Origin of the sequence: Undibacterium sp. Ji50W (assembly GCF_049340445.1) — a bacterium.
GTDB lineage: Bacteria > Pseudomonadota > Gammaproteobacteria > Burkholderiales > Burkholderiaceae_D > Undibacterium.
Genome location: NZ_JBMPOX010000001.1, coordinates 1038086 through 1095756, shown reverse-complemented (window position 1 = coordinate 1095756; position 57671 = coordinate 1038086). Strand labels below are relative to the sequence as shown.

48 protein-coding genes and 1 pseudogene (2 of these 49 running past the window's edge) are annotated in these 57671 nt (G+C 51.8%); 33 read left to right on the top strand and 16 right to left on the bottom strand.

The window, feature by feature from the left end:
- From prmB to dapC, 6 genes are all read right to left on the bottom strand, one after another.
- Positions 1-286 carry the start of a 50S ribosomal protein L3 N(5)-glutamine methyltransferase gene (gene prmB, locus ACO0K9_RS04655; protein WP_422982222.1) on the bottom strand. The gene continues 617 nt to the left of window position 1, outside the view, so 286 of the gene's 903 nt are visible here — the first part of the coding sequence; it begins with the start codon at positions 284-286; its stop codon lies off the left edge, out of view.
- Positions 287-320: 34 nt separating this feature from the next.
- Positions 321-1448 carry a succinyl-diaminopimelate desuccinylase gene (dapE, locus tag ACO0K9_RS04650; protein WP_422982220.1) on the bottom strand — a complete coding sequence of 376 codons (1128 nt, stop codon included), beginning with the start codon at positions 1446-1448 and terminating at the stop codon, positions 321-323.
- Between the two features lie 2 nt (positions 1449-1450).
- Positions 1451-1822, bottom strand: coding sequence for an ArsC family reductase (locus tag ACO0K9_RS04645; protein ID WP_422982218.1), 372 nt, complete (start codon positions 1820-1822; stop codon positions 1451-1453).
- A gap of 54 nt (positions 1823-1876) precedes the next feature.
- Positions 1877-3019, bottom strand: a complete 1143-nt coding sequence (locus tag ACO0K9_RS04640) for a PilT/PilU family type 4a pilus ATPase (protein ID WP_422982216.1) — start codon at positions 3017-3019, stop codon at positions 1877-1879.
- 43 nt (positions 3020-3062) lie between these two features.
- Positions 3063-3890, bottom strand: a complete 828-nt coding sequence (gene dapD, locus ACO0K9_RS04635; RefSeq protein ID WP_422982214.1) for a 2,3,4,5-tetrahydropyridine-2,6-dicarboxylate N-succinyltransferase — start codon at positions 3888-3890, stop codon at positions 3063-3065.
- A 70-nt stretch (positions 3891-3960) separates the two neighbouring features.
- Positions 3961-5199: a succinyldiaminopimelate transaminase gene (gene dapC / locus ACO0K9_RS04630; RefSeq protein ID WP_422982212.1), complete on the bottom strand. Its 1239-nt coding sequence runs from the start codon at positions 5197-5199 to the stop codon at positions 3961-3963.
- A 436-nt stretch (positions 5200-5635) separates the two neighbouring features.
- Here dapC and smc point away from each other — a divergent pair, with 436 nt between their 5' ends.
- From smc to def, 5 genes are all read left to right on the top strand, one after another.
- The gene (smc, locus tag ACO0K9_RS04625; protein ID WP_422982210.1) at positions 5636-9160 is read left to right on the top strand and encodes a chromosome segregation protein SMC; all 3525 of its coding nucleotides are present in this window, start codon (positions 5636-5638) and stop codon (positions 9158-9160) included.
- Positions 9157-10233, top strand: coding sequence for a cell division protein ZipA C-terminal FtsZ-binding domain-containing protein (locus ACO0K9_RS04620; protein ID WP_422982208.1), 1077 nt, complete (start codon positions 9157-9159; stop codon positions 10231-10233). The genes smc and ACO0K9_RS04620 overlap by 4 nt, the downstream gene beginning before the upstream one ends.
- Before the next feature lie 10 nt (positions 10234-10243).
- Positions 10244-12298, top strand: coding sequence for an NAD-dependent DNA ligase LigA (ligA, locus tag ACO0K9_RS04615; protein WP_422982206.1), 2055 nt, complete (start codon positions 10244-10246; stop codon positions 12296-12298).
- 1 nt (position 12299) lies between these two features.
- Complete coding sequence (gene galU / locus ACO0K9_RS04610) at positions 12300-13175, top strand: UTP--glucose-1-phosphate uridylyltransferase GalU (protein WP_422982204.1); 876 nt, start codon at positions 12300-12302, stop codon at positions 13173-13175.
- A gap of 99 nt (positions 13176-13274) precedes the next feature.
- Positions 13275-13808 (top strand): peptide deformylase, encoded by a 534-nt coding sequence (gene def / locus ACO0K9_RS04605; protein WP_422982202.1) that lies wholly within the window; start codon positions 13275-13277, stop codon positions 13806-13808.
- Positions 13809-13865: 57 nt separating this feature from the next.
- Here def and ACO0K9_RS04600 read toward each other — a convergent pair whose 3' ends face one another.
- The 3 genes from ACO0K9_RS04600 to map all read right to left on the bottom strand — a co-directional run bounded on the left by ACO0K9_RS04600 (position 13866) and on the right by map (position 18105).
- Positions 13866-14615 (bottom strand): pseudouridine synthase, encoded by a 750-nt coding sequence (locus ACO0K9_RS04600; protein WP_422982200.1) that lies wholly within the window; start codon positions 14613-14615, stop codon positions 13866-13868.
- Positions 14616-14720: 105 nt separating this feature from the next.
- Complete coding sequence (locus tag ACO0K9_RS04595; RefSeq protein WP_422982198.1) at positions 14721-17273, bottom strand: [protein-PII] uridylyltransferase; 2553 nt, start codon at positions 17271-17273, stop codon at positions 14721-14723.
- A gap of 13 nt (positions 17274-17286) precedes the next feature.
- Entirely contained in the window at positions 17287-18105 is an 819-nt protein-coding gene (map, locus tag ACO0K9_RS04590) for a type I methionyl aminopeptidase (protein ID WP_422982196.1), read from the bottom strand.
- A 321-nt stretch (positions 18106-18426) separates the two neighbouring features.
- Here map and rpsB point away from each other — a divergent pair, with 321 nt between their 5' ends.
- The 16 genes from rpsB (at position 18427) to ACO0K9_RS04510 (ending at position 34050) form a co-directional block, all read left to right on the top strand.
- Positions 18427-19173 carry a 30S ribosomal protein S2 gene (gene rpsB / locus ACO0K9_RS04585; protein WP_422982194.1) on the top strand — a complete coding sequence of 249 codons (747 nt, stop codon included), beginning with the start codon at positions 18427-18429 and terminating at the stop codon, positions 19171-19173.
- 138 nt (positions 19174-19311) lie between these two features.
- Positions 19312-20193 carry a translation elongation factor Ts gene (tsf, locus tag ACO0K9_RS04580; RefSeq protein ID WP_422982192.1) on the top strand — a complete coding sequence of 294 codons (882 nt, stop codon included), beginning with the start codon at positions 19312-19314 and terminating at the stop codon, positions 20191-20193.
- A 249-nt stretch (positions 20194-20442) separates the two neighbouring features.
- Complete coding sequence (gene pyrH / locus ACO0K9_RS04575; protein ID WP_162041352.1) at positions 20443-21159, top strand: UMP kinase; 717 nt, start codon at positions 20443-20445, stop codon at positions 21157-21159.
- An 81-nt stretch (positions 21160-21240) separates the two neighbouring features.
- Positions 21241-21801 carry a ribosome recycling factor gene (gene frr / locus ACO0K9_RS04570; RefSeq protein WP_422982190.1) on the top strand — a complete coding sequence of 187 codons (561 nt, stop codon included), beginning with the start codon at positions 21241-21243 and terminating at the stop codon, positions 21799-21801.
- 35 nt (positions 21802-21836) lie between these two features.
- Entirely contained in the window at positions 21837-22616 is a 780-nt protein-coding gene (locus ACO0K9_RS04565; protein WP_422982188.1) for an isoprenyl transferase, read from the top strand.
- The gene (locus ACO0K9_RS04560) at positions 22616-23434 is read left to right on the top strand and encodes a phosphatidate cytidylyltransferase (RefSeq protein ID WP_422982186.1); all 819 of its coding nucleotides are present in this window, start codon (positions 22616-22618) and stop codon (positions 23432-23434) included. The genes ACO0K9_RS04565 and ACO0K9_RS04560 overlap by 1 nt, the downstream gene beginning before the upstream one ends.
- A 5-nt stretch (positions 23435-23439) precedes the next feature.
- Positions 23440-24621, top strand: coding sequence for a 1-deoxy-D-xylulose-5-phosphate reductoisomerase (ispC, locus tag ACO0K9_RS04555; RefSeq protein WP_422982184.1), 1182 nt, complete (start codon positions 23440-23442; stop codon positions 24619-24621).
- Complete coding sequence (gene rseP / locus ACO0K9_RS04550) at positions 24621-26015, top strand: RIP metalloprotease RseP (protein ID WP_422982182.1); 1395 nt, start codon at positions 24621-24623, stop codon at positions 26013-26015. Before ispC ends, rseP begins: the two co-directional genes overlap by 1 nt.
- 68 nt (positions 26016-26083) lie before the next feature.
- Positions 26084-28435, top strand: a complete 2352-nt coding sequence (bamA, locus tag ACO0K9_RS04545) for an outer membrane protein assembly factor BamA (protein WP_422982180.1) — start codon at positions 26084-26086, stop codon at positions 28433-28435.
- 85 nt (positions 28436-28520) lie between these two features.
- On the top strand, positions 28521-29000 hold the full coding sequence (locus tag ACO0K9_RS04540) for an OmpH family outer membrane protein (protein ID WP_422982534.1): 480 nt from the start codon (positions 28521-28523) through the stop codon (positions 28998-29000).
- A gap of 5 nt (positions 29001-29005) precedes the next feature.
- Positions 29006-30067: a UDP-3-O-(3-hydroxymyristoyl)glucosamine N-acyltransferase gene (gene lpxD / locus ACO0K9_RS04535; RefSeq protein ID WP_422982178.1), complete on the top strand. Its 1062-nt coding sequence runs from the start codon at positions 29006-29008 to the stop codon at positions 30065-30067.
- Positions 30060-30512 (top strand): 3-hydroxyacyl-ACP dehydratase FabZ, encoded by a 453-nt coding sequence (gene fabZ / locus ACO0K9_RS04530; RefSeq protein ID WP_422982176.1) that lies wholly within the window; start codon positions 30060-30062, stop codon positions 30510-30512. Before lpxD ends, fabZ begins: the two co-directional genes overlap by 8 nt.
- An 8-nt stretch (positions 30513-30520) precedes the next feature.
- A complete protein-coding gene (lpxA, locus tag ACO0K9_RS04525; RefSeq protein ID WP_422982174.1) occupies positions 30521-31309 on the top strand; it encodes an acyl-ACP--UDP-N-acetylglucosamine O-acyltransferase in 789 nt (262 codons plus the stop codon).
- Positions 31310-31377: 68 nt separating this feature from the next.
- A complete protein-coding gene (gene lpxB, locus ACO0K9_RS04520; RefSeq protein WP_422982532.1) occupies positions 31378-32505 on the top strand; it encodes a lipid-A-disaccharide synthase in 1128 nt (375 codons plus the stop codon).
- 63 nt (positions 32506-32568) lie between these two features.
- Positions 32569-33348 carry a TatD family hydrolase gene (locus ACO0K9_RS04515; protein WP_422982172.1) on the top strand — a complete coding sequence of 260 codons (780 nt, stop codon included), beginning with the start codon at positions 32569-32571 and terminating at the stop codon, positions 33346-33348.
- A gap of 6 nt (positions 33349-33354) precedes the next feature.
- Positions 33355-34050, top strand: coding sequence for an ankyrin repeat domain-containing protein (locus tag ACO0K9_RS04510; protein ID WP_422982170.1), 696 nt, complete (start codon positions 33355-33357; stop codon positions 34048-34050).
- 108 nt (positions 34051-34158) lie between these two features.
- Here ACO0K9_RS04510 and ACO0K9_RS04505 read toward each other — a convergent pair whose 3' ends face one another.
- Complete coding sequence (locus ACO0K9_RS04505) at positions 34159-34431, bottom strand: hypothetical protein (protein ID WP_422982168.1); 273 nt, start codon at positions 34429-34431, stop codon at positions 34159-34161.
- Between ACO0K9_RS04505 and ACO0K9_RS04500 the strand changes: the two genes are divergently transcribed.
- Positions 34430-36163 (top strand): ABC transporter permease, encoded by a 1734-nt coding sequence (locus ACO0K9_RS04500; RefSeq protein WP_422982166.1) that lies wholly within the window; start codon positions 34430-34432, stop codon positions 36161-36163. The genes ACO0K9_RS04505 and ACO0K9_RS04500 overlap by 2 nt on opposite strands.
- A gap of 22 nt (positions 36164-36185) precedes the next feature.
- A complete protein-coding gene (locus ACO0K9_RS04495; protein ID WP_422982164.1) occupies positions 36186-37487 on the top strand; it encodes an AAA-associated domain-containing protein in 1302 nt (433 codons plus the stop codon).
- Positions 37488-37520: 33 nt separating this feature from the next.
- On the opposite strand, the gene ACO0K9_RS04490 is transcribed toward ACO0K9_RS04495, so the two are convergent.
- From ACO0K9_RS04490 to chrA, 4 genes are all read right to left on the bottom strand, one after another.
- Positions 37521-40727, bottom strand: a complete 3207-nt coding sequence (locus tag ACO0K9_RS04490; protein WP_422982162.1) for an error-prone DNA polymerase — start codon at positions 40725-40727, stop codon at positions 37521-37523.
- Positions 40728-40732: 5 nt separating this feature from the next.
- The gene (locus ACO0K9_RS04485) at positions 40733-42274 is read right to left on the bottom strand and encodes a Y-family DNA polymerase (protein ID WP_422982160.1); all 1542 of its coding nucleotides are present in this window, start codon (positions 42272-42274) and stop codon (positions 40733-40735) included.
- Positions 42216-42950 (bottom strand): translesion DNA synthesis-associated protein ImuA, encoded by a 735-nt coding sequence (gene imuA / locus ACO0K9_RS04480; RefSeq protein WP_422982158.1) that lies wholly within the window; start codon positions 42948-42950, stop codon positions 42216-42218. Before imuA ends, ACO0K9_RS04485 begins: the two co-directional genes overlap by 59 nt.
- Before the next feature lie 133 nt (positions 42951-43083).
- Complete coding sequence (chrA, locus tag ACO0K9_RS04475) at positions 43084-44466, bottom strand: chromate efflux transporter (RefSeq protein ID WP_422982156.1); 1383 nt, start codon at positions 44464-44466, stop codon at positions 43084-43086.
- Between the two features lie 169 nt (positions 44467-44635).
- Here chrA and ACO0K9_RS04470 point away from each other — a divergent pair, with 169 nt between their 5' ends.
- From ACO0K9_RS04470 to ACO0K9_RS04460, 3 genes and pseudogenes are all read left to right on the top strand, one after another.
- Positions 44636-44863, top strand: coding sequence for a hypothetical protein (locus ACO0K9_RS04470; protein WP_422982154.1), 228 nt, complete (start codon positions 44636-44638; stop codon positions 44861-44863).
- Between the two features lie 350 nt (positions 44864-45213).
- A pseudogene (locus ACO0K9_RS04465) lies at positions 45214-45273 on the top strand (hypothetical protein); the annotation flags it as partial.
- 28 nt (positions 45274-45301) lie between these two features.
- Positions 45302-45442 (top strand): hypothetical protein, encoded by a 141-nt coding sequence (locus tag ACO0K9_RS04460; RefSeq protein WP_422982540.1) that lies wholly within the window; start codon positions 45302-45304, stop codon positions 45440-45442.
- A gap of 3 nt (positions 45443-45445) precedes the next feature.
- On the opposite strand, the gene ACO0K9_RS04455 is transcribed toward ACO0K9_RS04460, so the two are convergent.
- Positions 45446-49507 carry a Pls/PosA family non-ribosomal peptide synthetase gene (locus ACO0K9_RS04455; protein WP_422982152.1) on the bottom strand — a complete coding sequence of 1354 codons (4062 nt, stop codon included), beginning with the start codon at positions 49505-49507 and terminating at the stop codon, positions 45446-45448.
- A 406-nt stretch (positions 49508-49913) separates the two neighbouring features.
- Here ACO0K9_RS04455 and ACO0K9_RS04450 point away from each other — a divergent pair, with 406 nt between their 5' ends.
- Positions 49914-50318 (top strand): hypothetical protein, encoded by a 405-nt coding sequence (locus ACO0K9_RS04450; RefSeq protein WP_422982150.1) that lies wholly within the window; start codon positions 49914-49916, stop codon positions 50316-50318.
- An 88-nt stretch (positions 50319-50406) separates the two neighbouring features.
- On the opposite strand, the gene ACO0K9_RS04445 is transcribed toward ACO0K9_RS04450, so the two are convergent.
- The gene (locus tag ACO0K9_RS04445) at positions 50407-51981 is read right to left on the bottom strand and encodes a sensor domain-containing diguanylate cyclase (RefSeq protein ID WP_422982148.1); all 1575 of its coding nucleotides are present in this window, start codon (positions 51979-51981) and stop codon (positions 50407-50409) included.
- 519 nt (positions 51982-52500) lie between these two features.
- Between ACO0K9_RS04445 and gspG the strand changes: the two genes are divergently transcribed.
- The 6 genes in view from gspG to ACO0K9_RS04415 are tightly spaced (at most 36 nt apart) and all read left to right on the top strand, a layout consistent with a single transcriptional unit that may run on beyond the window.
- Entirely contained in the window at positions 52501-52908 is a 408-nt protein-coding gene (gspG, locus tag ACO0K9_RS04440) for a type II secretion system major pseudopilin GspG (protein ID WP_422982530.1), read from the top strand.
- A gap of 36 nt (positions 52909-52944) precedes the next feature.
- A complete protein-coding gene (locus ACO0K9_RS04435; protein WP_422982146.1) occupies positions 52945-54147 on the top strand; it encodes a type II secretion system F family protein in 1203 nt (400 codons plus the stop codon).
- Positions 54144-55835, top strand: a complete 1692-nt coding sequence (locus tag ACO0K9_RS04430) for a GspE/PulE family protein (protein ID WP_422982144.1) — start codon at positions 54144-54146, stop codon at positions 55833-55835. Before ACO0K9_RS04435 ends, ACO0K9_RS04430 begins: the two co-directional genes overlap by 4 nt.
- Positions 55828-56649, top strand: a complete 822-nt coding sequence (locus ACO0K9_RS04425) for a hypothetical protein (RefSeq protein ID WP_422982142.1) — start codon at positions 55828-55830, stop codon at positions 56647-56649. The genes ACO0K9_RS04430 and ACO0K9_RS04425 overlap by 8 nt, the downstream gene beginning before the upstream one ends.
- Complete coding sequence (locus ACO0K9_RS04420; protein ID WP_422982140.1) at positions 56646-57200, top strand: hypothetical protein; 555 nt, start codon at positions 56646-56648, stop codon at positions 57198-57200. Before ACO0K9_RS04425 ends, ACO0K9_RS04420 begins: the two co-directional genes overlap by 4 nt.
- A protein-coding gene (locus ACO0K9_RS04415; RefSeq protein WP_422982138.1) for a hypothetical protein crosses the window boundary here: on the top strand, positions 57197-57671 show its 5' portion. The gene runs 128 nt beyond the window's last position; 475 of the gene's 603 nt are visible here — the first part of the coding sequence; the start codon lies at positions 57197-57199; its stop codon lies beyond the right edge, outside the window. The genes ACO0K9_RS04420 and ACO0K9_RS04415 overlap by 4 nt, the downstream gene beginning before the upstream one ends.

The window sequence follows — 57671 nt, the reverse complement described above, 5'->3', positions numbered from 1 at the left end:
TACCCAGCCAGGCTTCATTGGTAATGTAGGAAGCGGGTACGCGGTCTACCGCACGTCTGTCGATCACACGCAATACCGCATCTATTTCTGATGGCAATAAATGCGCATCAAGGAAGGGCTCTATCTTGTCTAGCGGCAAATGCAGGGTATGCAGCAATAAATAAGCTGCTTCATCCAGCGCATTGGCACTGCCATGGCCAAAGAACAGTTTTTCTTTGTTGAAACGGGTGACGGCATAACGCAACAGATCGCGCAGGGTCAGAAAGGTGGTGGCAGGTGTAGTCATATTGTTTCCGTATCGGCCAGTGGCTGGCAGAGGCTCAGGTCAGCAAGTTTTCCAGGGTGCGTCGATAAATGTTTTTGAGCGGGTCTATGTATTGCAGCTCTATGTGTTCGTCGATTTTATGGATGCTGGCATTCGGCGGCCCAAATTCCACCACTTGCGGGCAGATCTTGGCGATGAAGCGACCATCCGACGTGCCGCCGGTGGTAGAAAGTTCAGTTGTGATGCCAGTTTCGGCACGTATGGCATCACCCAGTGCATCACTGAGGCTGCCTTTGGGGGTCAGGAAAGGGTGGCCGCCGACCGTCCATTTCAAATCATATTCCAGGCCATGTTTGTCGAGTATGGCGTGCACGTGTTGCTGCAAACCCTCGGCTGTGCTGGCGGTGGAGAAACGGAAATTGAAATCGATGACGGCTTCGCCAGGTATCACGTTGGAAGCGCCAGTGCCCGCATGGATATTCGACATTTGCCAGGATGTGGGCAGGTAATATTCATTACCCTGATCCCAGATTTCGGCCACCAGTTCTGCCATCGCAGGTGCGGCCAGATGGATGGGGTTTTTTGCCAGTTGCGGATAGGCGATATGACCTTGCACGCCTTTGACGATCAGCTTGCCCGACATGGTGCCGCGACGGCCATTCTTGATGGTGTCGCCTAGTTGGTCGACAGAAGTCGGTTCGCCAACAATGCAATAATCCAGTTGTTCGCCACGTGCTTTCAGTTTCTCGCACACCACCACGGTGCCATCGGTGGCCGGACCCTCTTCGTCGCTGGTGATCAGGAAACCGATAGAGCCTTTATGATCAGGGTGGGCCGCGATGAATTCTTCTGTTGCCACGACGAAGGCGGCGATTGAGGTTTTCATGTCGGCGGCACCGCGGCCATACAGTTTGCCATCCCTGTGGGTCGGTGTAAAAGGTGCCGATTGCCATTGGGTGACCGGGCCGGTGGGTACGACATCGGTGTGGCCGGCAAACACCAGTAAGGGCTGGCTCTGGCCGCGCCTGGCCCACAGATTGGTGACTTCACCGGACTGTATGGTTTCACACTGGAAGCCCAGTGGTTCCAGCAGGGCGATCAGGGTGTTCTGGCAGCCTTTGTCTTCAGGTGTGACTGAATCCAGTGCAATCAACTGTTCGGTCAGGGCAAGTGTTTTGCTCATGTTTATTTCTTGAAAATGGACTGGTATTGCGGCACAGAAAACCCGACATTGACTTGCTGCTGGTCGCCATTGGCGATCAGCATGACCGGACGCTTGATGACGGAAGGTTTATCCAGCATCAGGGCAATAGCCTGTTCGGTATCGTCAGCAGAGGCTTTTTCTGCATCACTGAGGGCGCGCCAGGTGGTACCCTTGCGGTTGATCAGCACATCCAGGCCTTGATGTGCCAGCCATGATTCTATGGCGGCACGGCTCAGCCCCTGTTTCTTGAAATCATGAAACTCAAATGCCAGGTCTTGTTCCTGCAGCCAGGTGCGGGCTTTTTTAACTGTGTCGCAGTTCGGAATGCCGAACAGGGTGATGCGCTGTGTCATACGTCTTTAATCGCTACTCGATGGTTAAAAGTTCAAGGGTTGCAGGTTCAATGGCTACACGTTGAGGGTAAATTCCGTGAACGAGGCTTCGTCCTTGCTTTCAGGTTCTGGCTCAGGTGGTGGTGCTGCACTGGCGGGTGCTTCGTTATTCAGCAGCCACAACAGGTTGTTTGCCGAGTCGGAGTTGGCCAGGCCTTCTTCCTGGGTGATCAGACCTTCCTTGATCAGATACATGAGGGCGCGCTCGAATGTCTGCGAGCCTGGCGACAGACTTTTCTCGATGGCTTCCTTGATCTGGAAGATATCTCCTTTTTCTATCAGTTCAGCCACATAGCGGGTATTCAGCATGATTTCGACCGCAGGGCAGCGGCCACCGTCTTTGGCCCGTATCAGGCGTTGCGAAATAATGGCGCGTATGGACGATGACAGATCCAGTAGCAAGGCATTCCGGGTTTCCATGGGGAAGAAACTGATAATACGGTTCAGCGCCTGATAACTGTTATTGGCATGCAGCGTCGCCAGCACCAGATGGCCGGATTGCGCATAGGCAATCGCCGACATCATGGTGTCCAGGTCACGAATTTCGCCAATCAGGATGCAATCGGGTGCCTGGCGCAGGGAATTTTTCAGTGCAGTTTTCAGGCTTTCGGAATCGCTACCGATTTCACGCTGGTTGACGATGGATTTCTTGCTGCGGAACAGATATTCAATCGGGTCTTCCAGCGTCAGGATATGGCCAGTCCTGATTTCATTCCTGTGATCAAGCATGGAGGCGATGGTGGTGGATTTGCCTGATCCGGTTGCACCGACAACCAGGATCAATCCACGTTTTTCCATGATCAGTTCAGACAGCACCGGCGGCAAATGCAGCGTGTTCAATACAGGGATATCACCGGGAACAAAGCGGAATACGGCTGAAATCGAGCCGCGCTGGCGGAAGGCCGACAAACGGAAACGGCCTATGCCAGGGGCACCGATACCGATATTCAGTTCGTTTTTTTCTTCCAGTTCCTCCATATAGTCAGACGCAATCACTTCACTCAACAGTGACAGGATATTTGCCTGATCCATTTTTTGCTGGTTGATAGGAAGCAGATTGCCATTGATTTTGAGATGAATAGGCGAGTTCATCGCAAAAAACATGTCGGATGCATGTTTCTCTTTCATCAGTTGAAATAATCTCTCCATCGCTGCCATGATGTTTCCTTATTCTGAACTATAAATTGATCAAAAGACGCAATCAGACGCCGCGCAGCAATTCGTTGATGCTGGTTTTGGAGCGTGTTTGTGCATCAACACGTTTCACGATCACCGCGCAATACAGGCTGTATTTGCCATCAGCAGATGGCAGGTTGCCAGATACCACGACGGAGCCAGCAGGCACACGGCCATAGCTGACTTCACCCGTGGCGCGGTCATAAATCCTGGTGGACTGGCCGATATATACACCCATGGAAATCACGGAATTTTCTTCCACGATGACGCCTTCGACGACTTCAGAACGAGCGCCGATGAAACAATTGTCTTCAATGATGGTTGGGTTGGCCTGCATGGGTTCCAGTACGCCACCGATGCCAACGCCGCCGGACAAATGCACATTTTTACCGATTTGCGCGCAAGAACCGACGGTGGCCCAGGTATCAACCATGGCACCTTCATCGACATACGCGCCGATATTCACATAAGAAGGCATCAACACCACATTCTTGGCGATAAAGCTGCCGCGACGTGCAACTGCTGGTGGCACTACACGGAAACCGCCTTTGACGAAGTCTTCAGCCGTGTAATTGGCAAATTTGGTCGGCACCTTGTCGAAGAACTGCATATGGTCGCCAGAAGGCATGCAGATATTGTCTTCCAGACGGAAAGACAGCAGCACCGCTTTTTTAATCCATTGATTGACCTGCCAGCTACCATCAATTTTTTGCGCTACGCGCAGGCTGCCAGTATCCAGTTCGCCCAATACATGGGCAACTGCTTCCCGAATTTCTGCAGGAGCGGATTTAGGAGAGAAATTGCTGCGGTCTTCCCAGGCTTGATCGATGATTTGCTGTAATTGTTGAGTCATGTTGATATCTTCAGATGATTAAATAAACAAAATGTTGCGCGTGCGTTGCAGTGTAAGGTCCAGGTTTTGGTTAAGCATGTTTTTTGCAAAAACTGACAATTCTTTGTGCGGCTTCCAGACATTCTTCAGGCTCGGCCACCAGCGCCATGCGTAGACGATTCTGTCCCGGATTGATGCCATGTGCTTCACGTGCCAGATAACTGCCCGGCAAAACTGTAACATTATATTCCTCGTAGAGGCGACGGGCGAATTCCGTGTCTGACATACCCAGCTTGTCTGGCACCCTGGCCCACAGGTAAAAGGCGGCGTCGGGCAGGCTGACTTCCAGCACTTCCTGCAGGACCGGGGTGATCTGGGCAAATTTGCGGATGTACTTGTCGCGATTTTCCTGCACATGGGTTTCGTCGTTCCAGGCGACGACTGAGGCAGCCTGTATACTGGGGCTCATGGCACTGCCGTGGTAAGTCCGGTACAGCAGGAACTGCTTGATCAGTGCTGCATCACCAGCGACGAAGCCAGAGCGCATGCCAGGCACATTCGAGCGTTTTGACAAGCTGGAAAGGGTGATCAGGCGGCGGTAGTCATCCCTGCCCAGCGCGCGTGCTGCCTGCAGGCTGCCCAGCGGCGCTTCAGCCTTGAAGTAAATTTCCGAATAGCATTCATCGGCAGCAATGACAAAATCATATTTGTCTGACAGGGCAAACAGTTCGGCCCAGTCATCCTGGCTCAAAACGGCACCGGTCGGGTTGCCGGGTGAGCAGATGTACAGCAGTTGCACCCGTTTCCAGATGCTGTCAGGTATGCTTTTATAGTCAGGCGCAAAATTGCGCGCCGGATCAGCATTGGCGAAATACGGTTCGGCACCGGCCAGGTAGGCGGCACCCTCGTAAATCTGATAAAACGGGTTGGGGCATACCACCAAAGGCAAACCGTCCTGGCCGCCCTGGCCATCTTGGCAAGCAGCAGGGTTGATGACGGTTTGTGCCAGGGCAAACAAGGCTTCGCGTGAACCGTTGACGGGCAAGATCTGCGTTACGGGATCTGGTGCCGGTATGCCGTAGCGGCGGGCTATCCAGCCGGAAATGGCATTGCGCAATGCATCAGAGCCGGCAGTGGATGGGTAACTGGCCAGGCCGCCCAGATTGGCGATCAATGCGTCCGTGATCAGCTTGGGTGTCGGATGCTTGGGTTCGCCTATGCCTAGACTAATGGCGGCGTAAGCAGGGCTGGGTGTGACACCGGCAAACAGTCGTTTCAGTTTTTCGAACGGATACGGTTGCAACTTGCTGAGGTAGGGATTGAAGGTCATTTATTGATTATTGGCAACTTGATGGCGATGGTCAGGCTTTTTCTGCTACTTATTTGGCCCGCTGATATGGCCCGCTAATTGGCTCATTTATCTGGTCCGTTTATCGGATTCCGGTATTTTATTTGGTTTTGCTTGGGTCACATGCAGTCCGTATTATAGCCTCCAGCGCATTCTTCAGAGTAGGGCTTTCACACCTGGTTTTGCCGAAAGCCTGCATAAGCTGTGATTGGGGTTGCTGCATGCACGGAATTGGCACGGAATTGTACGGAATCACAGGGGGATAAATCAGCGCCAATTGTGTAATAAGTTTGAAAACTAAAAATTTTGCCTTTACGATGGTATGATGCAGCGACACTGGGGTGGCTTGTGTATACAGCCTTGGGAAACATAGAATACGCGGTAGATTTGACTGCAAAAGATAATAAAATTAAACAAAGTGCGATTAACTTCTATTAAATTGTCGGGATTTAAATCTTTTGTCGATCCCACTCATTTTCAGGTTCCTGGCCAGTTGGTGGGTGTAGTCGGCCCGAATGGTTGCGGCAAGTCGAATATTATCGATGCCGTACGCTGGGTTTTGGGCGAATCAAAAGCGTCAGAATTGCGTGGCGAATCCATGCAGGACGTTATTTTCAATGGTTCCACCCATCGCAAACCCGCCGGTCGTTCATCGGTAGAGCTGATTTTTGACAACAGCATGGGCAAAGCTGCTGGTCAATGGAGCCAATATGGTGAAATTGCCGTCAAGCGTACGCTGACGCGCGACGGTACTTCTACCTACTACATCAACGGACAACCGGTGCGCCGCCGTGATATCCAGGATATTTTCCTCGGTACTGGTTTGGGCCCGCGTGCCTATGCGATTATCGGCCAGGGCATGATTTCGCGCATCATTGAAGCGCGCCCTGAAGAATTACGGATTTTCCTGGAAGAAGCAGCTGGCGTATCGCGCTACAAAGAACGCCGCCGCGAGACTGAAAACCGTATCCACGACACCCATGAAAACCTGGTGCGTGTCGATGATATCTTGCGTGAATTGAATAACAATCTGGACCGATTGGGTGCGCAGGCGGTGGTTGCGAATAAATTCCGCGAATTGCAGACCGATCAGGAAGAAAAACAAAAACTGCTGTGGTTGCTGCGTAAAAAAGAAGCAGAAAACGAGCAGAAAAAACATTTCGCCGAGATAGAAAAAACCCAGCTGGACCTGGAAGAGCACACCGCCAAATTGCGCCACGTAGAGCTGGAACTGGATCAGATGCGCCAGACGCATTATGCAGTCGGTGACCGTATGCACCAGGCGCAAGGTCATCTGTACCAGACCAATGCCGAGATCGGCAGTCTGGAAGCGCAAATCAAGTTTGTCATCGAGTCGCGCAGTCGTTTGCAGTCGCAATTGCAGTCCCTGACCGCACAACGCGACCAATGGCAGAACCAGAGCCGGCAATTCCAGGATGATTTGTCTGAAGCCGACATCCAGGTAGAAGAGTTGGCCATGCGTGCCGAGCAGGCACTGGAAGTCAGCCAGCAGCAACAGGATAAATTACCCGCCATGGAGCAGGTATGGCGTGAATCGCAATTGAAAACGACCGAGTCGCGCGCCAGGATCATGCAGATGCAGCAGCAGATAGAGCTGGAATCTGCCCATCAGCGCAATGCCTCGAATATTTTGAATACCCTGGCATCCAGACGCGAACGCCTGATGCAGGAAAAGCAGGGACTGGTGTTGCCAGACACTACCCATCTGGACAATCTGTCCATGCAACTGGAAGAAAAAAAGCAAGTGCTGGAAGAACTCAGCATGCAACTGGAAGAGGCGCAAGAGCGCTTGCCAGTACTGGAAGACGAACGCAAGCAGGCACAACAGCAAGTGAACCAGGATGCCGCCGAATATGCGCAACTGGAAGCGCGCCTGCTGGCGCTTAAGCAATTGCAGGAAAAAGTCCAGACCCAGGGCAAGGTACAGCCATGGCTGGAAAAACACGAATTGAGCAGCTTGCCCAAGATCTGGCAAAAACTGCATATCGAAGCTGGCTGGGAAACTGCACTGGAATCCATACTGCGTGAACGTACTGCCGCGCTGGAAATGTCGAATCTGGACTGGGCCAAAGCCTTTTTTGGTGATGCGCCACCTGCCAAGCTGGCCGTTTGCGCGCCCACCGTCATGGCTGATACGGTCGCACCTGTTGCCGGCTTCAAACCCTTCATCGACTTATTGCAACTCAATGACGCCGGGGTGCGTGGCCTGATGCAGGATTGGTTACATCAGGTCTACATTGCCGATGATATTGCCTCTGCCTTTATGGACAGGGTGAAATTACCGGCTGGTGCCTGCTTTATTACGAAACAGGGACATGTGATTGCCCGTTCCAGTGTGCGTTTTTATGCCTCTGATTCCGAGCAGGATGGCGTGCTGGCACGCCAGCAAGAGATAGAAAATATCACCAAGCAGTGTCGCGCCAAGCACATGCTGGCTGACGAATCCAAGACCCGCGCCGTCCGTGCCGAATCTGCGTATACCCAGGCGACCCAGCAATTGCAGGATTTGCGCCAGCGTGTAGGCAGCCTGACCCAGACTACCCATAGCCTGCAAATTGAATTCATGAAATTGTCTGAAGTGCAGGAGCGCTTTAACCAGCGCAGCACGCAGATTGGTAGTGACCTGGCAGAGATCGCTGCGCAAGAGGCTGAACAGCAGCAGATTCGCGCCGAGTCCGAGCAAAAATTTGAACAGCTGGACATGGACCTGGCCGAGTTGCAGGAAACCCATGAAGAAGGCCAGACCGCTTACCTGGAAAAAGAACAGCAACTGAATGATGCCAGGCAGCGTTTGCGTGACCTTGAACTGGCCGCGCAGGAAGCTGCTTTTGCAGAGAAATCCCATCGCAGCAAGATGGAAGAATTGCGCCGCAGTATTGCGACCGCACTCGAACAATCTGCGCAATTGTTTGCCAGCATGCAGCAAGGGCAACTGGAACTGGAATCCATGGATGACCAGACCGCCCAGGCTGGCTTGCAAGACTTGCTGGATCGTCGTAGCGAACAAGAAAGAGCACTGGCGAATGCGCGCCATGAGCTGGATCAACTGACCCAGCAATTGCGTCATCATGAAGAAGCCAAGATGCAGGTAGAGCGCAGCCTGCAGCCACAGCGTGACCGCATCGTTGAACTGCAGTTGAAAGAACAGGCTGCGCGTTTGAGCCAGGAACAATTCTCAGAACAGTTGCGCAATTTTGAAGTCGATGAAGAAGCCTTGTCGCAAAAATTGCATGATGATCTCAAACCTTCGTATTTGCAGGGTGAGGTCACCCGCCTGACCAATGCCATTGCTGCACTGGGGGCGGTGAACATGGCGGCGCTCGACGAATTGTCGCAGGCGACCGAGCGCAAGACTTTCCTGGATGCCCAGCATGCCGACCTGACCGAGGCGATCACCACCCTGCAGGATGCCATCCATAAGATTGATATGGAAACACGCGACCTGTTGCAGGATACCTTTGACAAGGTAAATCACCATTTTGCCGAACTTTTCCCTATCCTGTTTGGTGGCGGTCAGGCCAAGCTGATCATGACCGGCGATGAAATCCTGGATTCTGGCGTGCAAGTCATGGCGCAGCCACCAGGCAAGAAAAATGCAACCATCCATCTGTTATCTGGCGGTGAAAAAGCGCTGACGGCAACGGCTCTGGTGTTTTCCATGTTCCAGCTCAATCCTGCACCTTTCTGCTTGCTGGATGAGGTGGATGCGCCGCTGGATGATTCAAATACCGAGCGTTTCTGCAATATGGTGAAACGCATGTCTGCCAACACACAGTTTTTATTTATCTCCCACAACAAGATTGCGATGGAAATGGCACAACAATTGATTGGTGTCACCATGCAGGAGCAGGGGGTTTCACGAATCGTGGCGGTGGATATGGAGTCTGCCGTCAATTTTGCTACTGAGGTTCAAGCAGCATGACAGATCTACAAATCAGTTTATTGGTAATTGGTGGGACGCTGGTAGTCGGCGTCATTATTTTTAACAAGTGGCAAGAATACAAGGCAAAAAAAACCGTAGAAAATGCGTTCGGTGATGGGCATGACGATGTACTCATGCATCCCGATGCACCGGCAGACAGTATCGTCCGGCATGAGCCGGTGATGGATGGTGATGTCAGCGTGGAAGGGCTACCAGCCTCACCAGACATGGCGTCTCATGACCAGGGTGATGCGGACCATGCACCGGCAGTGCAGGAAAAAGAATTGCCGGTCGACGAATTGATCGATTGCGTCATCCCGCTGGAATTTGAAACGCCAGTGCGTGGCGAAAAAATCCTGGCAGAAATCGCTGACCTGAAATACGTAGGTAAAAAACCGGTACATTTCATCGGTCAAAGTCATAGCGGTGAAAGAGATGTGATCGCCGTCGGTGGTGCCTATACCTGTTTGTTTGCCGGTGTGCAGATGGTGAGTCGCAGCGGCCCGCTGAATGAACTCGAATATTCAGAATTCATCATGAAACTGCGTGCCATTGCAGACAACCTGAATGCGCATTCCGATATCCCGGACATGAACAAGGTCATGATCAATGCACGTGAACTGCATCAGTTTGTCGCCGAGCATGATGCGCAACTGAGCGTCAATATCGCCGCCAATGGTGCGCCATGGGCCTTGAACACCTTGCTGGCAGCGTTGGAGAAAATGGGCTTTGACCAGCGCCCGGATGGCCGTTTGATGATGCCTGATGGCGATGGTGGCAGCCTGTTCACCCTGTCGACCAATGTCAGCGTCAGCGAGACCATGACGTCGCGCCTGACCCTGTTGCTGGATGTGCCTTGCGTGTCGCCGGCGCGGGATGGCTTTGGTGCCATGGCTGCCTGTGCACGTTCTTTGTCTACCCGTCTTGGCGGTACCGTGGTGGACGATGGCAATCAGCCTATCTCCAAACTGGCGCTGGATGAAATTGCAGGGCAGGTCAATGAGTTTTATGCCGCCATGGCGGAAGCACAGATACCGGCAGGTTCCTTGCGGGCGCAACGACTATTTAGCTGAATAAACGAATATGCAGAATGATTTTTTGGATGGCGCTCCGGCTTCGGGAGCACCTGCGGCGGCGCAGCGCGTGCAGTTTTTGCATGCGGAATTGAATCGCCATGCCCATGCCTATTACGTGCTGGACAACCCCAGCGTGCCGGACGCTGAATACGACAGGCTGTTTTCGGAATTGCAGCAACTCGAACAGTCACACCCTGAATTAAAAACCGCAGATTCGCCGACCAATCGCGTTGGCGGCGCACCCTTGCCGGAATTTGGCCAGGTGCAGCATGCCGTGCCCATGCTGTCACTGAATAACGGTTTTGAAGATGATGATGTCACCAACTTTGACCGCCGTGTGCGTGAGGGGCTGGACGCGGCACAGGAAATTGATTACGCCATCGACCTCAAATTTGACGGCCTGGCCATCAACCTGCGCTATGTCGATGGCCTGTTCACCCAGGCCGCGACCCGTGGTGATGGTTTTACTGGTGAAGATGTGACTGAAAACATCCGCACCATACGCAGTATCCCTTTGCGCTTGCAGGTGAAAAATCCCCCCAGGACATTGGATGTGCGCGGTGAGGTGTTGATGTTCAAGCGCGATTTTGAAAAGCTGAACCAGCGTCAGCGCGATGCCGGTGCAAAAGAATTTGCCAACCCGCGCAATGCAGCGGCCGGCAGCCTGCGTCAACTGGATTCCAAAATCACTGCCCAGCGCAGCCTGCGGTTTTTTGCCTATGGTATAGGGGCGCTGGAGGGCATGGACATGCCGCCCTCCCATCGGGCCTTGCTGGACTGGTATCGTCAGGCCGGGATTCCCGTTTGCGAAGAAAATGCGCTGGTCAAAGGAGCGCAGGGCTTGCTGGCATTTTATCGGGCGATACAGGACAAGCGTGCGGTACTCGATTACGAGATTGATGGCGTGGTCTACAAGGTCAATGAGTTTGCCAGCCAGCAATCGCTGGGGTATGTCTCGCGTGCACCACGCTTTGCCATTGCGCATAAATTCCCGGCGCAAGAAGCATTAACGACCGTACTGGATATCGAAGTGCAGGTGGGCCGTACTGGTGCGATTACCCCGGTTGCCAGGCTGGCACCGGTGTTTGTGGGCGGCGTGACGGTCACCAATGCCACCCTGCACAATGAAGAAGAAGTGCAGCGCAAGGATATCCGCATAGGCGATACCGTGTCGGTACGCCGGGCTGGTGATGTCATTCCCGAAGTGGTGTCCAGCGTGCTGGAAAAACGTCCGGATGATGCACGCCAGTTTGTCATGCCTGAAGCCTGCCCCATTTGCGGCTCAGCCATACAGAAACCGGAAGACGAAGCGATTGCCCGTTGCACTGGCGGCTGGATCAAATGTTCGGCGCAGCGCAAGGGCGGCCTGTTTCACTTCGCTTCACGCAAGGCCATGAATATTGACGGTGTCGGTGAACAGTTGATTGATCAACTGGTCGACAAGCAGGTGGTCACCACGGCAGCAGACTTGTACAAGTTGGGCCTGCGTGCACTGGTTGAGCTGGATCGCATGGCGGAAAAATCAGCGCAAAACATCTTACATGCGCTGGAAGTGTCAAAAGAAACCAGTTTCGCCCGCTTTATTTATGCATTGGGGATACGCCATGTCGGTGAATCCACCGCGAAGGATCTGGCAAGCCATTTTGGAAATGTCCAGGCCCTGTTGCAGGCGAATGAGGAGCAGTTGTTGAGCGTGCCTGATGTCGGACCGGTAGTTGCCAAATCTATACTGCGGTTTTTTGGCGACAGCCTGAACGTGGAATTGGTTGAGCAATTGGTCGCTTCCGGCATACACTGGCCTGAGATTGAGGTGCAGGAAAAAGGCGAGCAGGTATTGGCAGGCAAGACCTTGGTGCTGACCGGCAGCTTGCCCACATTAAGCCGCGATCAGGCAACGGAAGTTATCGAAAAAGCAGGTGGCAAGGTAGCCGGTTCAGTCTCCAAAAAAACCAGCTATGTAGTGGCAGGTGATGATGCAGGCAGCAAGTTGGTGAAGGCGCAAGAATTGGGTATTACTATTTTGACAGAAGCAGAATTGCTTCAACTTTGTTCCAGGAGCTGAAATGAGAAAAATTACAAAAGCCGTATTCCCGGTCGCCGGTTTGGGTAGTCGCTTTTTGCCTGCTACCAAGGCACAACCAAAAGAAATGCTGCCTATCGTCGATAAGCCCCTGATTCAGTATGCGGTTGAAGAAGCGGTGGAAGCCGGGATTACCGAGATGGTATTCATCACCGGTAGAAACAAGCGTGCGATTGAAGATCATTTCGACAAGGCGTATGAGCTGGAAAGTGAACTCGAAGCCGCTGGTAAAGCAGCCTTGCTGGACCTGGTCAGAAATGTCATTCCTAAAAACATCAACTGTATCTATATCCGTCAGACTGCGGCACTGGGTTTGGGCCATGCCGTTTTGTGTGCACGCCCTGTGATTGGCGATGATCCTTTTGCCGTATTGCTGGCCGACGATTTGATGGATGCCGATGCTGGCCAGCCATCCGTCATGGCGCAGATGGCGCGTCAATACGAAGCCGAAGGTGGCAGTATAATCGCCGTGCAAAACGTCCCGCGTGAATTTACCCGTCAGTACGGTATTGTCAGTGGTACGCCCTATACAGAACACCTGGACCGCGTACAGGGTATCGTGGAAAAACCGATGCCGGATGTTGCACCGTCGACCCTGGCTGTGGTGGGGCGTTATATTTTGTCTGGCCGTATATTTTCTTACCTGGAAACCCTGGGCAAGGGTTCTGGCGGTGAGATTCAACTGACTGACGGTATTGCTGCCATGCTCAAGGATTTCCCGGTATATGCATTCCGCCCGCAGGCTACACGGTATGACTGTGGCTCCAAGCTCGGTTATCTGAAGGCCAGTGTGGCTTTGGGATTGAAGCACAAGGAAACCAGCGCTGAATTTACCGAGTTCCTGCAGTCCTTGAAGTAATCGGCCCTGACAGACCTTGCCTGGTCATGCAGTGATGTTGCGGTCAGATTCTTAAGCTGGCCGCATTTTTTTATATCGACGAAATAAAAGTGGTGCATCATGATCCATCCTATCCTTAAAATGGGCGATGCCCGTCTCTTGAGAGTTGCCGAGCAGGTGGCTGACTTTGATACGCCCGAGTTGCATCAGTTGATCAGGGACATGTTTGAAACCATGGTGGCGGCAAACGGGGCAGGGCTGGCAGCACCGCAGATAGGTATTAATCTGCAACTGGTGATCTTTGGTTTTAAAACCAATCCACGTTATCCAGATGCACCAGTGGTGCCGGAAACCGTACTCATCAATCCGGTGTTGACACCCTTGTCTGATGCCACGGATGATGCCTGGGAAGGTTGTTTGTCCGTGCCTGGCATGCGTGGCCTGGTGCCGCGCTGGAGTGCTTTGCGGTATGAAGGCTTTGACCAGTTTGGTAAAGCCATTTCACGCGAAGTGGATGGTTTTCATGCGCGCGTAGTGCAGCATGAATGCGATCACCTGAATGGTATTTTGTACCCCATGCGTATCCGTGACCTGACACAGTTTGGTTTTACTGAAGTACTGTTTCCAGAGATGGATCCGAATGACGATGACTAAGAGCCAGCCAGGCTGCCTTGACCAGCCTGTCCAGGCCGGCCAAGCTGACCAGACAGGTCAGAACTGTTCGTCTTCACGCAGATAGCGCCATTGTCCTTCGGGCAGTTTGCCCAGCTTGACCTTGCCTATGCGCACACGTTTCAGGCCCAATACCTTTAGCCCCACCATCTCGCACATGCGCCGGATCTGGCGCTTCTTGCCTTCGCGCAAAATGAAGTTCAACTGATCTTCATTTTGCCAGGTGACTTTTGCCGGCAGCAGCTTCTTGCCATCCAGCGTCAAACCATGATTCAGGCGACGCAAGTCGGCATCCGGCAAGCGGCTCCCCGGTTTGCTGTATTCGACGCGCACCAGGTATTCTTTTTCAACGACCGTCGTTTCGCCGATCAGGTGCTTGGCGATGCGGCCATCCTGGGTCAATACCAGCAAGCCTACCGAATCAATATCGAGCCGGCCCGCAGGCACCAGGCTGCGTAACTGGGTGGGGTGGAACTGCGTATCGACTTCATCTTCTGCCCAGCGATTTTCCGGCTTGACTAGGGCGATGGCTGGCGTGTAGCCATCTTCTGCCTGGCCGCTGACATAACCCACCGGTTTGTTGATGAGGACGGTGACGCGTTTTGATTGTTCAGCGGCGGCCTGTCTTTCCACGGTCACCTGCTGGTGTGGCAGCACTTTGCTGCCCAGTTCGGAAATGACTTTGCCATCCACTCTTACCCAGCCACGGGCGATCCATTCATCGGCCTCGCGTCGTGAGCAAAGGCCCAGTTCGGACATGCGTTTCGAAAGTCTTACAAGTTCTGTCATGGTGCTATCAAATAAAAATTACGGCGGTATCAGCGGCCTGCGGGCCGCGACATGGGGTTGGTTCAGGATGCGTGGTATCAGACGCAAGTGTCCAGATGCCAGTGTTCAAATACGCAAGGCATCCAGCAAATCGGTTTCAAACTGAATCTGGCTTCGGGCACCCTGCAAGGCCGGGCCATCGACGATAAAGACGTCTTCGACCCTTTCCCCCAGAGTCATGATTTTTGCCGTATGCAAATTGATCTTGTGCTTGGTCAGGATATTCGCAATAGCATACAGCAAGCCATTGCGGTCATTCGCCGAGATCGACAGCAAATAATACTGGCCACGATCATCCGGGCGCAAATTCACGGTGGGCACGATAGGGAAGGTGCGGGACATGCGCGACAGGCGTCCGCGATTCGGCGGCGATAGCGGTGTCTGGCGGGTCAGCACTTCGGTCAATTCATGTTCCAGCAGATTGATGATGTCGCGATAATTATTGGCAAAGGCCGGTTCAATCACCAGGAAGGTATCGAGTGCGTAGCCACTTTTGCTGGTGTGAATCTTGGCATCCAGAATGCCAAAGTTCTTGCCATCGAAATAATTGCAGATGCGGGCGAATAAATCCGGCTGATCCTTGACGTAGACAGTAATCTGCAAGCCCTCGCCAATCGGTGACAAGCGGCATTTCACCACTGGCGTGGCACTGTCTATGCGGTCGTGCAGGGCGCGCGTCTGCCAGGCGATGTCGGATGCATCATGACGCAAAAAGTAAGCGACATCCAGTTGCTGCCAGAATTTTTCGTGGGCATCTGGTTCCAGGCCATACAGGCGCAGCGCCTTGAGGGCATCTTCCTGGCGGTTTTTCAGTTCCCGGTCTTTGCTCGGTGCTTCACCACCCAGTACGCGTAAAGTCATGCGGTACAGGTCTTCGAGTAATTTGCCTTTCCAGGCATTCCAGACCTTGGGGCTGGTGCCGCGTATGTCGGATACGGTCAGCAAATACAGGGCCGTCAGATGGCGCTCATCCTTGACCAGGCTGGCAAAATTTTGCACTACATCCGGATCAGACAAATCCTGCTTTTGCGCCACATGCGACATCGTCAGGTGGTTTTGCACCAGGAAAACGATGAGCTCGGTATTCGCCTTGGTCAGGCCATGGTCATAGCAGAATTTCTTGGCATCGGTCATGCCCAGGATGGAATGATCGCCACCGCGCCCCTTGGCAATATCGTGGAACAGGGCGGCAATATACAGTATCCACGGCTGATTGAAATTCGCCATCAATTGACTGCAGAACGGGTATTCATGCGCATGTTCCGGCATGGTGAAACGGCGCAGATTGCGCACTACCATCAGGATATGCTGGTCCACCGTGTAGGCATGAAACAGGTCGTGTTGCATCTGCCCTATGATGCGGCGGAAGTTAGGCAGATAGCGCCCGAGTATGCTCATCTGGTTCATGTGGCGCAGGGCGTGGGTGATGCCTTGCGGGGATTGCAATATCTGCAGGAACATTGAACGATTGAAAATATCGTGCCTGAATTCAGCATCGATCAGCAGGCGCGCATGCCATAGTGCGCGCAGGGTTCTGGCCGTCATGCCCTTGAGTTCACTTTGCCTGGTCATGACCAGGAAGATTTCGAAGATGGTCGACGGCGTCGCTTCAAAGGTGTCGTCCCTGGCGATATCAATAAAGCCGTTCACTTCATTGAAATGCTCATTGATGGGACGCGGCACCGATGGCTGCGGAAACAAGACAGCCTCGATATTTTGCAGCAATACGGTATTCAACTGCGTGACTGCCTTGGCGGCCCAGTAATAACGCTGCATCAGGTATTCGCTGGCGCGCCGCGATTCGGTAGACTTGAAGCCGAAGGTTTCTGCGATGGGTGACTGCACGTCAAAGATCAGGCGGTCTTCACGCCGGCCGGCATAAATGTGCAGGCGTATGCGGATATCCTTGAAGGCGCGTTCATTGCGTTTTAATTGCCGCGCTTCGATGTCGGTAATCAGGCCACTTTCTGCCAGTTCGCGCCATGAATTGCCCAGGTTGGCTGCCTTGGCAACCCAGAGTATCACCTGTAAGTCACGCAGGCCACCCGGGCTTTCCTTGCAGTTCGGTTCCAGGCTGTAGGGTGTGTCTTCATACTTCACATGGCGCTGCTGCAGTTCCAGCAATTTTTCCTGGAAAAATTTTTGCGGATTCATTGCTTCCGCATAATGCTGCTGCATATCGCGGAATAGCTTGCGGCTGCCGGTTACCAGGCGCGCTTCCAGCAGGCTGGTTTGCACGGTGATGTCGGCCGCGGATTCTTGCAGGCATTCTTCAATGGTGCGTATGCTGTGACCCATATCCAGGCCGATATCCCAGAATAGCTGCACCAGTTTTTCCAGCTTCTCGCGCAATGCGGCATCCGGTCTTTGCTGCAGCAGTATCAGTACATCCACATCTGAATACGGGAATAGTTCGCCACGGCCATAGCCGCCTACTGCCACCAGTGCTGCTTCCTTGGGGAAATCAAAATGGCGCCAGATCTTGCCCAGCAGATGATCGACGTTGCGGCACAGGTCATGCAGCAACTGCTCTGCCTTGTGATTTTCCTTGAATGCATTAATGACGAGCAGTTGTGCTGACTTTAATTCTTCCTTGAATGTGAGTGCCGGAGTCTGCATTTGCCTGTATGCCTCAGGCTTTGGTCGTTGCAGTAATGAAATCCGGAATCGGCGGATAGCCGTCAGACAGTGTCAGCACTTCATAGCCGGTTTCTGTCACCAGTACGGTATGTTCCCATTGCGCTGACAGGCTGCGGTCCTTGGTCTTGATGGTCCAGCCATCCGGCATTTCCTTGATTTCACGGCGGCCGGCATTGATCATCGGTTCTACGGTGAAAATCATGCCTGGCAGCAGTTTTTCCATGGTGCCTGGTTTGCCGTAGTGCATGACTTGCGGCGCTTCGTGGAAAATCTTGCCTATGCCATGGCCGCAGAATTCGCGCACCACGCTGTAGCCAGCTTTTTCTGCGTGTTGTTGTATGACATGGCCGATATCGCCCAGATGGACGCCCGGTTTGATTTTTGCGATGCCCAGCCACATGCAGTCATAGGTGATGGCGCTGAGGCGCTTGGCCAGTATGGATGCTTCGCCCAGCAAAAACATGCGGCTGGTATCGCCGTGGTAGCCGTTTTTGATGACGGTGATATCCAGATTGACAGAATCGCCATCTTTTAGGACTTTGTCGCCAGGAATGCCATGGCAGATCACGTCATTGATAGAGGTGCAGATGGCTTTCGGGTAAGGTGTATAGCCGGGCGGGCAATAATTCAGCGGGGCAGGGATGGTGCCTTGTACATTCAGCATGTATTCGTGGCACAGTCTATCCAGCTCACCCGTGGTGACGCCGACTTTGACAAAAGGCGTGATGTAATCGAGGACTTCGGAAGCCAATCTTCCGGCAATGCGCATGCCGGCGATATCTTCCGGCGTTTTGATAGTAATAGCTTCCATACGTTTTCTTCAGTCTGTTGCCGCGATCAGGTTGATGGCAGCAGGTAAAATTGCGAGAATGTTGCAGAACCGGAATTATAGTCCAGTAAGGCGAGTACCGCATTCTCCCAATAAAACGCAGCACTTGAGGAAAACCCGCTTTTCATAGTACAATTGATGGTTAGCTTGTGGATGTATTCAAATATGGCACGAGTTAATTAATTTTTTATTAATCGAATCCGGTCGAAAAGGGTGTCTTCGGCGCTTACATGTAAATCATTGAGATTGTCATGAAGCTGCTTGGATCACTGGCTGGATTCAAGACCTAACCCTGGAGTTATTATGTCTGTAACAATGCGTGAAATGCTGGAAGCCGGTGTGCACTTTGGTCACCAAACCCGTTTTTGGAATCCAAAAATGGCACCGTATATTTTCGGTCATCGCAACAAGATTCATATCGTCAACCTGGAAAAAACCCTGGCCATGTACCAGGAGGCGATGAAGTATATTCGTCAACTGTCTTCAAACCGCGGCACAGTATTGCTGGTTGGTACCAAACGTCAATCCCGTGACATCATCGCTGCTGAAGCAAATCGCGCTGGCATGCCTTTCGTTGATCAACGCTGGTTGGGTGGTATGTTGACTAACTTCAAAACAGTCAAAACATCAATCAAGCGCCTGAAAGACATGGAAGCTTCCATTGAAGACGGCTCTGTAGAAAAGCTGTCCAAAAAAGAAGGTCTGATGTTTCAGCGTGAAATGATCAAGCTGCAAAAATCCATCGGTGGTATCAAGGATATGGGCGGCATTCCTGATGCAATTTTCGTAGTCGACGTCGGCTACCACAAAGGTGCGATCACTGAAGCTGCAAAACTGGGTATCCCTGTTATCGGCGTGGTTGATACTAACCACTCCCCAGAAGGTGTTGCTTACATCATCCCTGGTAATGATGACTCCTCCAAAGCGATCGCTTTGTATGCTCGCGGTGTTGCTGACGCAATCCTCGAAGGTCGTGCAAATGCAGTCAACGAAGTTTTGGAAGCTGTTAAGCCAGGTTCCGATGAGTTCGTAGAAGTAGAACAAGCATAATACTTGCCTGTTCAGGCACATGGCTTCAGGTTGTCATGACAACCTGAAGCAAAAAAATGGGCAACAATCGTTCGCCCTTTTTTTTAAACAAAATTTGATATCGGTGCCCCCGTGGCACCATTGAACTAGGAGAATGACATGGCGGCAATTACGGCAGCTTTGGTAGGTGCATTGCGCGCGAAGACAGACGCGCCGATGATGGAATGTAAAAAAGCCCTGACAGAAGCAGAAGGCGATATGGAGCGTGCGGAAGAAATTCTGCGTGTGAAACTGGGTAGCAAAGCTTCCAAGGCATCTTCCCGTATCACTGCAGAAGGCGTTGTCGCATCTCACATCGCTGGTAAGGTTGGTTCCCTGATCGAAGTTAACTGCGAAACAGACTTCGTTACCAAGAATGATGACTTCCTGGCACTGGCTAATACCTGCGCAAAACTGATTGCTGAGCATAATCCTGCTGACATCGCAGCATTGGGTGCTCTGCCACTGGATGGCAAGACAGTAGAAGAAGTACGTGCAGCCCTGGTTGGTAAAATCGGCGAAAACATGTCCTTCCGTCGTTTCGTGCGTTTTGACACTAGCGCCAAGCTGGTTTCTTACCTGCACGGCACACGTATCGGCGTGGTCGTTGAATTTGACGGCGCAGATGAGCAAGTTGGTAAAGACGTGGCAATGCACATTGCTGCGATGAAACCAGTTTCTTTGTCTTCTGACCAGGTTCCTGCTGACCTGATCGAAAAAGAACGTTCTGTAGCTGCTCTGAAAGCGGCCGAATCTGGCAAGCCAGCGGATATCGTTGCAAAAATGGTTGATGGCTCTGTACAGAAATTCCTGAAAGAAGTTTCTTTGCTGAACCAGACTTTCGTCAAGAACGACAAGCAAACTGTTGAACAGATGTTGAAATCTGTTAATACAACAGTGAAAGCGTTCACGATGTTTGTTGTTGGTGAAGGTATTGAGAAGAAGCAGGACGATTTTGCCGCAGAGGTGGCCGCGCAAGTGGCTGCAGCGAAACAAGCGTAATCTGGCGAATCAAAAAAACGGGCCGAAAGGCCCGTTTTTTTAAACCTTGCGATTGTAAGTATTTGTTTCCAGCTCTTTAAGTTTGTGCGTTCAGATGTGACTATCCAGTTCTGGCGTTTTATTTGGTTTGCCCATGATTGTCAGGCTTGCGTTGGCAATCCAAATAGAAAACAAGAGATGCTTTATCAAAGTCATCTCATTCTGCATGTAATCTTTTAGACTAATCAACTTACCAGAAGGAGTCCTATCATGACAAAACCTGCTTACAAGCGTGTACTCTTGAAGCTCTCTGGCGAAGCCCTGATGGGCGATGATCCGTTTGGCATTAACCGCGCCACCATAGAACGCATGGTGGCCGATGTGGCAGAAGTATCAAGAATGGGCGTGGAGCTGGCGATTGTCATCGGCGGCGGCAACATCTTCCGTGGTGTGGCGCCAGGTGCCCAGGGTATGGACAGGGCTACTGCCGATTACATGGGCATGCTGGCCACTGTCATGAATGCACTGGCGTTGTCGGATGCCATGCGTCAGGTTGGCCTGACATCCCGCGTGATGTCGGCGATTGCCATTGACCAGGTGGTCGAGCCCTATGTGCGTCCCAAAGCCCTGCAATACCTGGAAGAAGGCAAGGTCATCGTCTTTGCTGCCGGTACCGGCAATCCTTTCTTCACCACCGACACGGCTGCTGCCTTGCGTGGTTCCGAGATTGGTGCTGAAATCGTGTTGAAAGCGACCAAGGTCGACGGTGTCTATACTGCCGACCCTAAAAAGGATGCGACAGCGACCCGTTACACCACGATTTCCTTTGATGAAGCGATTGCCCGCCACTTGCAAGTCATGGATGCCACCGCATTTGCCCTGTGCCGTGATCAGAAATTGCCAATCAAGGTATTTTCCATTATTAAGCCGGGTGCATTGAAGAATGTCATCCTGGGGGCAGACGAAGGCACATTAGTGCACGTATAATCCTGCATTTTGGATGGTTCATATTAATTCGGCAAGGAGAGGCGGTTGCGCCATCCCTGCCACGATGTACAGGAGAGCGCCATGAGCGTAGCAGATATTAAAAAGAATTCCGACCAGCGCATGCAAAAGTCAATCGAGACTTTGAAAAACGATTTGGCCAAGGTCCGTACCGGCCGTGCCCATACTGGCATTCTCGACCACGTCCAGGTTGATTACTACGGAACACCTACCCATATTACCCAGGTTGCCAATGTGACGCTGATTGATGCGCGTACCATTGGTGTGCAGCCTTGGGAAAAGAAGATGCTCAATGCGATTGAAAAAGCCATCCGTGACGCTGATCTGGGTTTGAACCCGTCATCTCAGGGCGAACTGATACGCGTGCCAACACCACCGCTGACAGAAGAGCGTCGCAAAGAGATGGTCAAGCTGGTCAAGACCGAAGGTGAGAGCGCGAAGATTGCCATCCGCAATATTCGCCGCGATGCCAATGAAACACTGAAAAAGATGTTGAAAGAGAAAGAATGCTCGGAAGATGATGAGCGTCGTTCGCAAGATGAAGTCCAGAAACTGACTGATAAATTCGTTGCTGAAGTGGACAAGCTTCTGGCCGACAAAGAGAAAGAAGTGTTGACAGTTTAAGCCCTTGCCCGCGTACCAACACATTCTGGATTTACATGAGCCATACAAGTTCTACCAAGGAAGTTCCTGCGGTTGGCGCGATTCCTAAACATATTGCAATCATCATGGACGGCAACGGACGCTGGGCAACCAAGCGTTTCTTGCCGCGCGTCGCTGGCCATGTGAAGGGCGTGGAAGCAGTCAGGGGCGTGGTTGAAGCCTGCGCCCGGCGCGGCGTGTCTTACCTGACCCTGTTTGCTTTCAGTTCTGAAAACTGGCGTCGCCCGGCGGAAGAAGTGTCTTTGCTGATGCGTCTGTTCGTCACTGCGCTGGAAAAAGAAGTGGCAAAAATGCACGCCAATGATATCCGCCTGAAAGTGGTGGGTGACCTGACGCGTTTCGATGTCAAATTGCAAGCCATGATACAGGCGGCGGAAGAAAAAACCGCCCTGAACAAGGGCCTGACCGTCACCGTCTGCGCCAATTATGGTGGGCGCTGGGATATCGTGCAGGCGACCAATCGCCTGCAACAGGACCTGAGCGCCGCTGGCAAGGCCGGGCAAGCGATAGATGAAGACCAGTTGGCAGCTTATCTATCCATGGCCTATGCGCCTGAGCCTGACCTGTTCGTCCGCACTGGCGGCGAAACCCGCATTTCCAATTTCCTTTTATGGCAATTGGCCTATAGTGAATTCTATTTCACGGATACCTTTTGGCCTGATTTTGATGCGGCGGCACTGGATCTGGCTATCGCCTCCTATCAGCATCGTGAGCGCCGCTTTGGCCGCACCAGTGCGCAGGTATCCGAACAATCCCCTGCACAAGAAAGCAATTGATGCTAAAAACCCGTGTAGCGACAGCCCTTGTTTTGCTGGCCATCTTGCTGCCAGTTCTGTACTCGGCTTCGTTTATCGCTTTTGCCGTGCTTGCGCTGGTGTTCTTCGCCGCGGCTATCTGGGAATGTCAGCGGTTGTTTGCCAAGCCGGCACCGCTGGTCATGGCGGCAATCTGGACTGGCATGCTGGGGTATTTTTATTTCCATCTTGAGAGTTTTTCGCAACTCTTGCTGTTTGCATTTGCCAGCGCATTCTGGATTTTTCGTTTGTTGCCGACACTGGCGCGTGGCTTGCCCGACGTGCGCGGCTTTACCAGTGGCTTGCTGAGCGCCTTGTACGGCATCAGCATCTTTGCCTGCTTCGTGGCGATTGCCGTGTTCTTCAAATATTCACCCATGTATCTGTTTTCTGTCATGGCCATCGTCTGGGTCGCGGATATCGGTGCTTATTTTTCAGGGAAGGCCTTGGGAAAGCACAAGCTGGCACCAACTATTTCTCCAGGAAAATCCTGGGAAGGCGCGATAGGCGGCTGGGTCTGCGTAGTGGCGCTGGCGACGGCGACGGCGTTTATCCCTGGCCTGGAAAATACGTTTACTGCACATTTGCTGGCCAGAAAAGGCTGGCTGATATTCGTGCTTGCCATGAGCGTCTTGACGGCAGCCAGTGTCGTCGGCGATTTGTTTGAATCATCGCTGAAACGGCGCGTCGGCATGAAAGACAGCAGCAAACTGTTGCCGGGACATGGCGGCGTGCTGGACAGGATAGATGCGCTGATACCAGTCCTTCCACTGGCAGCTTTGCTGGATTTATGGCGATAGACAGTATGCAGAAAAAACAGCAGTTATGCATTTTGGGGGCCACCGGCTCTATCGGCGTATCCACGCTGGATGTCGTTGCCAGGCACCCTGATCGCTATGGCGTTTTTGCCCTGACTGCACATACACAAGTGGAAAAACTGGCACAACAATGCCAGACTTTTTTACCCCAGGTGGCAGTGGTGGGTACGGCCAAAGCGGCAGATGAGCTTGCCAGCCGCTTGCTGGAAATGAATCTGGCCCATATACAGGTACAACATGGCCCGCAGGCCTTGTGTGATGTCGCCAGTGCGCCCGAATGCGATAGCGTGATGGCCGCCATCGTCGGTGCTGCCGGTTTGCCAGCCTCGCTGGCAGCTGCGCGTGCCGGCAAGAAGGTCTTGCTGGCTAACAAGGAAGCGCTGGTCATGTCGGGGCAGTTGTTTATCGATGCGATCCAGCACAGCGGTGCCGCACTCTTGCCCATCGATAGTGAACACAATGCCATATTCCAGTGTCTGCCGGGTAAGTATGACCGCCGGCCCGGCCATCATGGCATCCACAAGATTCTGCTGACTGCCTCTGGTGGTCCTTTCCTGAACCGGGATGTGGCGACACTCACCGATGTCACGCCGGAACAGGCGGTTGCCCACCCGAACTGGGTCATGGGACGCAAAATCTCCGTTGATTCGGCGACCATGATGAACAAGGGGCTGGAAGTGATTGAAGCCCACTGGCTGTTTGCGACACCGGCGGAACAGATCGAAGTCGTGATTCATCCACAAAGCGTGATTCATTCCATGGTGTCGTATACCGATGGTACCGTGCTGGCACAGATGGGCAATCCAGACATGCGCATTCCTATCGCCTATGGCATGGCGTATCCTGAACGGATAGCTTCTGGTGTAGCGCCTCTCGACCTGCTGAAGGTGGCCAGCCTGCATTTCCAGGCGCCGGATATGACGCGTTTTCCTTGTCTGCAACTGGCCTACGATGCCTTGCGCACAGGAAAGTCTGCCGCAATCATATTGAACGCAAGTAATGAAGTCGCTGTCCAAGCATTTTTGGATAAAAAAATCGGCTTCCGCATGATCAATCAGCTCATCCAGCGCACGCTGGAAAAAATGGCGGTGACCGACACCCCAGACCTGGACAGCATCCTGGCCTGTGATGCCGAGGCGCGTGCACTGACTGGGGCGATGATCCTGTGATGATATTTTTTCAAAGTGTCCTGGCTTTTTTTGTAAGCTTGAGTATTTTGGTGAATATTCATGAGTTGGGCCACTATCTGGTGGCGCGCTGGTGCGGCGTGAAAGTGCGGCGATATTCTTTTGGCTGGGGGAAGGTCATTTATTCCCGTAAATTTGGTAAAGACCAGATGGAATGGGCGATTTCCAATTTACCCTTGGGTGGCTATGTTTCCTGGTTTGATTCCAGTGATCCGGATACCACTGAGTTTACCCAGGAAGATGTGGCGCGCGAATTTCGCAATCAATCTGTCTGGAAGCGTGCAGCAATTGTTCTGGCTGGGCCGATGGCGAATTTTCTCCTGGCGATTGCCTTGTTTGCCGGTTTGTTTATGCACGGTATCCAGGAGCCAGTGGCAAAATTGCGATTGACATCAAGTTCTTCCCTTGCTTACCAGGCTGGCTTGCGGCAGGGCGATCTGGTGCTTGAGATCAATGACAAGAAAATACAGACCTGGACTGAGCTGAAGTGGCATCTGATGAAAGCTGGCCTGTCGCATGCCGATCCACATATCGAAGTGCAGCGGGATAACCCGGATAGACCTGGCAGCAAAATCCGGCTTTCTGTTGAATTGCCCATGAAGCAATTAAGCGCAAAAGAGCTGGAAGGCGATTTTGCTGGTTTGCTGGGTTTGGGTTTGGCAGTTAATCCTGAGGTTATTTTCGATGAAGTGATGCCGGATAGTCCTGCCTCGAAGGCGGGCTTGCTGGCGGGTGATCAAATCATTGCCGTAGGGCAAAAACCCTTGCTGGATGTGATCGATTTTATTGCCGTCGTCAACGCTAATCCCGGTAAATCGTTGAGTCTATTGGTAAAAAGAAAGCAGGATCGCTTTGAAGTCGGTGTGACGCCTGTGGCGCAACAAGTCAATGGAAAGACAGTAGGGCAGTTAAAAGTAAAATTGCGGGCGGTGAATCCAGAGATAGTGACCGTTCAGTCTTCCTTCTTTGAAGCAATTTCCAAAGGAGCGGAACGAGTATGGGATACCAGTTCCCTGAGTTTGAAAATGATAGGGAAGATGTTTACTGGCGAAGTTTCCCTACGGAATATATCTGGTCCGATAACTATTGCCGATTATGCGGGGCAAACCTCCAGAATCGGGGCAATTAGTTATATTAATTTCATTGCCTTCGTCAGTATTAGCCTGGGAGTGATGAATTTACTACCTATTCCATTTTTGGATGGAGGGCATTTGTTGTATTATTCGCTGGAAGTTTTGACAGGGAAACCTTTGCCCGAGCGTTCTATCAGGATGGCGCAATACGCAGGGGGTACATTGCTATTAGCCATGATGGGGATAGCTTTTTTTAATGACTTTGCCAGACTAATGTCATACTTGCCCCGACTAATGCCATAATAGCCGGTTGATGACAGGAACTCATTTCAGATAGCAATATTGAGAGTGTTGAAAGAAATTTATACCCAATGAAATTACATATCGAGCAGTTCACTTTAGCCCATTTTCGTCGTCATGCCTTGTCTCTGGCCGCATTTGCACTCTGCACTGGAAACGCACTCGCGATTGAACCCTTTACCGTCAAGGACATACGGGTAGAAGGATTGCAACGGACGGAGGCCGGTACTGTATTCAGCTATTTGCCTGTCAAGGTCGGCGAGGTATTTGATGACGCTAAAAGTACGACTGCGATCAAATCCCTGTATGCCACGGGTTTCTTCAAGGATGTTCAGATAGAAGTACAGGATGGGATTCTGGTTGTTTTGCTGGAAGAGCGTCCTACCATCGCCGGTGTGGAATTTACCGGCACCAAGGAATTTGAGAAAGATGCACTGGTCAAGGCGCTGAAAGATATCGGTGTCGGCGAATCACGCATCTTCGATAAGGCAACGGTTGACCGTGCCGAGCAGGAATTAAAGCGCCAATACCTGTCCAAGGGCTTGTATGGCATGCAAATCACCACCACCATCACGCCGATAGAACGTAACCGTGTGAACGTGACGTTTGCGGTGGATGAAGGCGATGTGGCAAAAATTGCCCAGATCAATATCATCGGTAACAAGGCTTTTTCGGATGGCGAGTTGCGCGAATTGATGGCCTTGTCCACCCCAGGCTGGTTTAGCTGGTACACCAAGGCTGATCAGTATTCGAAACAGAAGCTGTCGGGTGATATCGAGACCTTGCGCTCGTTTTATCAAAACCGTGGCTATCTGGAGATGCAAATCCTGTCTACCCAGATTTCCATCACCCCGGACAAGAAAGACATCTACATCACCATCAACCTTGATGAAGGCGACAAGTACACTGTTTCCGATATCAAGCTTGAAGGCGACACCATGGGGCGTGAAGAAGAGCTCGCTTCCCTGTTACTGTTGAAAAAAGGCAATATTTACAATGCAGCCCGCCTGACCGAGAGTACCAAGCGTATTTCCGAGCGTATGGGTAACTTTGGTTATGCATTTGCTAACGTTAATGCCAATCCTATCCTCGACAAAGAAAAGAAAGAGGTCGCATTCACGATCTTTGTTGATCCGGGCAAGCGCGTCTATGTGCGTCGTATCAACCTGGCCGGTAATACCCGTACGCGTGATGAGGTCATCCGCCGCGAATTCCGTCAGTTTGAAAGTTCCTGGTACGATGGCGAAAAAATCAAGACTTCCCGTGATCGCGTAGAGCGTCTGGGTTACTTCAAGGATGTGACGATAGAAACACCTGAAGTACCTACCAGCGTTGATCAGGTGGACGTGAATCTGTCCGTCACCGAAAAACCGACGGGTAATCTTTTGTTTGGTGCCGGTTACTCCAGTGCTGAAAGACTGACGTTGACTGGTTCCATCCAGCAAGCCAATGCCTTTGGTAGTGGTGATACGATAGGCCTGGATGTCAATACCAGCAGCCAGAACCGTACCGTTGCAGTTTCTCACACAGATCCGTATTTTACCGACGACGGTGTCAGCCGCAATATTGAAGCTTACGTCCGTACCACGCGTCCTATTATCGGTAGTATTGGCGATTATAAAATCCAGACCACCGGTGGTGCCTTGCGTTTTGGTGTACCGTTCTCTGAAGTCGATACCGTTTTCTTTGGCCTGGGTTTTGAACGTACCAAGGTACAAACCTTTTTGGGCGGTAGCCCGTATCGTTACCTGAAATATGTTGCCGACTATGGCAATGGTTCCAAAGATACTGGTAGCGTGGACTATGGCGTGGGTGAAGCCATAACCACGTCCTTCCCGCTGACTGCCGCATGGCAAAGGGATAGCCGCGATAGCGTATTGACGCCGACTATCGGTCGTTATCAGCGTGCCAATCTCGAATTATCAGCAATAGGTAGCTTCAAATATTATCGTACGATCTATAATGCACAATTGTTCCAGCCGGTTTATCGTTCCGTCGTGCTGGCTTTGAACGGTGAATTTGACTATGGTCACGGTTTGGGTGGCAAGCCTTATCCTTTGTTTAAAAACTTCTATGCTGGTGGTATCGGTTCGGTCCGTGGCTATGAACCTTCTACCCTGGGTACCAAGGATCCGAATGGCGATGCACTGGGTGGTGCAACGAGGTTGCTGGGTAATGTAGAATTACAGATTCCATTCCCTGGTGCGGATAAATCCCTGCGCTGGTTTACCTTTGTTGATGGCGGTAACGTCTTTGATGAGGGACAAAAAGTCCGTGCGAAGGATTTGCGCTTTTCTGCAGGTATAGGTATAAGCTGGATATCGCCGGTTGGTCCATTGAAACTGAGCTTTGGTAAAGCACTGAATGCCAAAGAAGATGACAAGAAACAGTCATTCCAGTTCCAGATGGGTACCGGGTTCTGATAAAGGCGTTACCATATTTGTTTTAGTACGTGTTACGGAGATTATTTTGAGTCAACATATTACCCCGGCCCAATTGCTACAGCGCATGTTGCTTGGTGCGGCTTGCGTTCTCAGCATGGCCCAGGCGCAGGCACAGGATTCCAGAATTGCCATCTTTGATTCTCAAAGGGTGATACGCGAATCGGTGCCGGCGAAAGCAGCCGAAGCCAAGCTGAAAGTTGAATTCTCCAAGCGACGTGAAGAATTGGAAGGCCTCGCCAAGAGAATCAAGGCTATGGCAGAGAAGCTGGACAAGGATGCACCGGTCTTGTCCGAAACCGACCGTATCAAGCGTCAGCGCGAAATCACTGAGCTGGATCAGGACTTCAATCGCAAACAGCGTATTTACAATGAAGACTTGAACCAGCGTCAGAATGAAGAAATCGCTTCGCTGGTGGAACGTGCCCAAAGAGCCATCAAGCAAATCGCCGAAGCCGAGAAGATTGATGTCGTTCTGCAAGACGTGGTGTACTCCAACCCGCGTATTGATATTACAGATAAAGTTCTGAAAGCACTTTCCAAATAATTCCTATGACCACGAGCATTCGGCTGGGTGAATTGGTCGATCGCTTCGGTGGTCAATTGATCGGTTCACCGGATATATCTGTTGCTGCGATTGCACCTTTAAGCGAGGCCGGTGAGCAGCACATCACCTTCCTGTCCAACCCCAAATTGTGTCACCAGGCTGCGGCTACCAAGGCGGCGGCATTGATAGTGACACAGGCTGATTTCGATCAGTTGGGGACGGAATACCAGGGGGCGTGCCTGATTGTCCCTAACCCCTATGTCTATTTCGCCCGCGCAGCCCAGTATTTTGCGGCTTTGAACGCGATACCGGCAGTCACCGGCATACATCCGGCCGCCTGGGTCAGCCCGCAAGCGATCGTGGCGGCGACGGCCAGCATCGGCCCGAATGTCAGCATTGATGCCGAAGCAGTCATCGGTGAGCATGTGGTGATCAAGGCGGGCGCTGTGATCGGACGTGGTGTCAGCATCGGCGAGCATAGCCTGGTCCATGCCAATGCCAGCATTTACGATTATTGTGTGATCGGCCAGCGCTGCATCATTCATTCCGGTGCGGTGATCGGGGCGGACGGTTTTGGTTTTGCCAATGAAAAAGGGCAATGGATCAAGATTCCGCAAACCGGCAGGGTACTGATAGGTGATGATGTGGAAATCGGCGCCAATACCAGCATAGACCGCGGCGCGCTGGCTGATACCATCATCGAAGAAGGTGTCAAGCTCGATAACCAGATACAGATAGGCCACAACTGCCATATCGGTGCACATACAGCCATGGCAGGCTGTGTCGGCGTGGCTGGCAGCGCCAAGATAGGTAAATACTGTACGTTTGGCGGTGCTGCCATGGTGCTGGGGCATCTGACCATCGTCGACAATGTGCATATTTCTTCTGCCAGCATGGTATCCCGTTCGATACTGGAAGCCGGGCAATATACCGGTTTCTATCCGCTTGCCAAGAATGCCGAGTGGGAAAAAACGGCGGCCATCGTGCGCAATTTATCGGGTATGCGCGAAAAAATGCGCTACCTGGAAAAAACAATGAAAACACTGACTGAAAAAGATCATGAATAGCCTGGACATCAATCAAATCAAAGAATACCTGCCACATCGTTATCCCATGTTATTGGTTGATCGCGTACTGAGCTGGGAAAATGGCAAGACCATCACCGCCATCAAAAATGTCACGGCAAATGAAGAGTTTTTTAATGGACACTTCCCGAACAAGCCTGTCATGCCAGGCGTATTGATGATAGAGGCCATGGCGCAGACTGCGGCCATACTCTCATTTTTAACCATGGGTCAGAAACCGGATGAAAATACCATCGTGTATTTCCTCGGTATTGATGGCGCACGCTTCAAGCGCCCGGTAGAGCCTGGCGACCAGTTGAAGATGGAAGTGGAGATCATCAAGGTCACCCGTGGCATCTGGAAATACAAGGCCAAAGCGACGGTGGATGGGCAATTGGCGGTAGAAGGCGAATTGATGTGCACCATGCGTACGAAAGACGAAGCCTAGGAGGAAACATGCGTATCCATCCAACAGCACTGATTGATCCTCTGGCCAGACTCGACAGTACGGTAGAGGTGGGTGCCTATTCCATTATCGGCCCGCATGTCACGATTGCGGCTGATACCAAAGTTGGTCCGCATGTGGTCATCGAAGGGCATACGACCATAGGCCGCAACAATACTTTTTACCAGTTTTCATCGATAGGCGCTGCACCGCAAGACAAGAAATATGCGGGTGAGCCTACGCGCCTGGAAATTGGTGACAATAACGTCATTCGCGAGTTTTGCACCTTCAACCTGGGCACGGTACAGGACAGTGGCGTTACCCGTCTGGGAAATGACAACTGGATCATGGCCTATGTGCATCTGGCCCATGACTGCCAGGTCGGCAACAACGTCATTTTCGCCAATAATGCGGCGCTGGCTGGCCATGTACACGTTGGTGACTGGGTGATACTTGGTGGCTTTACCAATGTCCACCAGTTCTGCAAGATAGGCCCGCATGCGATGTGCGGCATGGGCACGTCCCTGTTGCAGGACGTTCCACCGTTTGTCATGCTGAACGGCAATCCGGCAGCGGCCCACGGCATCAATGTTGAAGGACTTAAGCGCCGTGGCTTTAGTCGTGAACAGATTTCTGCCATACGTCAGTCTTACAAGCTGATCTACAAGTCCGGCCTGACGCTGGAAGAGGCCAAGGCAGCGCTGGATGAGCAGGTGACAGAACTGGAAGCGGATGTTGCTCTGCATGTGCAGTCCATGCGCCATTTCCTTGATGCCGCGACACGCGGCATAGTGCGTTAAGCCTGATTGTGACAAATCTTCCTGATCGACCAGGCCATCCTAGCCTTCCAAGCCATCCCATCATTGCCATGGTGGCCGGAGAAACCTCCGGCGACATGCTGGCCAACCGCCTCTTGTCGGGCTTGCGCCCAGCCTTGCCGGATGCCCATATGCATGGCATCGGTGGCCCACGCATGGCCGAACACGGTTTCGTCAATGACTGGCCGATGGATAAACTGTCCGTGCGCGGTCTGTTTGAGGTGCTGGCGCATTACCGTGAAATTAGCGGCATACGCAAGCAATTGCGTGAACAACTATTGCAGGAAAAGCCGGATGTCTTCATCGGTGTCGATGCGCCTGACTTTAACCTGGATCTGGAAATCCAGTTAAAACGCGCCGGTATTCCCACCATGCACTACATCAGTCCATCGATCTGGGCATGGCGTGGCGGTCGTATCAAAAAAATTGCCGAAGCCGTATCCCACATGCTGGTGGTGTTTCCGTTTGAAGAAGAGATATACCGCAAGGCCGGCATACCGGTGACCTATGTCGGCCATCCGCTGGCGCAGGTCATTCCCATGGAAACGGATACGGCTGCCGCCAGGGATGAACTGGGTCTGGACAAGAATGCCAGGGTAGTCACCATTTTGCCGGGCAGCCGCATGTCCGAGATCAAATACAATACGGAAGCCTTTATCCGGACTGCCAAGATTCTGTGTGAGCGCGACCCGCATCTGCAGATCGTGGTGCCGATGGCAGGTGAAAAACAACGCAGCTATTACATCAAGCTGGTGGTTGATGCCAAGCTCGATCATGTACCAGTGTTGCTGATTGATGGCCGCTCGCACACTGCCATTGCGGCGGCAGATGCCGTGCTGGTGGCTTCAGGCACCGCATCACTGGAAGTGGCTTTGTTCAAGAAGCCGATGGTGATTGCCTACAAGATGATGGAAGCTTCGTGGCAGATTTTGCGGCATATGGGTTACCAGCCCTGGATAGGCTTGCCGAATATCCTGGCGCGTGAGTTTCTGGTCCCGGAATTTTTGCAATCTGCCGCCAGGCCGGATGCGATGGCCGATGCACTGTGGCAGCAGTTAAGCGACAGCGCCTTGCAGCAACGCCTGAAGCTGCGCTTCGTCGACATGCATCATTCCCTGTTGCGCGATACCGCCAACGTCTCGGCGCAAGCCGTATTACAATTGATTTCTGCATCCTGAGGCAATTTTCCCAGGCATTTGCTGATAGGGCCACAGGCCAGTTTTCCTTTAAGAGTAGCAAGCATGTACGTTGATTCCCATTGTCATATCAATTTCCCCGAGCTGGCCGTGCGCATGCCGGAAATCCTCGGCAAGATGCAGGAAAACGGCGTCACCCATGCACTGTGTGTGTCGGTTGATTTGCCGGATTTCCCGCAGGTATTGGCATTGGCTGAGCAATACCCGCATATCTATGCATCGGTCGGCGTGCATCCTGATTATGAAGAGACTGAAGAGCCGACCGCTGAACAACTGGTCAGATTGGCGCAGCATGACAAAATCATCGCCATCGGTGAAACCGGCCTGGATTATTTCCGGCTGAAGGGGGATTTGGAATGGCAGCGTGAACGTTTCAGGCAGCATATCCGCGCTTCACGCATGTGCCGCAAGCCTTTGATCATTCACACCAGGGCTGCCGCAGAAGACACCATACGCATCCTGCAGGAAGAGGGCGCTGGCGTGGCGCAGGGTGGCGTTGCCGGGGTCATGCACTGTTTCACTGAATCGCTGGATGTGGCATTGGCAGCGGTGGAATTGGGGTTTTACATTTCTTTTTCAGGCATACTGACCTTCAAGAGCGCCAAGGATTTGCAGGCCGTAGCCAAAGCCTTGCCGCTGGAACGCATACTGATAGAAACCGATTCCCCCTATCTGGCACCGGCGCCACATCGCGGTAAAATGAATGAACCTGGCTTTGTACGTCATGTTGGTGAATTCCTGGCGGATTTGAAGGGAGTATCCGTGCTTGATGTACAAAAAGCCACAACAGAGAATTTCTTTCAACTGTTTCAGTTCGCGCACTGATTTTCCATGACTGCTCATCTGCTGATCCATCGTTTGCTTGCCCGCCTCCCACGTCAGTTGGCTGCTGTGTTGAGCTTGCTGGCGCTGTCATTAGTTATGTCGGCACCGGCGCGGGCGGATGCCTATGATGATTTCGTCTTTGCAGTGCGCTTTGATCAGGTCAATACGGTCAGGGAGTTTTTGCAAAAAGGGATGGATGTCAATTCTGTCGAATCCACCCGTGGTGAAAGCGTGCTGATGATCACCTTGCGCGAAAAATCCATGAAGGTTTTCCCGGTGCTGCTGGCACATCCAGACCTCAAGCTGGAAGCGCGGGCGATGAATGGTGATACGGTACTGATGCTGGCCTGCTATCTGGGTAATCTGCAGGCGGTCAAAGCCTTGATAGAGCGCGGTGCAGAAATCAATCAGCCGGGCTGGACTGCCTTGCACTATGCGGCGGTCAACGGCAACAAGGAAATCATTGCCTTGCTGCTTGAGCATTCTGCCTACATCGATACGGAATCACCGAACAAAACCACGCCTTTGATGATGGCGGCCCGTTCCGGCAAAATGGGCGCTGTTGCGCTGCTGCTGGATGAAGGTGCCGATCCTTCACTGAAAAACGACCTGGGCCTGACTGCGCTGGATTTTGCCAATGAAGTGGAACAAAGAGAAATCGCCGCCTTTCTGAAAGAAAGAATGCAGGCCACTAAAAAATAAGGTTTTTTGCACTGCAATATCTTGCCTGCCAAATAGACTCTATGTTAAAGTTCGCGCATCTCATTTTCGGAGCACGATCTGTGGACAGTTATAGTTGTCGATCTTCATTCAACTTGGCAATGTAAGCACGGATTTTCTCTTGCTACCTTGCCATTCTGGCGGGTAGTGGTCTCTCTCAGCTCCTGAGCTGTTCCTTCTACTTACCCAATTTATTAATGTACGCGTGACTTCAGCAATGTCACTGGTTTCTTGCGGACCCAGTAAGTGCATTTTGTGCTTGTCGTTGTCACGTAACTTATCTTTGTTCATGCCTGGCGTGCATGTGACAGGAGGAGTGGTATGTTTTGCTTTTTTATCGTAAGTGGCGACAGGAGCGTTCATGTTTGAATTGTTCCGTTATCAGCACCGTGAAACCGTCAGCGAAAGCAAGGGCCCCAATCGCTGGGACTGGGCCTTGTTGCCGCTGGTTCTGGCCCTTTTAGGTATTTTTGCTTTTGCGGCAATGCAAATGAGCCGTCCCTTTGCCGTCGGCGAAGCTTTGCAGATTTATCTGGACCCGGCTTATCTGCCTTATTATTTATTGCGCACTATCTTGCGCATGTTTACGGCCCTGGCTTTTTCCCTGTTGTTCAGCCTGGTATTTGCGGCAATTGCAGCAAAATATGCTGCGGCTGAAAAAGTCATGATACCGGCGCTGGATATTTTGCAGTCGGTACCGATACTCGGGTTCCAGGCGATTGCGATCGCTCCTTTTATTGCCCTGTTTCCTGGTAATTTGCTGGGCGTGGAATGTGCAGCAATTTTTGCGATTTTTACTTCACAAGCCTGGAATATGGCATTTAGCCTGTACCAGTCGATACGCAATGTACCTCCTGAATTACAGGAAGCGGCCATGATCTTCCGCTTGTCTGGCTGGCAGCGCTTCTGGCGCCTGGAATTGCCGTTTGCCATGCCTGGTCTGTTGTGGAACATGATGATGTCCATGTCTGGTGGCTGGTTTTTCCTGGTGGCGGCAGAGGCGATTTCAGTCGCGGGCCAGGATATCAAGCTACCGGGCATAGGTTCTTATATCGCAGTAGCGATTGAAGCCAGAAACGGCACCGCCATCGCTTGGGCAATTGCTTCCATGCTGATAGGCATCTTGCTGTATGACCAATTGTTTTTCCGCCCCTTGCTGGCCTGGGCAGACAAGTTTCGCTTTGAAGAATCGCAGGGAGATACAGCACAACAATCCTGGTTGTTGGACTGGATGCGCAACAGTTTCTGGTTCCGCGAATGGGCCGCAAGATTCCAGGTTTTCCTGGGGCGTGGCCTGGCGTGGTTCAGTGTCAGTCAAGATGGCACTTCCGAACAGGTACGCAAGCGGGTCTTGCATCCTGCCTGGTTCAAGGCATGGGATGTCTTCCTGATTCTCATCTCGATGTTTGCGGTGTACAGCCTGTTAAGCTTCATCCACAGTAATGTGGGTTGGGCAGAGGTGTTGCACGTCATGGGCTTGGGCATGATCACCCTGGTGCGTGTCATGTTGCTGATTGCGCTGGCATCACTGGTCTGGGTGCCGATTGCGGTATGGATAGGTTTGCGTCCCCAGTACTCGCAAAAAGTGCAGGCCATGGCACAGTTTCTGGCGGCTTTCCCCGTTAATCTGATGTTTCCGCTGGTGGTATTTGCCATGGTGACCTTTCACCTGACACCGAATATCTGGCTCAGCCCATTAATGGTGTTTGGTACACAATGGTACATCCTGTTCAATGTGGTGGCGGGGGCGGCAATCATACCGAATGAGCTGCGTCTGGCGGCTGACAACCTGGGTTTAAAAGGTTGGCTGAAATGGAAGCGGGTCTATTTGCCCGCCATTTTCCCCAGCTATATCACCGGGGCAATTACCGCCAGCGGCGGCTCATGGAATGCCAGTATCGTGGCTGAATATGTGACTTGGGGTAAAACCACGCTGGTTGCTGATGGCCTGGGTAGCTATATCAAGCAAATGACGGAAACCGGTGACTTTCACCGTATCGCCCTGGGCATCGGGGTGATGAGTGTATTCGTCATGTTATTGAATCGTTTTTTCTGGCGCAAACTGTATTTGCTGGCAGAAGATCATCTACGTTAAGCCCTGCGCTGAGGAATTCAAGATGAATCAAAATTTATTACTGGACCTGAACCAGGTCGCCAAATCATTCAAGGCTGCGGATGGTAAATCCCGCCTGATCCTCGACAAGGTTGATTTTCAATTGAAGGACGGCGAGATCGTTGCTTTGCTGGGTAAATCCGGCTCTGGCAAATCGACTTTGCTGCGTATCATGGCAGGCCTGATTTCGGCAGATGCCGGTAAGGTGGCTTACCGTGACAAATCCATTTTTGGACCAGTGGCCGGCATTGCCATGGTGTTTCAGTCGTTTGCCCTGTTCCCCTGGCTTACTGTGCAGCAAAATGTGGAACTGGGGCTGGAAGCCCAGGGTGTCCCGGCTGCAGAACGTGAGGCCAGAGCCGATGCCGTGCTGGAATTGATCGGCCTGGCAGGCTTTGGCGGCGCCTTGCCGCGTGAATTGTCGGGCGGCATGAAACAGCGTGTTGGTATTGCACGGGCATTGGTGACCAACCCCGATGTATTGCTGATGGATGAAGCCTTTTCTGCACTCGATGTACTGACCGGTGAAACCCTGCGCAATGACATGCTGGAATTGTGGGAAGAAGACCGTATTTCCACCAAGGGTATCCTCATCGTGTCGCACAATATCGAAGAGGCAGTGATGATGGCGGACCGCATCATCATCCTGTCCAGTGACCCTGGTACAGTGCGTTGTGAAATCAAGATTGATTTACCAAGGCCGCGTGATGTGGATTCGGTCGAAGTCAGGGCGCTGATCGATGAAGTGTATGGCTTGATGACCATGCGTGCCACCCATGAAGCCACCGCCGAAGCATCGCATGCGCGGCATCTGGGCTACCGTCTGCCGGAAACCGATGTCAGCCGTATTGAAGGGGTGCTGGACTTGTTGGCCGAGGCACCATTCAATGGTCGCGCCGACTTGCCGCAACTGGGTGAAGAAGCCGAACTGTCGGATGAAGAATTATTCCCCACCTATGAAGCACTGAGTCTGCTGGGTTTTGCCATCCTGGAAAAAGGCGATATCATGCTGACGCCTTTGGGCAAGAAATATGCAGAAGTCGATCAGGCGCAAAAGCAGGAATTATTTGGTCAGCAGTTGTTGACCCATGTGCCACTGGCAGCCCATATACGGCGCAATCTGGAAAGCGAAGCCAGTGGCAGCTTGTCTGAACAACCGCTGATTGATTTGCTGGAAGAATTCCTCAAAGCCGATGAAGCAAAAAGGGTCCTGGAAGTCGCCATTGAATGGGGACGTTATGGCGAAGTCTATGAATATGATTATCATACTGGCCGTCTGACCTTGCCGGAAACGAATGACGAGTAAGCTCGCTCTTTAAGTAGCTTAACAAAATGTAGCTTAACAAAAATCCCTGCTACCCACTGCCAATTGTCCCAGCAGATGTGACATGTCGACCAGACGTTTGGCGATCAGGTGGCGGACTTCGGCTTCGCATTGCCAGATGCCATACACGCCCAGCAATTGGGCGTTCAAGACTTCGCGTCTTTGTTTTTCCACCAGTGAAGGCCAGATGATCACATTCACTGGCCCGGTTTCATCTTCTATCGTGATGAACAGTACGCCCTTGGCCGTACCGGGACGCTGCCTGACTGTCACCAAGCCGCAACCACGGGCAAATTGCCCTTGCTGGAAGGTATTGAGCATGTCTGCCGGCAAGAAACGCTTTTCCAGTAACTGCGGGCGCAACAGGGCGACAGGATGGCGTTGCAGGCTCAGGCCCATGGCATGGTAGTCGCTGCGAATTTCCTGTGCCTCCGTCGGTGCTTTCAGTACAGGTGTCTGTTCCTGTATGCTGGTCGGGCGTAGCAAATCCCGGTCTGGCAGCGCACCGATGGCTTCCCACAAGGCCTGGCGTCGATGGCCGCTCAGGGACAGCAAGGCATTGCCAGCCGCCAGTACCTGCAGGTCATGGCGATTTAGTCCGGCCCGTCTGGCAAGATCCTGTACATCGGTAAAAGCCTGCTCGTTACGGGCTTGCTGTATGCGCAGGGCCGTGCTTTCAGACATGCCCTGCAACATGGATAGCCCCAGGCGAACGACAGGTTGTAGTGTGCTGGTGTAACGATTGTTGGTCATTTCTTCCAGCGAAGAGTCCCAGTTGCTATGCATCACATCGGCTGCCTTGACTTTGACATCGTGGCGACGGGCATCTTGCACCAGTTGTAAAGGGGAATAAAAGCCCATGGGTTGTGAGTTCAATAGCGAACACAGGAAGATGGCTGGTTCATGGCATTTGATCCAGCTGCTGATATAGGCCAATATGGCAAAGCTGGAGGAGTGGCTTTCAGGAAAACCATATTCGCCAAAACCTTTCATCTGTTCAAAAATCGCTTCGGCAAAGGCTTTGTCATACTTGTTTTTGACCATGGTGTTGACGATTCTGTCGTGATAGCCTTCCAGTCCACCTTTGCGTTTCCATGCCGCCATGGCACGTCGCAGGCCATCGGCTTCGCCAGCAGTAAAATCGGCGGCCAGCATGGCAATCTGCATGACCTGTTCCTGAAAAATCGGTACCCCCAGAGTCCTGCTCAGGGCGGCACGCATGGCCGGGTCTTTGTGTTCTTCTATGGCTTCCTTGCCCTGGCGACGGCGCAGATAAGGATGGACCATGCCCCCCTGTATCGGCCCGGGCCGTACTATCGCCACCTGCACCACCAGGTCATAAAACTGGCGTGGGCGCAAGCGCGGCAGCATGCTCATCTGCGCCCGCGATTCAATCTGAAATACACCGACGGTATCGGCTTTGCAGATCATGTCATAGGTGACAGAGTCTTCCCGGGGAATGTCTTGCATGCTGCTTGGCTTACCAGGAAAATTGCCCATCATATCCAGTGCCCGCTTCAGGGCTGACAGCATGCCCAGCGCCAGCACATCCACCTTCATCAGCCCCAGCGATTCCAGGTCATCCTTGTCCCACTGGATGACACTGCGGTTTTCCATGGCGGCGTTTTCTATCGGGACCAGGCGCGACAGTTTGCCCCGGGTAATCACAAAACCACCGCTGTGCTGTGACAGGTGGCGCGGAAAGCCCAATAACTGCGTCGCCAGCGTGGCCCATTGCTGCGCCAGCACGGACTGGATATCCAGCCCGCATTCGGCAAAGCGGTTCAATAATTCCTGCTTGCTGTCAAACCAGCGGTGTGACTTGGCCACTGCATCCACAATGGCCAGATCCACCCCCAGGGCTTTGCCTACTTCGCGCAGGGCACCGCGTGGCCGGTAGGTATGTACCGCCGCTGCCAGTGCGGCGCGGTTTTTGCCATACTTGTTGTACACGTATTGCATGACTTCTTCGCGGCGCTGGTGTTCGAAATCGACATCAATATCCGGTGGTTCATTTCTTTCTTTGGATATAAAACGACCAAACAGCAGGGTATGTGTTTCTGGATTGACTTCGGTGATGTGCAGGCAATAGCAGACCACAGAGTTGGCGGCTGATCCGCGCCCCTGACAAAGGATTTTGTTACTTCTGGCGAAATTCACGATGTCATACACGGTCAGGAAGTAAGCTTCATACGCCAGGTCATTGATCAGGTGTAATTCGGTTTCAATCTGGTCTGCCAGCCCTGATGGCAAGCCTCGCGGATAACGCAGTTGCGCGCCTTTATATACTTCCACGCGCAGATAGGTGGCAGGCGTATGCCCTTTGGGAATCAATTCATCCGGATATTCATAGCGTAATTCGCTCAGGGAGAAATGGCAGGCATTGGCAATGTGGATGGTTTCGGCCAGCGCCTGTCGCGGGTAGATATTGGCCAGCCGCAAGCGTGACCGTAAATGTTGTTCTGCATTCAGCGCCAGGGTGTAGCCACACTCCGCCACTGGCTTGCCTATGCGTATGGCCGTCATGGTGTCTTGCAAGGGCTTGCGTGAACGCACATGCATGCAGACCTGACCAATTGCCACCACGGGCAGCTTCAGTTGATCGGCGGCCAGGTATACCTGTTCCTGCTGGTAGGAATCGGCCATTTGCGTCAGCAGATTCAAGCCTATCCAGGCCCGTCCGGGAAAAGTGTGCGCCAGCCAGTTGGCCTGGTTGGCCAGGATAGTGGGTTCAGCCGGATAGGCAGGTACCAGGATCAGCAGGCAATCCGGCAGCGATGTCAGATGACGCAGTGCTTCGAGTGGCGCTGAAAAATCCTTCCTGGTCAGCAGATAATTGCCTTTGCTGCTGCGTCCACGTGCCAGCGTGATCAATTCGCATAAATTGCCATAGCCTTCACGGTTTTGCGCCAGGGCGATCAGATGCAGCCCGGTTTTTGCGGCCTGTGTTTCATTCGCTGCCCCTGCGTTTGCTTCCTCACTGAGTATGAAATGGCTGCCTATGAGCAGGGGAAAACCACTTTTCTTTGCTTCGGTATGCGCCCGTGCCACACCGGCCAGCGAGCATTCATCGGTAATGGCCAGTGCCTGGTAATCCAGGCTGATGGCACGCGCCACCAGTTCTTCGCCATGTGATGCACCCTGCAAGAAGCTGAAATTGGTCATGCAGAATAATTCGGCATAGGCGGGGAGTAAGCTGCTGGTCGCCATAATGGTCGCCATAAGGGTCACCCAAATACGCCATGTAAAAACCAGACGGCATGGTCACTGTCCGGGTCCATGGCGCGTTCACGATAAATCCAGTAACGCACGGCTTTGGCATCTATGGCGACAAAATAATCGCGTGCCTGTATCTGCTCATGCCACCAGCCAGCTTCTATCCGTTCTGCCGGTGAAATCAGTGTCAGTTCGGATTTGTAATAAGGATGGTGATTGCGGATTTCCAGTGCTAATGCTTTGGGCAGCAGCCAGTCGGGACGTAAATTGGCTGCCGCGTTGGTAACCGCGCTCGCAGCCGGGCCGGTATGGGCTAGAGCAGTTTTTTTTGTTACCGGTTGCATGACCGACACCCAGGCATTGGCCACATCCGGTCTGTGGTCGGCTTGCGGCTGGGCTTTCAATACAGCGTTTTCACCCAGGCGCGCAACCAGTAATTCCAGCAGGCGTTGATGATCTTCTGCCTTGCCCCCGGGTTCGGGAAACAGGGTTTCGCTCTGCAACTCGCGTGGGCTAGTCTGTTTGACTTCCAGCACGATGGCGATGACGGCGCTGTGCAGTTTCAACTGTGTCAGTCTTTCCTTGAACAGACTGAGTAAATGCGATTCCTGCCAACAGGCTTGCCCCAGTTTCAGATCAAACAGGGTAGGGGGCATGGCCTGGCGACCCCGTTCATGCAATAACTCCAGATGGATATGACTGACCGCCAGGTGCTGCACCGTCAGCCAGCCCAGCAACTGGGTCAGCAGGCTGCGGGCATACATCAGCAGGGCATCGGCCTGCTCGATACGGTCAGGCAATTCCACCTTGGCCTTGAATGCGGGGGGCGCGCTGTGCCATTGATGCAGCTCGATTTGTTCGCCATAGGCTGCATCCAATTCATGCAGGATGGCTTTGCCGCAGCGTCTTTGCAGGCCGGGTCGTGGCAGTTGCCGCAAATCTTGCAGGCTGTGGCAGGCAATGCCCTGCAATAACTCCAGCGAATCTTGTGCCGCTGCCAGCAGGCCAACGGGCAGGCGATCCAGATGCAGGGATAATTTCTTCAAGCCCAGCACATGCTTGCCCACCCGTTTTTTTTGTGCAGCCAGTCTGGCAAAAAGCCATGCCGCCCTGGCCACCGGGGCGATACCCGTGTTTGCCGTCAGGCCCAGGGCTTGCATGGTGGCCTGAATACGCTTGCGCAAGGCACGGATGCCGCCAAACAAGCTGAGGCTGGCGCTGATGTCGATGAGGATGGTATCGTCTTCTGCCAGGGCTACCTGGGGCGAATACTGTAGCAAAGCGGTGGCACTGGCCAGCAAATCCAATTGCTCTTGCTGGATATCACGCTGAAAGCAGCGGATATCAGGCAACAGCATCTGCGCGCCACCCGTGCGCATGCCCGGATAGACGCCAGCCTGGCGCGCCGATTTCGAGACCGCACTGACCCGTCCCTGCTGCAGTACCGCACTGGGCATGGTTTCTTCGACGCCGGGCCAGTGTTTCACAAACACCTCAAGCTGGAGCATGGGCAGGTGTACGGCGAGCCAGAGCGGCGGACGTTGCGCCAGCATGCCTGTCTGTCGTAAGGGTTTCTTTGTTGGTATGGGCATGTGAATACAAATAATGATGGGCTGCTACACGCAGGGTCAGCGGACGATCACGCAAACCACCGCGACGCTTGATCATTGCCAGTTCCAGCCCGCCAGCGATGGGCCGCAGACTCAATCGTAATGGGGCCGGGGATGGCAGTGGGGCCATCTGCAGGCTGCGCATCAGGCAAAAAAAGATATCCGAACTTTGGGCCGCCAGATGCAGGCGGCGCAGTGCTTCACTGCGTATCTGTGATTGCCAGAACAGCAGGGCACCGCAACTGCCATTGCGTAACACCTGTTCGGCGGCCCAGAGTGCATTTGACTGCTTGTTGCAAGTGATCCAGATCAACTGCGAGGTTTGTAAATGGGCGCAGGATAATGCCAGTGCCTGCGGCGTATAAGGTGGCGTCAGTAAGATAATGGGGCGACCCTGCAATTGATTCAGGGCTGGCTTTAATAGCGTCAGTTCAGCAATGCCGGCTGTGGGCAATAGAATTTCTGTCAATTGCCCCAAAGGCCAGCCGCCACCCGGCAATTCAAGACGTAATTCAGGAAAGCCGGTATCCAGATAAGCACCATGGCCACGCGCCAGTTGTGAGGCACGCCACAATGCGGGATGTATACCTTCGGCGACAAGTGGGGAAATACTGGGCATAATAGATTGTACTGTACAAATATACAGTATATGTAATTCTGCCTAAAACTTCAAACACAAACTCGTGGCTGATCTGCGTTTGTTGCAGCTTTATTTCATGCTTGCTGTCTTGTAAAGTTTCTGTTGATGCTCGTCAGCTTAGTGTCTTGACTGTCGTGACAGCCAGGCCTATGACGGCACATGCAGCGATGACATGTATCACATTTCGCTTGAAACGCAGCAGGGCAATGGCGGCAGCGAGGGCGATCAGGGCAGATATCCAGTCCAGCGGGCCGCTAAATCCCTGGGGCCAGATCACGTGATAAGCAAAAAACAAGGCCAGATTTAGAATGACACCTACCACGGCTGCCGTAATCGCCGTCAGCGGGGCGGTGAAATTGATATCGCCATGGGTGGATTCCACCAGCGGCCCACCCGCCAGGATGAACAGAAACGAAGGCAGGAAGGTAAACCAGGTCACCAGCGCGGCAGCGACTGCTCCGGCCAGGAAAAGTGAGTCTGGCCCAAACACGGCCTTCACATAGCCGCCAATAAAACCCACAAATGCCACCACCATGATCAATGGACCGGGAGTGGTTTCACCTAGCGCCAGGCCATCTATCATCTGGGTTGGTGTCAGCCAGCCATAGCCGCTGACGGCACCCTGATACACATAAGGCAGTACCGCATAGGCACCGCCAAACGTCATCAGGGCTGCCTTGGTGAAAAACCATGCCATTTGCGTCAGTGTATGGTTCCATCCATAAGCCACCGTCAGCAGACCCATGGGGATAGCCCACAATGCCATGCCTGTGATCAGCACCCATAACAGCCGGCCCCAGCCAAACCTGGCATGAGAGGGTGTGGGCGTGTCGTCGTCAATCAATGCCGGGCCATAGGAAGTGTTGGCATTGCCATGGCCACCCCCAGTCTTGAACTGTTCCGGTGCCAGCCTGCCACCTATATAGCCAGTGAGTGCCGCCAGTAGGACGATCAATGGAAAAGGGATATCCAGGGCAAAAATCGCCATGAAAGCAGCTGCGGCAATACCCCATAAGTAATTGTTTTTAAGCGCACGTGAACCGATGCGATGGGCCGCTTGTACCACAATCGCCGTGACCGCCGGTTTGATACCGTAAAACAAACCGGCCACCAGACTCAGGTCACCATAGGCAATGTAGACCCATGACAGAGCGATCAGTATCAGCAGCGAAGGCAGCACAAATAGCGCACCAGCAGCAATGCCGCCACGGGTTTTATGCATCAGCCAGCCTATATAGGTGGCAAGCTGCTGCGCTTCTGGCCCAGGCAGGACCATGCAGTAATTAAGCGCATGTAAAAAGCGTCGTTCTGAAATCCAGTGACGGTTTTCCACCAGTTCCTGATGCATGATGGCAATTTGTCCGGCAGGGCCACCAAAGCTGATGAAGCCCAGCTTCAGCCAAAAAAGCAGTGCCTGCCCAAAACTGACTGCGGTCGGTGGCGTAGCCTGCTTGAGGGTAGCTGGGTCAGATTGCATCATAGTGGGTAGCGTCATTCTTTATGTTCTTGCTTGCCTGTAGATGAGTTCAGAAAACGACATCAGAATAAATACTGATTGCACATACAGTACTTTATGGTAAAGTACGTTCATGGACGAACAATGCTGCGTAATGATCTGATTACTGTTCTTCTAACATTCGTAACCGACATGGAGATTAACTATTATGGCAAACCTTGAACAGTCTTTTGACACACGTTTCAGTCTGCAATTCGCACCGACTTCCTTTTTGATGCGTCTGGGCCGTCGTGAAATATTTGTCTGCCGCGATTTTCGTCAGCGTTCTTACTATGTTAACCCTATGATGGATTGCAGTACCGGCGTGCAGGCAGGTCACCTGGAAATTCTGTTGTTCCGCAAATGGCTGGTGATACTGTCCAAAGCACACTGGTAATCGTATCTTTTGAGATGCATCTGGCTTGTATTCAGCGCTAAAGCACTATTTTACTGAAAAAGAATGTCAATACGATGTCAGTCACAAGCATTTGCTGTCGTGATTTACTGCTGTGAGCTGTAGTGTCCTGCAGCAGTTGATGGCTTGCCTGACATAGGCAGATATTGATGGCGTAAATTGATAGCGCAAGCCGGTGACCGAACCTGGCTTCTTCAGCGGCATCCAGACTATGCCTTGCCTTGATGAGGTGAACCAATTGAGGTGAACCAAATCCCCAGCCTGGTTTCCAGGTATCTGTCCACGCAAGAAATCTCCCACTTTCAAATTTTCAAGTGGGAGATTCCTGAAAGTTGGCGGTACTCAAACTTGTCTGTAGCAGTTTATCCAATAAAGAAATTGGTCGCCGGCTCGGCCTCTCGGATAGCACCGTCAAGGCGCATGCATCGGCCATGTATCGGCAATTTGTCGGCCATTTTCAAAGCCTTGAACGTGGTCAATCGCATGCAAGCCGTGCGCGCGGCTCAGGAAGCAGGTATCGTCGGCTCCATCGCAAGGGATGGGGCCGACGCCAATACCTGATTCTCATCTCTCCGTCATCGCCGCAGGGCAGCCATGCCAACTGGAACCTGCCGGTATGAATTCCCCTTTCATGACCAGGGTCAGGGCACCCAGGCTGGCATCATCTGCCACCACCGCGCTATACAGAACGGCACTGCGCGGCCCCATGTACACACGTTCACCGATGCTGACATGATCAATTTTCATGACACGGTCTTCAAACAAATGGGTTTGCGGACAGGCCAGTGCATTGATTTCGCTATAGGCACCAATGCTGACACAATCAAACTCGGTAATGTCGGTGGTATCCATATACACGCCACGCCCGATCTTGCAACCGAGCAAATTGAATACCAGCGGCAGCCAGGGTGTGCCACGCAAATAACGCATGAAATTCGGGACCGCTATCCCTTCATACAGATTGGTAATACCCTCCGATAACCAGACAAACGGCGTCCACATGGGCACGCTGCTTTTCTTGTAGCGGAAAATAAGCAACCATTTCAGCGCCAGCACAAAGGCAAAACTACCAACGCCATACAGCAGACCGGCGACCACCAGGTAATACAAAACTTCACTCCAGCGGTCATCGCCGGCCAAAGGCATCAAATCCAGAACGATGGTGTAGCCGACAGCGATCACCATGGCATGCGGCGCAATGATACGAAAAGCCTCAATCAAACCGCGACCCAGGCGCCGGATCACCGATGGACGGAAGGTCAGATTTTCCGGGAAACCCTTGGTTTCTTCACGTGCCGGTAAATGAATCGCTGGCGAACCCAGCCAGGTGTCGCCTTCACGCATTTGCTGATTCGACGGTGCACTGCTATGCACACCGATGAGTACATTTTCCGGCAGTATGGTGCCATCTGGTATATACGCCCCATTGCCGACAAAGCTGCGACGTGAAATCACGGTAGGATGCATGCTCATCCAGCCACCATCGATTTGCTCATCCCCCAGCAAGACCGCATCGGCAATAAAGGTGTCATCCCCCAGTGTCAGCATATCGGGTACCACGCCCAATGCTGTTGAAATCTCGGCACCACGACCGACCTTGGCACCCAGCAGGCGATACCAGAACGGTGCATAGACCGTGGCATAGACGCCGTGCAAGACATTCAGGCTGGATTCCTGTATCTGGTTGACCAGCCATTTGCCGCAATAGGTATTACCGTGCACAGGATAATTACCCTGTTTCAAGGTTGGTAAAATACTCCAGCGTATACCGGCAGACAACAGCGCCGTACAGACGATCAGCACGGCGGTTGCCGGGAAGGCCAGCAAGAAATACTTCACCAACTGAAAAATCACGGAATTGCTTTGCAGACCAGGAAATAATTCAGAATTATCAAACCAGTCTATCGTCACAAAACTGGGGAATACCGGCATGAAGAACAAGGCGCTGATGAGTAAAGAACCAAATATAAAAAAGATCGTCTCGCCCGCCAAACGCCAGGCAGAAACCTGCGGCCTGGGCGGATAGATATGCGGATCAAATGCACCTACGTCACGTGCCGGTGAACCTTTCCAGATACGCGATGCAGGGATGACCTGGCCGCTGCTCAGGGCAGACTGGCCCTCAAGATGGCCAGCAGCTTCAATTTTTACATCACCTTCCAATACCGCATAAGAACCGACATAGGCTTCATCAGCCATGGTAATGGACCCCAGCAAGAGTTCGCCACGCTGTACACGGGCATTTTCAAAATTGCTGGCATTGCCGATGTTGCAGTGGTTGCCTATCTGTAGCAGATCCGGCGCACGCAAGGTGATTGAGCCTATCACTACATCCTTGCCTATTTTGGCCCCGAGTGCGCGTAACCACCATGCATACAGGGATGAACCGCTGAGCATGTAAGAAGGTGCGGCTTCCACCAGCCGGTCTGCCAGCCACCAGCGATAATAGGTCCAGCCCCATAGCGGATAACGCCCGGCTTTCAGGCGGCCGGCAATCAGCCATTTGCCAGCAATGGCAACTGCAAATTCAGCCAGCGTCAGCAACAGGAATACACCCACCGACAAGACTACCGCTTTGGCGATGGAATCATCAGGATCACCGGTAAAGTAATGGTAAGCAAAAAATGGTGCCAGCCATTGCACCATGCGCATCGCCACCAGCCAGGGAATGGCGATGGCCTGGCCCAGCCCACACAGCCAGCGCTTCCAGTCAGGTGCATGGGTCCATGCCGGTTTGCTGGTGCCTGATGTAGCCGCTGTAGTTGCCGCTATTGCCTGGGCCTGGCTGGCACTTTCCAGCGCTGCCAGCAGCTTGCTAATGGTGCGATGCTGGTAAATATCACTGATTCTGAAATACGCGAATTGCGGATGTTTGCGCAAAATCGAGACCAGCTTGGCCGCCATCAATGAATGGCCACCCAGGTCCGTAAAGAAATCAGACGCACGGTGAATCGCCTGACCGGGAAACAGGCTGGCCAGGGCAGGGAACAAAACTTCTTCCGTCGCTGTTTCGGCAACATCAGAATCATGATTCGCAGCCAACTTCAGCAGTTCAATTTTTTTCAGGGTATTGCGATCAATCTTGCCCGAGGTCAGCCTGGGCATTTCAGGCAAATATTCAAAGCGGGCCGGCACCATATACACAGGCAAGGCCTTACCCAAAATGGTACGCAAATCAGCCGCATGATGGGCAAAAGCCTCTGCACCGGCACCAGCCGCTAATTGATCATTGACGATAAAGGCAACGATCTGGTCTATCTCGTCTTCTTTGCGCAGCACCACGGCCACGGCACCCACACCAGCCTGTTTCGCCAGGACGGATTCAATCTCGCCCAGCTCAACCCGGAAACCACGGATTTTTACCTGGTCATCCGCCCGCCCAAGGCACTGTACTGTGCCATCCGCATTAAAACAGGCCAGATCACCGGTGCGGTACAGCCTTTCTTCATGCGGATGACTGGCCCAGGGGTTGGGCAGAAATTTTTCCGCCGTCAGATCAGGTCGCCCCAGATAACCTATCGCCACACCCGGACCAGAAATGCACAGCTCGCCAGTTTCGCCTGCCGGCAGCAGGCGCAAGCCGTTTTCGACATCAGTAGCAATCACCAGCAGCGAATAATTCGGCAAAGGCTTGCCAATATTCACCACCTGGTCTGCCTGTAGCCTGGCCAGGCTGGCAGAAACACTGGCTTCCGTCGGGCCATAGGTATTGAACATCTGCCGCCCTGGCCGTGACCAGCGCTTGACCAATACCTCGGGACACATCTCACCGCCCAGATTGATCAGGCGCAGGCTGTCGACTTCATGCGTGAACAGCGCCAGCAGGGTAGGTACCGCATGCAAGACCGTAATATGATTTGCATTCAATGCCAGTGGCAATGCATCCGGATCAGCCGTAATTTCTTTGGGGGCCAGCCATAAGGTCGCGCCCACCAGATAACTGATCCAGATTTCTTCAAAAGACATGTCAAATGCCAATGAAAACCCCTGGTACACACGGTCATCATTGCGTATGCCCAGCACATGGTTTTCGCTGCGCAGGAAGTGGCAGATACTGCCCTGATTCACCACGATACCCTTGGGTTTGCCAGTAGAGCCAGACGTGTAAATCACATAAGCCGGATCGGTGCCCTTGACCGGGCCGCGTTTCAACGGGCTTGCTACAGTCGTCGCCAGCAGGTCTTCCGCCAGCCATGGTGTGAAGCTGAGCGTACTCAGGGAATCGGCAAATGCCTGGCAACTGACGATGCCAAAGGCATTGGCATCCTGCAGGCAGACTGCGATACGATCAATCGGGGTATCCGCATCAAAAGGCAGCCAGGCCGCTCCCGATTTGGCGATAGCGGCCTGCATCACCAGCAGATTGATGCCACGCGTCAGCCACAGCCCGACAATATGCCCCGGGCGTACACCCGCAGCGATTAAAACAGATGCTACACGATCAGCATGCTCGTTTAACTGGTGATAACTAAGACTGCGCTCGCCCGCGATGAGTGCCGTCTTATCAGGAAATGCTGCCGCGCTTGCCTCAAGCAAATCTGCCAGCACTTCATCACGCAAAAAATCAGGTCTTTGCTCGCCATACAAAATTTCAGGGTTTGCTATTGTGCTGCTAAACGAATGCATAAAAAATTCAAAAGAGAAAGGTCACTTAATATAGGCTAAATTTGGCCTGTTTTTGACCTGTTTGCGCCAAATACTTCCTCATGTTGAGAAATTGCAACTAAGATGTTGAGTTTAACATTTTGACACACGGTCACGGCGGTTTTAAGTGACAAGGCAACACTGATGTTTGCGCCTGATGAAATGTTGTTCAGTATGAATGGGATATTTTTTTGTTGCGGCGCAATAAAACAGGCTTCTTGTTTTTGATATGGGGGGGCGCGTGTTCGTGCTTCGGCCAGGTTGTCTTGTGTGCGTAAAACCTAATTGCTAATTGCCTGGCCTGATTCACATATGCTGGAGGATGGGTTGCCCAGGAATTTAAAAAAAGAACCTGCAAGAAATCTCGTAAACACCAAGGAAGGTAATTTTGAAAAATAAGGAAAGATATAGATTGATACTTGCTATCGCTATTTCGCCAAGCGTACCAATACTGACTTTAGCTACTTTGAATTGGCAGCGTAGCGGAAGTACTGCATGGTTTCCCATACTGCTTGTGTTGGGGTATGCATGTTTTTTTCTGCTCGGTCTTCCCATTGCGGGAATATTAATCAAGAAAAAAACCTTGCTAAGTGCGATGTTGGGTGGTGCTTGCGCGTCGATTGCGCCCATATTTTTGCTGGACTTATTATCGCTATTTTCAGCAGGAAATGTATCTCTCTACGCGCTTTTATTCATAACAGGCAGCGTTGGTGGCGCGCTATTTTGGTTGATTGCGTTCTTCGATATGCAAAGACATTATTGCGGCAGTATTGACTTGGAAGAAGATAAATAACTAAGGTGCAGTCGATAAGATATTTTCTCACCAGCACATGAATGCTCAGTCAGAAAAATTGAGCATCAGTACGAAATCATCCGCAGTTTCAGGCCGCTGTATGGCTGCCATTTCCAGCATGCACGCGATTTCGTCCCTGTGACTTGGCTAAGTAGAGTGCCTTGTCTGCTGCTTCGATCAACTCAAGTGCCTTATTATTTTCCCTGACGGGTACAAAAGCATCTATGCCTGCGCTGACAGTGACTACGCCGGTCGAATTGCCCGCGTGTTTAAGTTCAAGCTGGTAAATGGCCTGACGTATGTTTTCTGCTACTTTCATGGCACCTGCCACATCAGTACCAGGCAATAAAATTGCCAGTTCTTCACCGCCATAACGTGCACTCAGGTCACCCGGGCGGTGCTTGCCAGCGGCAACCACCTTGCTGATTTCACGCAGGCATTCATCACCAGCAGCATGACCATAGATGTCGTTGTACTGCTTGAAGCAATCCACGTCTATCATGATCAATGCCAGTGAACTGGCATTACGCATGGCCCGGCTGAATTCATCTTTCAAGGCAATATCAAACTGGCGACGATTCGCAAGACCCGTCAGCCCATCCTGCATGGCCAGTTTTTCCAAAGTCCGGTTCAAGTTTTCCAGTGACTGACGTGCCTTGGACAATTCAGCTTCAGCCTGCACACGAAGATTGATCTGCATGATTAGCCGTGATCCGATCAGGGCCAGGCCAAATACCAGACAACCAACACCAATGGCATGCACGATAGAGTCCGATTTCCATTCTTCCAGCATTTCGTCTTTTGACAGGGCGGCAGACACGACTAACGGATATTGCTCCAGTTGTTGGTAACTGTTGATGCGCGTTATGCCATCCTGGCCAGAAGTAAAGGTTTGTGTTCCCGCTTTGGCATTGGGGAGATAGTCACGAAACAGCGGAAATTGCGAAATATTCCTGCCCAGGGATTTTTCTTCAAACGGGCGCCTTAACAGGACGGTGCCATCCGTTAGCGCAACAAAAATTGCCCCGGTTTCGCCAATATCAAACTGCTCGTAAAACTTCTTGAAATAGGACATGTTGATGGTCGCCAGAACAACGCCGCCAAAGCTGCCATCACTATTGTTAAAACGCCTGGTGACGGTGATAATCCATTCCCCAGTGGATTTGCTTTTGATCGGCGGGCCTATGTGCACCCCCCGCTCGGTATGCCCACGATGATAGATGAAATATTCACGGTCTGAATTATTCGCAGCCTTGTTCAGCGTAGCCTGTGAATTGGTTACCCAGCGACCATCCTGGTCATACACAAACAGACCGTGAAGTTGCGGCAATTCCTTGACACGCTTAATCAGTAAAGAATGCAAGCGCTCAAGACTGGGTTCTGCAACACCATCCACTTCGAGTCTTTCCACCAGTCCCACCAGAACGGTATCGGCTCCTTTGATCGTATCGTAGGCATGCTGCCCTATGGAGCGAGCCAGATTCGAGGTGGCCCTCTCGGTTTCCGCCAGTTGCACCTCGCGTGCACGCCAGGTTACCCAGCCCTGGACCAGAATTAAAGAAGCACAGACCAATATCACAAATCCCGTTGCCAGCGCAGTAACAGGAAATTTTCTGGGGGCAGGTTCAGGGGGGCTGGTATTGATGGCAGTCATAGTCGTCATGAAGTGAAACCTTCCATCTGTCGGTGGTACAACCAGAAGAGCGGGAAAGCATATTGCTTCTGAAGAAGTGTAAAGGTGCCAATAATTATAGGATATATTAGTAAAAAAATATCGCCTTATTGGCGCGCCAAGAGAAAATATTTCCTGAGCGTATCATAAACATTAAAATGATACAGATTTGGTGCGGCACAGATTGTTCAAAGGTTGTTTTATCGAGATCGACGCCATGATGAGGCCGGGGACGTATTTTCTTGTGAATGTCGATTTAACAGCCTGTCTATGAATAAATTTGTTGCAGAAGGGTAATGTTGTTCCTTCAAATGTAAAATTATGTTACTCTCTTCAGTTACTTAAATTTATGGCATGTTTTTGGCCGCAGTTATCACTATTGGTCATTCACGCCCGCGCCGAATTCTTTCTGCAATAAATATGTGCATAAAAGGTGCGCAAAATTTCTACATTAGCTAAAGACTCAAAATACAAGTGAACGCATTACCTCATCAGCCGGGAAGGCGATTTATTCGACCTTCGTCAGCAGGCTTTACATTGCTCGAATTATTGGTCGTAGTCGTCATCATCGGTTTGCTGGCTTCCTATGTGGGGCCAAAATACTTTTCACAGATCGGCAAATCCGAAGTTGCAGTCGCCAAAGCACAGATAACAGCTTTCGAGAAAGCCCTGGATACATACCGGATTGATGTGGGACGCTTTCCGACTACGGAAGAGGGCATGACAGCCTTGCTGGAGAATCCTGCATCAAATCCAAAATGGAATGGCCCTTATCTTAAAAAAGCCATTCCTTTAGATCCATGGGGGCGGCCATATCACTATCAGTCACCAGCAAAAGACAAAGACTTTGACATCAGCTCTTATGGAAAAGATGGCCAGGCAGGCGGTACCGGTGATGATGCCGATATTAGTAATTAAGTGCTTTGAGCGCACAGTTCTTGAAAATTAAATGGTATGCGCTACAAAGTAAGGGCATTGACTCCAGATCAACGAATTGTCGAGCAACTGCTCGATGCCCGCGATGAAAATGATGCACGCCATCAGATCAGGGCGCGTGGATGGGTCATATCTTCAATCCAGCAGGCCAATACGCTGCCTTTCGGAGGTTTGTTCCGCAGAGGCGCTGGCCAGGGCAAATTTTCCCTGCTTTTATTTAGCCAGGAATTGCTTGCTTTGCTTAATGCAGGCTTGACCATCGTAGAGTCACTTGAAGCCTTGTTGGAAAAAGAAAGCAATCAGGATATACGCTCAGTTCTATCAAGGGTATTCTCCGGACTGCAAGAAGGTAAACGCTTTTCCCAAGTGCTGTTTGAGCAAAATGACTACTTCAGCCCTTTGTTTGTCGGCATAGCGCAAGCATCCGAACGTACCAGCAGTTTAGCGCCGTCGCTATCCCGGTTCATTGAATATCAGCAGCGTATCGACGTTGTTCGCAACAAGATCATCAGCGCCATGATTTATCCCTGCATATTGTTTACGGTAGGTTCTGGCGTGACTTTTTTCCTCCTCGGATATGTCGTGCCGCGCTTTGCCGAAGTATACCGGGGAACTGGCCGGGAACTGCCCTGGTCATCTCAACTATTACTGGACTGGGGGAATTTCGTCGCCAGCCATGGCGCAGCCATCAGCGTGGCTAGCCTGGTATTTGTTTCAATGCTTATTTTCTTATTGGTGCGCGTGTGGAAAGGTGGTGGCGCTATAGGAATCATCAGCAAGTTGCCAGGCTTTGGCGAATCTATCCGAATTTACACCCTGTCCCGGCTGTACATGACTTTAGGTATGCTGCTTGATGGCGGCATCCCCATCGTTACCGCTCTGGCGACAACGAAAACAATGTTGAACGCAGATATGCAGCCAGCGTTAAAGCAGGCCAGCGACGCCATAGAGTCGGGGGTGATGTTGTCAGACGCATTTGAACGTCATCATTTGACCACTCCCATTTCACAGCGGCTTTTACGTGTTGGTGAAAGAACCGGTGAGTTAGGCAAGATGCTGACCCAGTCAGCCAATTTTTATGAAGGCGAAATCAGTCGCTGGATAGATCGCTTCATTCGCAGTTTTGAACCGCTCTTGATGGCAGTGATAGGCATTATTGTTGGTGTCATTGTCGTGCTGCTGTATATGCCTATATTTAATCTAGCGGATGGTTTTTCATGAACAGTGCCAACACCGTTCCCAACACTGTAAAAATAAGCAATGCCTTGCTGCAAGAGGCACGAGATTTTGCGTCTTCTCACCACCTTTCCTTGTGGGATGCATTAATCCAAATAAGTCATCTTGAACCAAGGCAGTTATTGGTATCGGTGGCAGTTTTATTTGACATGCGCATAGCGGAAACCGCCGATATGCTGGCTTGTGAACCTGCATTCGATTTGTTGCCCTTGAACCGGGCCATGCAAAAACAGTGTTTGATTTTGCGCGATGGCAGCAAATTGTCAGGGATTATTTCAGATGCATTTGATCCAGATATTCAGGTCTTCTTGAATTCCACTGCAAAATCAGAAATACAATTTCGTCTTGCCTTAAGTTCGGATATACAAGCCTATTTGTCCAAGCAGGAAGAATCAGCAAAAACTACTGATGGGCTGGTGAACTCGACATCTCATGAAAAGCGTGAAAGCAAGGCGGCTACCAAACTCTCCTATGGCTCCATAAGCGAAGCAACCAGCCCAGCGGTCAAGTTGGTCAACGCTACTTTATACGATGCACTCAAAGCCGGGGCTTCAGACGTGCACCTGGAAAGTACCCCACAAGGACTGGCAGTGAAATATCGCATTGATGGTGTATTGGATCACATCACGTCAACAACGGGTATTTCTGATGCCGAACAAGTAATTTCAAGACTGAAAGTATTGGCAGAGCTGGATATTTCAGAACGTCGTGTGCCACAAGACGGTAGTTTTTGCATTGAAGTGAACGATAGGGAAATTGACTTACGTCTTTCCATCATGCCCAGCATTCATGGCGAAGATGCAGTAATCCGTATTCTGGACAAGCAAGCCATGGTTGAATCCTATGGCGCGTTAAGTCTTGAAGCATTGGGGTTTGATGCCTCTTCCTTAGTTACCTTGCGCATGTTGACGGAAGAAGCATATGGCATGTTATTGGTCACCGGTCCAACAGGATCAGGCAAAACAACTACCCTGTATGCAGCCTTGTCTGAGATACATAATGGGCGAGAAAAAATAATTACAATCGAAGATCCGGTTGAATATCAGTTGCCGGGTATCTTGCAAATACCTGTCAATGAAAAAAAAGGTTTGACCTTTGCCAAAGGCCTGCGTTCAATTTTGCGACATGATCCCGACAAAATCATGGTCGGTGAAATTCGTGACCAGGAAACAGCGGAGATTGCCGTGCAGTCAGCCTTGACAGGTCATCTGGTGTTGACCACCGTGCATGCGAACAACGTGTTCGACGTTTTTGGACGCTTTTCTCATATGGGCATAGATCCGTATGCCTTTGTTTCTGCCTTGAATGGCATATGGGCACAACGCCTGGTGCGTATCAATTGCCCACATTGCTCGACCACTGTACCAGTGGATGAAATTATGCTTAAGCGTGTCAATCTTACGCTGGATGAAGTACAGGGGTTCCATTTTAGAAAAGGTAGCGGTTGTGGTGATTGCAGAGGGACAGGTTACAAAGGACGACGTGCGATTGCAGAAATACTGACATTGACTGATGAAATTCGGGAAATGATTATCGAAAAGCGTCCTATCAGGCAAATCAAGGATGCCGCTCGTCGTAACGGTACCACAACACTACGAGAAGCCGCCCTGGCACTGGTACAGCGTGGTGAAACCACACTGGAAGAAATCAAAAGGATTACGCTGCATGCTTAAAGTATTTGCGCCATCCATCAGTGTCGATATTCACGCCTCCTATTTGAAATTGGTGTACAGCCCAGTGGTATGGCATCGCTCAAAAAAACTGACACCACTGCATCAGCATCAATATGCATTGAGCGCAGACGCACAGTTCAACTGGGCAAACCTGCCTGAAGCATGGGGCCAAGCTTTTGATGGCTTGTCAAAAAAATCGACCCTGCTGGATTTGACGATTACTGATGATTTAGTCAAATATTTTGTTGTGCTGCCACCTGCTAACGCAAAATCCTTGCAGGACTATATGGCAGTTGCCAAGATGCGCTTTGAGTCTTTATACGGGCTGCCAAGTGATGATTGGCAGATAAACGCCGATTGGCAACTCGCATCACCATCCCTGGTTTGTGCGATACCAAAGACGTTGCAAATGGCCATTTCAAATTCGACTAAAACCTGTCGTCAGCACGTATTGAGTATGCAGCCACGTTTTGTACGTTTCTGGAATGACTGCCGGCATCAGTTGGCGGCGGCGGATTGGTTTGCTACCATTTTCGATCAGAGTATGGTGCTGGCCATGATCAATGAAGGTCGGTTGCAGGCAGTAAAAACGCTGATCATGCCATTGGGTAGTACGCAAGACTGGTTGTGCGCGCAAATACAGCGTGAGTCCATCTCACATCAATTGCCAATGCCCGGGCAGCTTAAATTGGTGGGCGATATACCTGCGCACTGGACGTGTGCCAATAGTTCTACGTCAAAAACCTGGACTGTCACTAAGCTTGTTTTACCGAACACGGATGCAAGCTCCTTGTCAGCGAGAGCGGCATCATGAACATATTGCGAATTGATTTCGCGCCCAACTCCCTGGTAAGGCGCTTACATAACACGACGTTGACGACTTTTTTGTTAGCGGTGCTGGTGTTGTCAATGGGCGGTGTTTTGGCGTGGCGTTACACACAACTGTTGCAAAGGCAGATGGATGCAGAGGCGAAAGTGCAGTCTGTGCAAGCCGAAATAGCCAGGTTACAAGCAAATAAGAAAAAGCAGGTAGTGGTGAAACTGCCCGTCGATAAAATCAACGCGGTCAATCAGGCCATTGGGCAATTGAATACACCATGGACCAATTTACTTGATGCACTGGAGAAAGCGACAACAGATAAAGCGGCTTTGTTGCAAGTAACTCCAGACATGAAAAAGTCATTGATGAAAGGAATTGCCGAAGCCAAAACCAGTGACGACATGATTGCCTATATCGAAATATTGAAGCGCCAGACTTTTTTCTCTTCGGTCGTTCTTGAAAAACATGAAATCAATGAACAAGATCCAGGCAAACCAATCCGCTTTCAATTTGAGGCGCAGTGGCAGCGTGAGGTAAAGCAATGATCAGTCATCGTATCAATCGCCCACTACAGACAAGCCTGTTGGTACAAATCGCTTGCCGTACTTTCGGCGTGGCGAACTTGTTTCTGCTCTTGGTACTTATAGCGATTATTGTTGCCTGGTTTTGGGGCATCCCTTACACGCAAAAACAAGTCTTTCGACTTGAAGAGCGGGCGACAGAATTGAAAGATAAAAAACAATCGCAGCAGCTCGAAATGAAACAGATGGTCAGCGATGAAAATACTGTTCGCATACATCTGTTCTATGAGCATCTGGGCGAAAAAAGACATGTTGAACAGCAACTCAAGACAGTGTTTTTTTTGGCAGCAGAGTCGGGTATCGCACTTAAGACCGGCGAATATCAACTGGCAGAAAATAATACAGGTCAGTATTTTACCTACCGCATACAACTGCCAGTAAAGGGTACTTACCAGCAACTGCGCAAATTTATAGAGCAAGTGCTGCTCACGATTC

What these genes read in the sequence shown, in the direction of transcription:
- ACO0K9_RS04490 (WP_422982162.1), bottom strand. Translation starts at nt 40,727, where the DNA reads ATGGCGACCATTATGGCGACCAGCAGCTTACTCCCCGCCTATGCCGAA.
- ACO0K9_RS04540 (WP_422982534.1), top strand. Translation starts at nt 28,521, where the DNA reads ATGTTGCTTGGTGCGGCTTGCGTTCTCAGCATGGCCCAGGCGCAGGCA.
- ACO0K9_RS04435 (WP_422982146.1), top strand. Translation starts at nt 52,945, where the DNA reads ATGCGCTACAAAGTAAGGGCATTGACTCCAGATCAACGAATTGTCGAG.
- bamA (WP_422982180.1), top strand. Translation starts at nt 26,084, where the DNA reads ATGAAATTACATATCGAGCAGTTCACTTTAGCCCATTTTCGTCGTCAT.
- ACO0K9_RS04595 (WP_422982198.1), bottom strand. Translation starts at nt 17,273, where the DNA reads ATGCAGACTCCGGCACTCACATTCAAGGAAGAATTAAAGTCAGCACAA.
- tsf (WP_422982192.1), top strand. Translation starts at nt 19,312, where the DNA reads ATGGCGGCAATTACGGCAGCTTTGGTAGGTGCATTGCGCGCGAAGACA.
- lpxD (WP_422982178.1), top strand. Translation starts at nt 29,006, where the DNA reads ATGACCACGAGCATTCGGCTGGGTGAATTGGTCGATCGCTTCGGTGGT.
- ACO0K9_RS04430 (WP_422982144.1), top strand. Translation starts at nt 54,144, where the DNA reads ATGAACAGTGCCAACACCGTTCCCAACACTGTAAAAATAAGCAATGCC.
- fabZ (WP_422982176.1), top strand. Translation starts at nt 30,060, where the DNA reads ATGAATAGCCTGGACATCAATCAAATCAAAGAATACCTGCCACATCGT.
- lpxB (WP_422982532.1), top strand. Translation starts at nt 31,378, where the DNA reads ATGGTGGCCGGAGAAACCTCCGGCGACATGCTGGCCAACCGCCTCTTG.
- ACO0K9_RS04420 (WP_422982140.1), top strand. Translation starts at nt 56,646, where the DNA reads ATGAACATATTGCGAATTGATTTCGCGCCCAACTCCCTGGTAAGGCGC.
- ACO0K9_RS04560 (WP_422982186.1), top strand. Translation starts at nt 22,616, where the DNA reads ATGCTAAAAACCCGTGTAGCGACAGCCCTTGTTTTGCTGGCCATCTTG.
- dapC (WP_422982212.1), bottom strand. Translation starts at nt 5,199, where the DNA reads ATGACCTTCAATCCCTACCTCAGCAAGTTGCAACCGTATCCGTTCGAA.
- ACO0K9_RS04510 (WP_422982170.1), top strand. Translation starts at nt 33,355, where the DNA reads ATGACTGCTCATCTGCTGATCCATCGTTTGCTTGCCCGCCTCCCACGT.
- ligA (WP_422982206.1), top strand. Translation starts at nt 10,244, where the DNA reads ATGCAGAATGATTTTTTGGATGGCGCTCCGGCTTCGGGAGCACCTGCG.
- frr (WP_422982190.1), top strand. Translation starts at nt 21,241, where the DNA reads ATGAGCGTAGCAGATATTAAAAAGAATTCCGACCAGCGCATGCAAAAG.
- ACO0K9_RS04500 (WP_422982166.1), top strand. Translation starts at nt 34,430, where the DNA reads ATGTTTGAATTGTTCCGTTATCAGCACCGTGAAACCGTCAGCGAAAGC.
- ACO0K9_RS04620 (WP_422982208.1), top strand. Translation starts at nt 9,157, where the DNA reads ATGACAGATCTACAAATCAGTTTATTGGTAATTGGTGGGACGCTGGTA.
- dapD (WP_422982214.1), bottom strand. Translation starts at nt 3,890, where the DNA reads ATGACTCAACAATTACAGCAAATCATCGATCAAGCCTGGGAAGACCGC.
- ACO0K9_RS04640 (WP_422982216.1), bottom strand. Translation starts at nt 3,019, where the DNA reads ATGGCAGCGATGGAGAGATTATTTCAACTGATGAAAGAGAAACATGCA.
- ACO0K9_RS04445 (WP_422982148.1), bottom strand. Translation starts at nt 51,981, where the DNA reads ATGACGACTATGACTGCCATCAATACCAGCCCCCCTGAACCTGCCCCC.
- map (WP_422982196.1), bottom strand. Translation starts at nt 18,105, where the DNA reads ATGGAAGCTATTACTATCAAAACGCCGGAAGATATCGCCGGCATGCGC.
- ACO0K9_RS04455 (WP_422982152.1), bottom strand. Translation starts at nt 49,507, where the DNA reads ATGCATTCGTTTAGCAGCACAATAGCAAACCCTGAAATTTTGTATGGC.
- imuA (WP_422982158.1), bottom strand. Translation starts at nt 42,950, where the DNA reads ATGCCCAGTATTTCCCCACTTGTCGCCGAAGGTATACATCCCGCATTG.
- dapE (WP_422982220.1), bottom strand. Translation starts at nt 1,448, where the DNA reads ATGAGCAAAACACTTGCCCTGACCGAACAGTTGATTGCACTGGATTCA.
- rpsB (WP_422982194.1), top strand. Translation starts at nt 18,427, where the DNA reads ATGTCTGTAACAATGCGTGAAATGCTGGAAGCCGGTGTGCACTTTGGT.
- ACO0K9_RS04505 (WP_422982168.1), bottom strand. Translation starts at nt 34,431, where the DNA reads ATGAACGCTCCTGTCGCCACTTACGATAAAAAAGCAAAACATACCACT.
- ACO0K9_RS04460 (WP_422982540.1), top strand. Translation starts at nt 45,302, where the DNA reads ATGCATCGGCCATGTATCGGCAATTTGTCGGCCATTTTCAAAGCCTTG.
- pyrH (WP_162041352.1), top strand. Translation starts at nt 20,443, where the DNA reads ATGACAAAACCTGCTTACAAGCGTGTACTCTTGAAGCTCTCTGGCGAA.
- rseP (WP_422982182.1), top strand. Translation starts at nt 24,621, where the DNA reads ATGATATTTTTTCAAAGTGTCCTGGCTTTTTTTGTAAGCTTGAGTATT.
- ACO0K9_RS04515 (WP_422982172.1), top strand. Translation starts at nt 32,569, where the DNA reads ATGTACGTTGATTCCCATTGTCATATCAATTTCCCCGAGCTGGCCGTG.
- ACO0K9_RS04600 (WP_422982200.1), bottom strand. Translation starts at nt 14,615, where the DNA reads ATGACAGAACTTGTAAGACTTTCGAAACGCATGTCCGAACTGGGCCTT.
- chrA (WP_422982156.1), bottom strand. Translation starts at nt 44,466, where the DNA reads ATGACGCTACCCACTATGATGCAATCTGACCCAGCTACCCTCAAGCAG.
- ACO0K9_RS04425 (WP_422982142.1), top strand. Translation starts at nt 55,828, where the DNA reads ATGCTTAAAGTATTTGCGCCATCCATCAGTGTCGATATTCACGCCTCC.
- ACO0K9_RS04645 (WP_422982218.1), bottom strand. Translation starts at nt 1,822, where the DNA reads ATGACACAGCGCATCACCCTGTTCGGCATTCCGAACTGCGACACAGTT.
- galU (WP_422982204.1), top strand. Translation starts at nt 12,300, where the DNA reads ATGAGAAAAATTACAAAAGCCGTATTCCCGGTCGCCGGTTTGGGTAGT.
- ACO0K9_RS04495 (WP_422982164.1), top strand. Translation starts at nt 36,186, where the DNA reads ATGAATCAAAATTTATTACTGGACCTGAACCAGGTCGCCAAATCATTC.
- lpxA (WP_422982174.1), top strand. Translation starts at nt 30,521, where the DNA reads ATGCGTATCCATCCAACAGCACTGATTGATCCTCTGGCCAGACTCGAC.
- ACO0K9_RS04470 (WP_422982154.1), top strand. Translation starts at nt 44,636, where the DNA reads ATGGCAAACCTTGAACAGTCTTTTGACACACGTTTCAGTCTGCAATTC.
- ACO0K9_RS04565 (WP_422982188.1), top strand. Translation starts at nt 21,837, where the DNA reads ATGAGCCATACAAGTTCTACCAAGGAAGTTCCTGCGGTTGGCGCGATT.
- ispC (WP_422982184.1), top strand. Translation starts at nt 23,440, where the DNA reads ATGCAGAAAAAACAGCAGTTATGCATTTTGGGGGCCACCGGCTCTATC.
- ACO0K9_RS04485 (WP_422982160.1), bottom strand. Translation starts at nt 42,274, where the DNA reads ATGCTGGCGCAACGTCCGCCGCTCTGGCTCGCCGTACACCTGCCCATG.
- def (WP_422982202.1), top strand. Translation starts at nt 13,275, where the DNA reads ATGATCCATCCTATCCTTAAAATGGGCGATGCCCGTCTCTTGAGAGTT.